The sequence below is a fragment of the Streptomyces dioscori genome (assembly GCF_003024195.1).
GTDB classification, from domain to species: domain Bacteria; phylum Actinomycetota; class Actinomycetes; order Streptomycetales; family Streptomycetaceae; genus Streptomyces; species Streptomyces dioscori.
Window position 1 is genome coordinate 1 of sequence record NZ_KZ679055.1, and the last position, 57,671, is coordinate 57,671.

Annotated in this window: 44 protein-coding genes and 1 tRNA gene (1 of these 45 running past the window's edge); 24 read left to right on the top strand and 21 right to left on the bottom strand. The window is 71.1% G+C overall.

Translation table 11 applies throughout. The annotated features are described in order from the left end of the window. Positions 1 to 64: 64 nt before the first annotated feature. From C6Y14_RS35615 to metH, 3 genes are all read right to left on the bottom strand, one after another. Positions 65 to 1,672: an ABC transporter substrate-binding protein gene (locus C6Y14_RS35615; RefSeq protein ID WP_107021030.1), complete on the bottom strand. Its 1,608-nt coding sequence runs from the start codon at positions 1,670 to 1,672 to the stop codon at positions 65 to 67. A gap of 434 nt (positions 1,673 to 2,106) precedes the next feature. Beyond that, entirely contained in the window at positions 2,107 to 2,808 is a 702-nt protein-coding gene (locus C6Y14_RS35625; protein ID WP_107021032.1) for an HAD-IA family hydrolase, read from the bottom strand. A 348-nt stretch (positions 2,809 to 3,156) separates the two neighbouring features. Next, on the bottom strand, positions 3,157 to 6,684 hold the full coding sequence (gene metH / locus C6Y14_RS35630; protein WP_107021033.1) for a methionine synthase: 3,528 nt from the start codon (positions 6,682 to 6,684) through the stop codon (positions 3,157 to 3,159). A gap of 271 nt (positions 6,685 to 6,955) precedes the next feature. On the opposite strand from metH, the gene C6Y14_RS35635 reads away from it, so the two are divergent. The 4 genes from C6Y14_RS35635 (at position 6,956) to C6Y14_RS35650 (ending at position 12,247) form a co-directional block, all read left to right on the top strand. Then, complete coding sequence (locus tag C6Y14_RS35635; RefSeq protein ID WP_107021212.1) at positions 6,956 to 7,723, top strand: IclR family transcriptional regulator; 768 nt, start codon at positions 6,956 to 6,958, stop codon at positions 7,721 to 7,723. Between the two features lie 394 nt (positions 7,724 to 8,117). After that, positions 8,118 to 8,924, top strand: coding sequence for an MIP/aquaporin family protein (locus C6Y14_RS35640; RefSeq protein WP_107021034.1), 807 nt, complete (start codon positions 8,118 to 8,120; stop codon positions 8,922 to 8,924). A 143-nt stretch (positions 8,925 to 9,067) separates the two neighbouring features. After that, entirely contained in the window at positions 9,068 to 10,615 is a 1,548-nt protein-coding gene (glpK, locus tag C6Y14_RS35645) for a glycerol kinase GlpK (RefSeq protein ID WP_107021035.1), read from the top strand. 6 nt (positions 10,616 to 10,621) lie between these two features. Beyond that, positions 10,622 to 12,247 (top strand): glycerol-3-phosphate dehydrogenase/oxidase, encoded by a 1,626-nt coding sequence (locus C6Y14_RS35650; protein ID WP_107021036.1) that lies wholly within the window; start codon positions 10,622 to 10,624, stop codon positions 12,245 to 12,247. A 266-nt stretch (positions 12,248 to 12,513) separates the two neighbouring features. On the opposite strand, the gene mtnK is transcribed toward C6Y14_RS35650, so the two are convergent. The 4 genes from mtnK to C6Y14_RS35670 all read right to left on the bottom strand — a co-directional run bounded on the left by mtnK (position 12,514) and on the right by C6Y14_RS35670 (position 17,629). After that, positions 12,514 to 13,725, bottom strand: coding sequence for an S-methyl-5-thioribose kinase (gene mtnK / locus C6Y14_RS35655; protein WP_107021037.1), 1,212 nt, complete (start codon positions 13,723 to 13,725; stop codon positions 12,514 to 12,516). 17 nt (positions 13,726 to 13,742) lie between these two features. Then, the gene (locus tag C6Y14_RS35660) at positions 13,743 to 14,789 is read right to left on the bottom strand and encodes an ABC transporter permease (protein ID WP_107021038.1); all 1,047 of its coding nucleotides are present in this window, start codon (positions 14,787 to 14,789) and stop codon (positions 13,743 to 13,745) included. Positions 14,790 to 14,919: 130 nt separating this feature from the next. Then, the gene (locus C6Y14_RS35665; protein ID WP_107021039.1) at positions 14,920 to 16,509 is read right to left on the bottom strand and encodes a sugar ABC transporter ATP-binding protein; all 1,590 of its coding nucleotides are present in this window, start codon (positions 16,507 to 16,509) and stop codon (positions 14,920 to 14,922) included. Then, positions 16,496 to 17,629 (bottom strand): substrate-binding domain-containing protein, encoded by a 1,134-nt coding sequence (locus tag C6Y14_RS35670; protein ID WP_107021040.1) that lies wholly within the window; start codon positions 17,627 to 17,629, stop codon positions 16,496 to 16,498. Before C6Y14_RS35670 ends, C6Y14_RS35665 begins: the two co-directional genes overlap by 14 nt. 603 nt (positions 17,630 to 18,232) lie before the next feature. Here C6Y14_RS35670 and C6Y14_RS35675 point away from each other — a divergent pair. Genes C6Y14_RS35675 through mtnB form a run of 3 tightly spaced genes read left to right on the top strand, consistent with a single transcriptional unit; the run spans position 18,233 to position 20,204 of the window. Further along, positions 18,233 to 18,832, top strand: coding sequence for a 1,2-dihydroxy-3-keto-5-methylthiopentene dioxygenase (locus C6Y14_RS35675; protein ID WP_107021041.1), 600 nt, complete (start codon positions 18,233 to 18,235; stop codon positions 18,830 to 18,832). Between the two features lie 2 nt (positions 18,833 to 18,834). Beyond that, positions 18,835 to 19,593 carry an acireductone synthase gene (mtnC, locus tag C6Y14_RS35680; protein ID WP_107021213.1) on the top strand — a complete coding sequence of 253 codons (759 nt, stop codon included), beginning with the start codon at positions 18,835 to 18,837 and terminating at the stop codon, positions 19,591 to 19,593. Continuing rightward, the gene (mtnB, locus tag C6Y14_RS35685; RefSeq protein WP_107021042.1) at positions 19,590 to 20,204 is read left to right on the top strand and encodes a methylthioribulose 1-phosphate dehydratase; all 615 of its coding nucleotides are present in this window, start codon (positions 19,590 to 19,592) and stop codon (positions 20,202 to 20,204) included. Before mtnC ends, mtnB begins: the two co-directional genes overlap by 4 nt. Positions 20,205 to 20,564: 360 nt before the next feature. On the opposite strand, the gene mtnA is transcribed toward mtnB, so the two are convergent. Then, positions 20,565 to 21,596 (bottom strand): S-methyl-5-thioribose-1-phosphate isomerase, encoded by a 1,032-nt coding sequence (gene mtnA / locus C6Y14_RS35690; RefSeq protein ID WP_107021043.1) that lies wholly within the window; start codon positions 21,594 to 21,596, stop codon positions 20,565 to 20,567. Between the two features lie 333 nt (positions 21,597 to 21,929). On the opposite strand from mtnA, the gene C6Y14_RS35695 reads away from it, so the two are divergent. The 8 genes from C6Y14_RS35695 to C6Y14_RS35730 all read left to right on the top strand — a co-directional run bounded on the left by C6Y14_RS35695 (position 21,930) and on the right by C6Y14_RS35730 (position 30,868). Continuing rightward, entirely contained in the window at positions 21,930 to 23,000 is a 1,071-nt protein-coding gene (locus C6Y14_RS35695) for a BMP family ABC transporter substrate-binding protein (RefSeq protein ID WP_107021044.1), read from the top strand. Continuing rightward, entirely contained in the window at positions 22,981 to 24,636 is a 1,656-nt protein-coding gene (locus C6Y14_RS35700; RefSeq protein WP_107021045.1) for an ABC transporter ATP-binding protein, read from the top strand. Before C6Y14_RS35695 ends, C6Y14_RS35700 begins: the two co-directional genes overlap by 20 nt. Before the next feature lies 1 nt (position 24,637). Next, positions 24,638 to 25,837: an ABC transporter permease gene (locus C6Y14_RS35705; RefSeq protein WP_107021046.1), complete on the top strand. Its 1,200-nt coding sequence runs from the start codon at positions 24,638 to 24,640 to the stop codon at positions 25,835 to 25,837. Continuing rightward, entirely contained in the window at positions 25,837 to 26,724 is an 888-nt protein-coding gene (locus C6Y14_RS35710) for an ABC transporter permease (RefSeq protein WP_107021047.1), read from the top strand. Before C6Y14_RS35705 ends, C6Y14_RS35710 begins: the two co-directional genes overlap by 1 nt. Next, entirely contained in the window at positions 26,721 to 27,494 is a 774-nt protein-coding gene (locus C6Y14_RS35715) for a nucleoside phosphorylase (RefSeq protein ID WP_107021048.1), read from the top strand. Before C6Y14_RS35710 ends, C6Y14_RS35715 begins: the two co-directional genes overlap by 4 nt. Next, positions 27,491 to 28,843, top strand: a complete 1,353-nt coding sequence (locus tag C6Y14_RS35720) for an amidohydrolase (protein ID WP_107021049.1) — start codon at positions 27,491 to 27,493, stop codon at positions 28,841 to 28,843. The genes C6Y14_RS35715 and C6Y14_RS35720 overlap by 4 nt, the downstream gene beginning before the upstream one ends. Positions 28,844 to 28,937: 94 nt before the next feature. Beyond that, positions 28,938 to 29,609, top strand: a complete 672-nt coding sequence (locus C6Y14_RS35725; RefSeq protein ID WP_107021050.1) for a FadR/GntR family transcriptional regulator — start codon at positions 28,938 to 28,940, stop codon at positions 29,607 to 29,609. Positions 29,610 to 29,773: 164 nt separating this feature from the next. Continuing rightward, a complete protein-coding gene (locus tag C6Y14_RS35730) occupies positions 29,774 to 30,868 on the top strand; it encodes a PAC2 family protein (RefSeq protein WP_225891448.1) in 1,095 nt (364 codons plus the stop codon). Positions 30,869 to 30,952: 84 nt separating this feature from the next. Here the strand turns inward: C6Y14_RS35730 and C6Y14_RS35735 are convergent, their stop codons facing one another. After that, positions 30,953 to 31,906 carry an SMP-30/gluconolactonase/LRE family protein gene (locus C6Y14_RS35735; protein ID WP_107021051.1) on the bottom strand — a complete coding sequence of 318 codons (954 nt, stop codon included), beginning with the start codon at positions 31,904 to 31,906 and terminating at the stop codon, positions 30,953 to 30,955. 390 nt (positions 31,907 to 32,296) lie between these two features. On the opposite strand from C6Y14_RS35735, the gene C6Y14_RS35740 reads away from it, so the two are divergent. Together C6Y14_RS35740 and C6Y14_RS35745 are read left to right on the top strand one after the other, a co-directional pair. Further along, positions 32,297 to 34,045 (top strand): S8 family peptidase, encoded by a 1,749-nt coding sequence (locus tag C6Y14_RS35740; protein WP_107021052.1) that lies wholly within the window; start codon positions 32,297 to 32,299, stop codon positions 34,043 to 34,045. Between the two features lie 129 nt (positions 34,046 to 34,174). Continuing rightward, positions 34,175 to 34,744: a hypothetical protein gene (locus C6Y14_RS35745; RefSeq protein ID WP_225891449.1), complete on the top strand. Its 570-nt coding sequence runs from the start codon at positions 34,175 to 34,177 to the stop codon at positions 34,742 to 34,744. 98 nt (positions 34,745 to 34,842) lie between these two features. Here C6Y14_RS35745 and mshC read toward each other — a convergent pair whose 3' ends face one another. The 4 genes from mshC to C6Y14_RS35765 all read right to left on the bottom strand — a co-directional run bounded on the left by mshC (position 34,843) and on the right by C6Y14_RS35765 (position 38,397). Beyond that, positions 34,843 to 36,072, bottom strand: a complete 1,230-nt coding sequence (mshC, locus tag C6Y14_RS35750) for a cysteine--1-D-myo-inosityl 2-amino-2-deoxy-alpha-D-glucopyranoside ligase (protein WP_107021054.1) — start codon at positions 36,070 to 36,072, stop codon at positions 34,843 to 34,845. Between the two features lie 99 nt (positions 36,073 to 36,171). Then, positions 36,172 to 37,053: an SCO1664 family protein gene (locus C6Y14_RS35755; protein WP_199854979.1), complete on the bottom strand. Its 882-nt coding sequence runs from the start codon at positions 37,051 to 37,053 to the stop codon at positions 36,172 to 36,174. Further along, the gene (locus C6Y14_RS35760; RefSeq protein WP_107021056.1) at positions 37,017 to 37,607 is read right to left on the bottom strand and encodes a DUF3090 domain-containing protein; all 591 of its coding nucleotides are present in this window, start codon (positions 37,605 to 37,607) and stop codon (positions 37,017 to 37,019) included. Before C6Y14_RS35760 ends, C6Y14_RS35755 begins: the two co-directional genes overlap by 37 nt. Positions 37,608 to 37,710: 103 nt before the next feature. Further along, the gene (locus C6Y14_RS35765; protein ID WP_107021057.1) at positions 37,711 to 38,397 is read right to left on the bottom strand and encodes a histidine phosphatase family protein; all 687 of its coding nucleotides are present in this window, start codon (positions 38,395 to 38,397) and stop codon (positions 37,711 to 37,713) included. A gap of 62 nt (positions 38,398 to 38,459) precedes the next feature. Here C6Y14_RS35765 and corA point away from each other — a divergent pair, with 62 nt between their 5' ends. After that, the gene (corA, locus tag C6Y14_RS35770) at positions 38,460 to 39,458 is read left to right on the top strand and encodes a magnesium/cobalt transporter CorA (protein WP_199854980.1); all 999 of its coding nucleotides are present in this window, start codon (positions 38,460 to 38,462) and stop codon (positions 39,456 to 39,458) included. 51 nt (positions 39,459 to 39,509) lie between these two features. Here the strand turns inward: corA and C6Y14_RS35775 are convergent, their stop codons facing one another. Together C6Y14_RS35775 and C6Y14_RS35780 are read right to left on the bottom strand one after the other, a co-directional pair. Further along, on the bottom strand, positions 39,510 to 40,298 hold the full coding sequence (locus tag C6Y14_RS35775) for a ferritin family protein (protein ID WP_107021215.1): 789 nt from the start codon (positions 40,296 to 40,298) through the stop codon (positions 39,510 to 39,512). A 298-nt stretch (positions 40,299 to 40,596) separates the two neighbouring features. Continuing rightward, a complete protein-coding gene (locus tag C6Y14_RS35780) occupies positions 40,597 to 41,652 on the bottom strand; it encodes an LLM class F420-dependent oxidoreductase (protein ID WP_107021058.1) in 1,056 nt (351 codons plus the stop codon). Positions 41,653 to 41,815: 163 nt separating this feature from the next. On the opposite strand from C6Y14_RS35780, the gene C6Y14_RS35785 reads away from it, so the two are divergent. Together C6Y14_RS35785 and C6Y14_RS35790 are read left to right on the top strand one after the other, a co-directional pair. Continuing rightward, positions 41,816 to 42,799 carry an aldo/keto reductase gene (locus C6Y14_RS35785; RefSeq protein ID WP_107021059.1) on the top strand — a complete coding sequence of 328 codons (984 nt, stop codon included), beginning with the start codon at positions 41,816 to 41,818 and terminating at the stop codon, positions 42,797 to 42,799. A 68-nt stretch (positions 42,800 to 42,867) separates the two neighbouring features. Next, positions 42,868 to 45,255, top strand: a complete 2,388-nt coding sequence (locus C6Y14_RS35790; RefSeq protein WP_107021216.1) for a helix-hairpin-helix domain-containing protein — start codon at positions 42,868 to 42,870, stop codon at positions 45,253 to 45,255. 106 nt (positions 45,256 to 45,361) lie between these two features. Here C6Y14_RS35790 and C6Y14_RS35795 read toward each other — a convergent pair whose 3' ends face one another. Beyond that, entirely contained in the window at positions 45,362 to 46,123 is a 762-nt protein-coding gene (locus tag C6Y14_RS35795) for a hypothetical protein (protein WP_107021060.1), read from the bottom strand. 47 nt (positions 46,124 to 46,170) lie between these two features. Here C6Y14_RS35795 and C6Y14_RS35800 point away from each other — a divergent pair, with 47 nt between their 5' ends. Then, on the top strand, positions 46,171 to 46,359 hold the full coding sequence (locus C6Y14_RS35800; RefSeq protein WP_107021061.1) for a DUF5703 family protein: 189 nt from the start codon (positions 46,171 to 46,173) through the stop codon (positions 46,357 to 46,359). 116 nt (positions 46,360 to 46,475) lie between these two features. Here the strand turns inward: C6Y14_RS35800 and C6Y14_RS35805 are convergent, their stop codons facing one another. The 3 genes from C6Y14_RS35805 to C6Y14_RS35815 form a co-directional block, all read right to left on the bottom strand. Beyond that, positions 46,476 to 47,306, bottom strand: coding sequence for a chaplin (locus C6Y14_RS35805; RefSeq protein WP_107021062.1), 831 nt, complete (start codon positions 47,304 to 47,306; stop codon positions 46,476 to 46,478). A 180-nt stretch (positions 47,307 to 47,486) separates the two neighbouring features. Continuing rightward, complete coding sequence (chpH, locus tag C6Y14_RS35810) at positions 47,487 to 47,720, bottom strand: chaplin ChpH (RefSeq protein ID WP_107021063.1); 234 nt, start codon at positions 47,718 to 47,720, stop codon at positions 47,487 to 47,489. Between the two features lie 205 nt (positions 47,721 to 47,925). Then, entirely contained in the window at positions 47,926 to 49,251 is a 1,326-nt protein-coding gene (locus tag C6Y14_RS35815) for a M20/M25/M40 family metallo-hydrolase (RefSeq protein ID WP_107021064.1), read from the bottom strand. A gap of 209 nt (positions 49,252 to 49,460) precedes the next feature. Between C6Y14_RS35815 and C6Y14_RS35820 the strand changes: the two genes are divergently transcribed. From C6Y14_RS35820 to C6Y14_RS35830, 3 genes are all read left to right on the top strand, one after another. After that, a tRNA-Leu gene (locus tag C6Y14_RS35820) sits at positions 49,461 to 49,548 on the top strand. 974 nt (positions 49,549 to 50,522) lie between these two features. Then, positions 50,523 to 54,452 carry a Pls/PosA family non-ribosomal peptide synthetase gene (locus C6Y14_RS35825; protein WP_107021065.1) on the top strand — a complete coding sequence of 1,310 codons (3,930 nt, stop codon included), beginning with the start codon at positions 50,523 to 50,525 and terminating at the stop codon, positions 54,450 to 54,452. Between the two features lie 43 nt (positions 54,453 to 54,495). Then, positions 54,496 to 55,908, top strand: a complete 1,413-nt coding sequence (locus C6Y14_RS35830) for a M1 family metallopeptidase (protein ID WP_199854981.1) — start codon at positions 54,496 to 54,498, stop codon at positions 55,906 to 55,908. Between the two features lie 120 nt (positions 55,909 to 56,028). Here C6Y14_RS35830 and C6Y14_RS35835 read toward each other — a convergent pair whose 3' ends face one another. Beyond that, entirely contained in the window at positions 56,029 to 56,907 is an 879-nt protein-coding gene (locus C6Y14_RS35835; RefSeq protein WP_107021066.1) for a peptidoglycan-binding protein, read from the bottom strand. A 3-nt stretch (positions 56,908 to 56,910) separates the two neighbouring features. Further along, positions 56,911 to 57,671: the 3' end of a DUF6519 domain-containing protein gene (locus C6Y14_RS35840; RefSeq protein WP_107021067.1), read on the bottom strand. Its footprint extends 817 nt past the window's final position; 761 of the gene's 1,578 nt are visible here — the last part of the coding sequence; its start codon lies beyond the right edge, outside the window; the stop codon is at positions 56,911 to 56,913.

Genomic DNA, 57,671 nt, shown 5'->3' on the forward strand with positions numbered 1-57,671 from the left:
CGACCAGCACATGAGAACGGCCGCCCCCTTCCGGAAGGGGGCGGCCGTTCTCATGTGCTGGTCGTCAGTCGCTGCCGACTCCGCGGCCCAGCTCCCACAGCTGCAGCGTGGCCGACGAGTTGAGCGCGTACTCGGCGCCGGTGATGTCGTCCCGTACGGCGACGTACTGCTTGCCCTGCCACAGGGGCAGGAGCGGGACGTCGTCGGCGACGATCTTCTGGATCTCCTCGATGCTCTTCGAGGCGCTGAGGCGGTCGGCCTCGCGGCGGGACTCCGGGATCAGGGTCTCGCGGATGCGCTTGTTCACGTACGGCGACGCGATGGTGTTGTCCTTGTCCAGGAACGGCGTGAGGAAGGTCTCCGCGTCCGGGAAGTCGGGGAACCAGCCCATGCCGTAGACGGCGAACTTGCCCTCACGCTGCTTGGGGCGGTAGGTCTCCCACTTCTCGCCCTTGATGTCCACGTCGAAGAGGCCGGTGTCGTTGAGCTGCTTCTGCAGTGTCTCGAACTCGGCCTTGGTGGCGGAACCGTAGTGGTCCGTCGTGTAGTTCATCGTGAACTTCACCGGCGTGGTGATGTTCGCGGCGGTGAGGAGGTCCTTGGCCTTGGCGACGTCCGGCTCGCCGTACTCGTTGAAGAACGAGTTGGCGTGGCCGGTGACGGTGGCCGGGACCATGGAGTACAGGGGGTCGGCGCCGGTGCCGTACACCTTGTTGGTCAGTTCGCCGCGGTTGACGATGTGGGCGATCGCCTGGCGGACCGCCTTGTCCTTCAGGGAGGGCTTCTCGACGTCGAAGCCGATGTAGCGGATCTCCAGGCCGGGCTGCTCGATCACATCGATCTTGCTGTCCTCGGCGTTCTGCAGCTTCTTGATCTGCTCGGGCGACATGGTGCGGGTCATCATGTCGATGTCGCCCTTGTCGATCGCGGCGCCCATGGACTCCGTGTCCTCGAAGGACCGCAGCTCGACCTTGTCGTTCTTGACGTCCGAGATCCCCTGGTAATACGGGTTCTTGGTGAAGACGATCTTGGTGACGTCGTCGCCGCTGGTCTCGGCCTTGAGGCTGTACGGGCCGGAGCCGCTGACGTCGAAGCCGTCCCGCAGCTTGTTCTTGGCGTAGTCCTTGGGGTTCAGGATGCCCGCGACCGGCGTGGACAGCTTGAACGGGAAGGTGGCGTCGGCGCTCTTGAGGTGGAAGATCACCTCGCGGTCGCCCTTGGTCTCGACGGCGTCGACGGTCGACAGCAGGGCGAAGACGCCCGTGTCGGCCTTGATCTGCAGCGCGCGGTCGATGGAGAACTTCACGTCCTCGGCGGTGACCGGGTCACCGTTGGAGAACTTGAGGTCCTTGCGCAGCGTGCAGGCGTAGCGCTCGTTGCCGGAGTCGGTGAATCCGCACTCCTCGGCAGCCTCGGGGGTGGGGTCTCCGCCGCCGTTGGGCATGGCCATCAGGGTCTGGACCGTCTGGCGCAGGACGTTCCACGCGCCGACGTCGTACGCGTAGGCCGGGTCGAACGGGGCCGGTGCCTCCTTCGAGGCGGTGAACCGGTCGGTGGTACCGACGGCGATCGCGTCGCCGCCGTCGCCTCCACTGTCGGAACCGCCGCACGCGGCGAGGACAGAGGCGAGCAGACCGATCGCGGCCGGCAGCACCAAAGGCTTACGGTTCATGCTCGAAGTTCTCCAGAGCTGTCGATCCCGCGGGCCCGGCATGCCGGGGTGTTGCGGTCGGGTACACGGGGGTTACGGCGATGTTCTCGCGATGAGATTAGTCGGGACCGGCAGGACGGTTCGCAGGTACCGGAGTTGAGTTCCCATCACGCTGCGAGACCGGCTGTGGACGCACCGAAAAACCGACAGTGGAAGGATTCGTACAGGTTTCCACGAATCAGGACACAAGGGCGCGCACATGACCCTCACAAAGGCCCGCCAGACACACCGGGAGCCTCTTGTCGACCCCCTCCGCAGTGGCGAACGTCACACCTTCAACTGTGTGCGAGAGCACCGGAATTCGGCCACCCGGGGCGCGCGACCGGTGATCGAATTAACTCGATGCAGTGACCATGCAGTTTTTCCGCATTCCCTCGTGCACCGTGGGTGAACGATTAGCGCTTTTCCGTCATCAGGCTCCGGAGAAAAGGCAGGTCGACCTGTTCGAGGGATCGTACGACGGTCCTTCCGGCAGCCGGGGCGATCGGCGCGACGGAGGGTACGGCGACGACCTGGCAGCCCGCCGCCTCCGCGGCGGCCACGCCCGTCGCGGTGTCCTCGATGACCGCGCACCTGGCCGGATCCGCGCCGAGCCCGGCGGCGGCGATCAGATACGGGTCGGGGAAGGGCTTGGTGCGCTCCACCTCGTCGCCCGCGACGGTCAGGGTGAAGTTCTGCGCGCCGAGCGAGAGCAGGACGCGGTCGATGATGCGGCGGTGCGAGGCGGAGACCAGCGCGGTGGGGATGCCGTGCGCGGCCAGCTCTGCCAGGAGTCTCGCGGCGCCCGGCATCAGCGGCAGGGAACGCGCGATGCGGTTCTCGAACCCGTCGTTCAGCAGCACGGTGAGTTCGGAGAGGGTGATCGTGGCACCGGTGGCCTCGATGAGGAAGCCCGCGCTGCGGGTCATGGGGCCGCCGACCACGACGTGGCGCCAGGCGTCGTCCAGCCGGTGGCCGAGCTGGGCGAAGACCTCCACCTCGGCGTCCCACCAGAAGCCCTCCGTGTCGACGAGGGTTCCGTCCATGTCCAGGAGGACTGCCTGGAGGGTGGAGCTTTCGGCTGTACGGGTGCCTGGTGGGGGGACCGTACTGGTCATAGGCGCACCTCCGTCTGAGGGACGAGAAGGCCGGTTCCCTCCCGGGGAACCGGCCTGCACTGGACCGACCAGTGTACGTCCACGTCGGCAGCGGCGCCTCTTGGTATGGCGGGGGCGCCGGGGGCTGGGGGTGCTTGGTCGGCTGACGGTGCGTCGTGGTTGCTCGCGCAGTTCCCCGCGCCCCTGAGTGGGACGGCGCGCAGCGCCTCCCCGAGGGGCGCGGGAGACTGCGCCGTTCCCCGCGCCCCTGGGTGGGACGGGGCGCAGCCCCTCCCCGAGGGGCGCGGGGAACTGCGCGGCCCGCCCCCACCGGACCCGCACCCGTTTGTCGCGCCCCTCAAGAAGTTCTCAACGGGCGTTGAAGTACTTCGCTTCCGGGTGGTGGATCACGATCGCGTCCGTGGACTGTTCCGGGTGGAGCTGGAACTCCTCCGAGAGGTGGACGCCGATGCGCTCGGGCTCCAGGAGGCGGGCGATCTTCGCGCGGTCCTCCAGGTCGGGGCAGGCGCCGTAGCCGAGGGAGAAGCGGGCGCCGCGGTACTTGAGCGCGAACATGTCCTCCATCTCGGACGGGTCGTCACCGGCGAAGCCGAGTTCGGAGCGCACGCGCGCGTGCCAGTACTCGGCCAGCGCCTCGGCCAGCTGCACGGACAGGCCGTGCAGTTCGAGGTAGTCGCGGTAGGAGTTCGCCTCGAAGAGCTTCGCCGTCTCCTCGCCGATCCGGGAGCCGACGGTGACGACCTGGAGGCCGACGACATCCGTCTCGCCGGACTCCTCGGGGCGGAAGAAGTCGGCCAGGCACAGCCGGCGGCCACGGCGCTGGCGCGGGAAGGTGAAGCGGGTGCGTTCGTTGCCCTGGTCGTCCAGGAGGATCAGGTCGTCGTCCTTGGACACGCAGGGGAAGTAGCCGTATACGACCGCCGCTTCGAGGAGGTTGCCGGTCTGCAGCTGGTCCAGGAGGCCGCGCAGGCGCGGACGGCCCTCCGTCTCCACCAGTTCCTCGTACGTCGGCCCGTCGCCCGTGCGGGCCTGCTTGAGGCCCCACTGGCCCTTGAACAGCGCGCCCTCGTCGAGCCAGGACGCGTACTCCTTGAGCTGGATGCCCTTGATGACGCGGGTGCCCCAGAAGGGCGGGGCCGGGACAGGGTTGTCGACGGCGACGTCGGAGCGGGCCGCGCCCTCCTCCGGGCGTTCCTCGACGACTGTCTGGGCGGTGGCCCGCACCCGGCGCTGCTTCAGCTCCGGCAGGGTGGCCCCGGGTACGCCGCGCTTGACCGCGATGAGCGCGTCCATCAGGCGCAGGCCCTCGAACGCGTCGCGGGCGTAGCGGACCTCGCCCTCGTAGATCTCGTGGAGGTCCTGTTCGACGTAGGCGCGGGTGAGGGCGGCGCCGCCGAGGATGACGGGGTAGTCGGCGGCCATCTTGCGCTGGTTGAGCTCCTCCAGGTTCTCCTTCATGATCACCGTGGACTTGACCAGGAGTCCCGACATGCCGATGACGTCGGCGCGGTGTTCCTGGGCGGCCTCCAGGATCGCGGAGACGGGCTGCTTGATACCGAGGTTGACGACGGTGTAGCCGTTGTTGGACAGGATGATGTCGACGAGGTTCTTGCCGATGTCGTGGACGTCGCCGCGCACGGTGGCGAGCACGATGGTGCCTTTGCCGTCGTCGTCGGTCTTCTCCATGTGCGGTTCCAGGTGGGCCACCGCGGTCTTCATGACCTCGGCGGACTGGAGCACGAACGGCAGTTGCATCTGGCCGGAGCCGAACAGTTCGCCGACGACCTTCATGCCGTCGAGGAGGGTCTCGTTGACGATGTCGAGCGCGGGACGCTCCAGGAGGGCGTCGTCGAGGTCCTGTTCGAGGCCGTTCTTCTCGCCGTCGATGATGCGCCGCTTGAGCCGCTCGTTCAGGGGCAGGGCCGCCAGTTCCTCGGCTCGGCCGGCCTTGAGGGACTTGGTGGTGGCGCCCTCGAAGAGGGCCATCAGCTTCTGCAGCGGGTCGTAGCCCTCGCGGCGGCGGTCGTGGATGAGGTCGAGTGCGGTGGTGACCTCCTCCTCGGTGAAGCGGGCGATCGGCAGGATCTTCGAGGCGTGCACGATCGCCGAGTCGAGGCCGGCCTTGACGCACTCGTCGAGGAAGACCGAGTTGAGCAGGACGCGCGCGGCCGGGTTGAGGCCGAAGGAGATGTTCGACAGGCCGAGGGTGGTCTGGACGTCGGGGTGGCGCTGCTTGAGCTGCCTGATGGCCTCGATGGTGGCGACGCCGTCGCCCCGGGACTCCTCCTGGCCGGTGCAGATGGTGAAGGTCAGGGTGTCGATGAGGATGTCCGACTCGTGGATGCCCCAGTTGCCGGTGAGGTCGGCGATGAGCCGTTCGGCGATCGCGACCTTGTGCTCGGGGGTGCGCGCCTGGCCCTCTTCGTCGATGGTGAGGGCGATGAGCGCGGCGCCGTGTTCCTGCGCGAGCCGGGTGACCTTCGCGAAGCGCGAGTCGGGGCCGTCGCCGTCCTCGTAGTTGACGGAGTTGATGACCGCGCGCCCGCCGAGCTTCTCCAGGCCGGCCCGGATGACGTCGACCTCGGTGGAGTCCAGGACGATCGGCAGGGTGGAGGCGGTGGCGAAGCGGCCGGCCAGTTCCTGCATGTCGGCGACGCCGTCGCGGCCCACGTAGTCGACGCACAGGTCGAGCATGTGGGCGCCCTCACGGATCTGGTCGCGGGCGATCTCGACGCAGTCGTCCCAGCGGGCCTCCAGCATGGCCTCGCGGAACTTCTTGGAGCCGTTGGCGTTGGTGCGCTCGCCGATCGCCATGTACGCGGTGTCCTGGCGGAACGGCACGGTCTGGTAGAGCGAGGCGGCGCCGGGTTCGGGGCGCGGGTTGCGCGGGGCCGGTGTCAGGTTCCGTACGCGCTCGACGACCTGGCGCAGGTGCTCGGGGGTGGTGCCGCAGCAGCCGCCGATCAGGGAGAGGCCGTACTCGGTGACGAAGGTTTCCTGGGCGTCGGCGAGTTCGGGGGCGGTCAGCGGGTAGTGGGCGCCGTTCTTGCCGAGGACGGGGAGGCCGGCGTTCGGCATGCAGGACAGCGGGACGCGGGAGTGGCGGGCCAGATAGCGCAGGTGCTCGCTCATCTCGGCGGGCCCGGTGGCGCAGTTCAGGCCGATCATGTCGATGCCGAGTGGTTCGAGCGCGGTGAGCGCGGCGCCGATCTCCGAGCCGAGGAGCATGGTGCCGGTGGTCTCCACGGTCACGGAGACGATCAGCGGCAGGTCCACGCCGAGGGTGTCCAGGGCCCGGCGGGCGCCCAGTACGGATGCCTTGGTCTGCAGCAGGTCCTGGGTGGTCTCCACGAGCAGCGCGTCGGCGCCGCCGGCGATCATGCCCTCGGCGTTCCGCTGATAGGCGTCGCGCAGCAGCGTGTACGGGGCGTGCCCGAGGGTCGGCAGTTTGGTGCCGGGGCCCATGGAGCCCAGCACCCAGCGCTGCTGACCGGTGGAGGCGGTGAACTCGTCGGCGACCTCGCGGGCGATGCGGGCGCCGGACTCGGAGAGCTCGTAAACGCGTTCGGCGATGTCGTACTCGGCGAGGGCGGCGTGGTTGGCGCCGAAGGTGTTGGTCTCGACGCAGTCGACGCCCACCGAGAAATACTCCTCGTGGACGGAGCGCACGATGTCGGGGCGGGTGAGGTTCAGGATCTCGTTGCAGCCCTCAAGGTTCTGGAAGTCCTCAAGGGTCGGGTCCTGTGCCTGGAGCATGGTGCCCATCGCGCCGTCGGCCACCACCACGCGGGTGGCGAGCGCCTCGCGGAGGGCGTCGGTTCGAGCCCGGCTGTAGGCCGACTCGGACGGAAGGGACGGGTTCGGCAACGAGGCCATGGAAGATGCTCCCTGGAGTGCGACGGCTGTCGGCTTTGCGCTTCTTGTGGAAGGCGCACGCCGTCAGGGTAGCCCGCGGCGGCACCGGAGGGGCGGGAGCGTCCACGGGACGGACGCGCGATCCGTACCCGGCATCGGGTTGGATGCGTTCGCAACTCGTCACGGCCGCCCATTAGCGGGAGGTCGGCGGCGAGCGGTAATGTTCGACATTGCCGAACGGTGGCGGCGAAGCGGCGACCGACGGTCCAAGGGGACGGAGGGCACGACGGCGATGGCACGGAACATCCAGTCGCTCGAACGGGCGGCCGCGATGCTGCGGCTGCTCGCGGGCGGGGAGCGACGGCTCGGCCTGTCGGACATCGCCTCGTCGCTGGGCCTGGCGAAGGGCACGGCCCACGGGATCCTGCGCACACTGCAGCAGGAGGGTTTCGTCGAGCAGGACGGGCCCTCCGGGCGCTACCAGCTGGGCGCGGAGCTGCTGCGCCTGGGGACGACCTATCTCGATGTGCACGAGCTGCGGGCGCGCGCCCTGGTGTGGACCGACGACCTGGCCCGTTCCAGCGGCGAGAGCGTCTATCTGGGGGTGCTGCACCAGCAGGGCGTGCTGATCGTGCACCACGTGTTCAGGCCCGACGACAGCCGGCAGGTGCTGGAGGTCGGGGCCATGCAGCCCCTGCACTCCACGGCGCTGGGCAAGGTCCTGTCGGCGTACGACCCGGTGGCGCACAGCGAGGCCCTGGAGGCCGAGCGCGAGGAGTTCACGGCGCGTACGGTCAGCGCGCCGGAGGCGTTCGAGCACGTCCTGGACCTGACCCGCGCGCGCGGGTACGCGGCCGATGTCGAGGAGACCTGGACGGGCGTGGCCTCGGTGGCGGCGCCGATCCACAACCAGCGGCGGATGCCCGTCGGCGCGGTGGGCGTCACGGGGGCGGTGGAGCGTGTCTGCGACAAGGACGGCGGGCTGCGTCCGGAGCTGATCGCCGCCGTGCGCGACTGCGCCCGCTCGGTGTCGAGGGACCTGGGCGCCGGGCGGTTCTGAGCCCTCGCGGAGGCCGCGCCGCGCCTTGGGTGGGGCGCGGCCGAGTCCGGGGCCCCGATCGTGGGAAGAAGGCCGGTACGTCGTCGACGTACCGGCCTTCTTCGTGCCCCGCCGGCCACGGAACGTTCCTGCTCGCACGCGGTGTGCGGCCGTTCCCATGATCGATGGGTCACAGCAGTCAGTAACGATCGTGTTTTCGATAACAGAGGCCTTGACGAGGTGGTATTGGCAGAGCAAGACTCCCGTCCATCGGTCGGCATTGTCGAACACCTACCGGCAATACGCGTTAGAGTGTGACAAGGCCAAGGGCCGGCAACGACCTCACCTGAGGTCGCGAACCACCGGAGGGACCCGGGGTTCGCCTTCCCCTGGACGAAGGACAAAGGAGTCGCGGGTGTCCAGCTCCGACATCTTCATCGGCGAGACCATAGGTACCGCCATACTCATCCTGCTCGGCGGTGGCGTGTGCGCCGCCGTCACGCTGAAGGCCTCCAAGGCACGCAACGCCGGGTGGCTCGCCATCACCTTCGGGTGGGGTTTCGCGGTCATGACCGCCGTGTACATCTCGGCGCCCCTCTCCGGTGCCCATCTGAACCCGGCCGTCACCCTCGGCATCGCGATCAAGGACGACGACTGGAGCAACGTCCTGACCTATTGGTCCGGCCAGCTCCTCGGCGCCATGATCGGTGCCCTGCTCGTGTGGGTCGCGTACTACGGACAGTTCCTCGCGCACCTCACCGACCGCGCCATCGTTGGAGACCAGCACAGTGTGGGCGGCCCCGGTGCGCAGGACGTCAAGTCCGTGGAGGCACGGGAGGCCAAGGCGGGCCCGGTGCTCGGCGTCTTCTCCACCGGCCCGGAGGTCCGGGTCGCCTGGCAGAACGTCGCGACGGAGGTCATCGGCACCATCGTGCTGGTGCTCGCCGTCCTCACCCAGGGACTCAACGACAGCGGCAAGGGCCTCGGCACGCTGGGCGCGCTGATCACCGCGTTCGTCGTCGTCAGCATCGGTCTCTCGCTCGGTGGTCCGACGGGGTACGCGATCAACCCGGTCCGTGACCTCGGCCCGCGCATCGTGCACGCCCTGCTGCCGCTGCCCAACAAGGGCGGGTCGGACTGGAGCTACGCCTGGGTTCCCGTCGTGGGACCGCTGATCGGCGGAGCGATCGCCGCCGGTATCTACAACGTGGCCTTCGCCTAGAGCTTTACAGCTTTGCTTGGAGCCGTACGTCCGCTCGGCGCCGACGTCCGTCCGGTACGGGACGGACGTCGGCCGGAGCCGGAAGCAATACGCCGTAAGCCAGCCCCACACCCACGGAACCCACGGACTTTCAGGAGCACACCGTGACCGACGCGCACACCGCCGGCCCCTTCATCGCCGCCATCGACCAGGGCACCACCTCCAGCCGCTGCATCGTCTTCGACCGGGACGGCCGGATCGTCTCCGTCGATCAGAAGGAGCACGAGCAGATCTTCCCGAAGCCGGGCTGGGTGGAGCACAACGCCGCCGAGATCTGGACCAACGTCCAGGAAGTCGTCGCCAGTGCCGTCGAGAAGGCCGGCATCACCCGCGACGACATCAAGGCCATCGGCATCACCAACCAGCGCGAGACGACGCTGCTGTGGGACAAGAACACCGGTGAGCCCGTCCACAACGCCCTCGTCTGGCAGGACACCCGCACCGACGCGCTCTGCAAGGAGCTCGGCCGCAACGTCGGCCAGGACCGCTTCCGCCGCGAGACCGGCCTGCCGCTCGCCTCGTACTTCGCCGGCCCCAAGGCCCGCTGGCTGCTCGACAACGTCGAGGGGCTGCGCGAGCGCGCCGAGGCCGGCGACATCCTCTTCGGCACCATGGACAGCTGGGTCATCTGGAACCTGACGGGCGGTGTGAACGGCGGCCGGCACGTCACCGACGTCACCAACGCCTCCCGCACGATGCTGATGAACCTGCACACCATGCAGTGGGACGAGAAGATCGCCGAGTCCATCGGCGTCCCGCTGAACATGCTGCCCGAGATCCGCTCCTCCGCCGAGGTGTACGGCGAGGTCACCGGCGGCCGGCTGGGCGACCTGCTCGGCGGCATCCCGGTCGCCTCCGCGCTCGGCGACCAGCAGGCGGCCCTGTTCGGCCAGACCTGTTTCGCCGAGGGCGAGGCCAAGTCCACGTACGGCACCGGCACGTTCATGCTGATGAACACCGGTGACAAGCTCATCAACTCGTACAGCGGCCTGCTGACCACCGTCGGCTACCAGATCGGCGACCAGAAGCCGGTCTACGCCCTTGAGGGTTCCATCGCCGTCACCGGCTCGCTCGTCCAGTGGATGCGCGACCAGATGGGCCTCATCAAGTCCGCCGCCGAGATCGAGACGCTCGCCCTGTCGGTCGAGGACAACGGCGGCGCGTACTTCGTGCCGGCCTTCTCCGGTCTGTTCGCCCCGTACTGGCGTCCCGACGCCCGCGGTGTGATCACCGGCCTGACCCGGTACGTCACCAAGGCGCACATCGCGCGCGCCGTCCTGGAGGCCACCGCCTGGCAGACCCGCGAGATCAGCGACGCCATGACGAAGGACTCCGGCGTCGAGCTCGCGGCCCTCAAGGTCGACGGCGGCATGACCTCCAACAACCTGCTGATGCAGACCCTGGCCGACGTCCTGGACGCCCCCGTGGTGCGCCCGATGGTCGCCGAGACCACCTGCCTCGGCGCCGCCTACGCCGCCGGTCTCGCCGTCGGCTTCTGGACGAACACCGAGGACCTGCGCGCCAACTGGCGGCGGGCCGCGGAATGGACCCCGAACATGGCCGCGGACACCCGTGACCGTGAGTACAAGAGCTGGCTCAAGGCCGTCGAGCGGACCATGGGCTGGCTCGAAGACGATGCTGACGAGGAGTAATTCGCAATGACCACCCTGCAGAGTGTCCCGGCTCTTGGGACGCACCCGGCCAACGGCTCCGCCGCCTTCCACGCGAAGGCAGTGAGCCGCGCCGAGACCCGGGAGCAGCTGTCCAGGTCGACATACGACCTCCTGGTGATCGGTGGCGGAATCCTGGGCATCTCCACCGCCTGGCATGCCGCGCAGTCGGGTCTGCGGGTGGCCCTGGTCGACGCCGGCGACTTCGCCGGCGCGACCTCCTCCGCCTCCTCCAAGCTGCTCCACGGCGGTCTGCGCTATCTGCAGACCGGCGCGGTGAAGCTGGTGGCGGAGAACCACTTCGAGCGCCGTGCGGTCTCCCGTCAGGTGGCCCCCCACCTGGCGAACCCGCTCACGTTCTACCTCCCCGTGTACAAGGGCGGGCCGCACGGCGCGGCGAAGCTGGGCGCGGGTGTCTTCGCGTACTCGGCGCTGTCGGCCTTCGGTGACGGCGTCGGGCACCTGCTCTCGCCGTCGAAGGCCGCGCAGGACGTTCCCGAGCTGCGTACGGACAACCTGAAGGCCGTGGCCGTGTACGGCGACGACCAGATGAACGACTCCCGGATGGCCCTGATGACGGTCCGCGCGGCCGTCGAGTCGGGTGCCACCGTGCTCAACCACGCCGCCGTCACCGGCCTGCGCTTCACCCGGGGACGGGTGACCGGCGCCGAACTGAAGGACACGCTCTCCGGTGACGAGTTCGGCGTGTCGGCGCGCCTGGTGCTGAACGCGACCGGGCCCTGGGTGGACCACCTGCGCAAGATGGAGGACGAGAACGCGGCGCCCTCCATCCGCCTCTCCAAGGGCGCGCACCTGGTCCTCAAGCGCACCTCCCCCTGGAAGGCCGCGCTGGCCACGCCGATCGACAAGTACCGCATCACCTTCGCCCTCCCCTGGGAGGACATGCTGCTGCTCGGCACGACCGACGAGGAGTACGAGGGCGACCCCGCGGACGTCTCGGTCACCGAGAAGGACATCTCACAGATCCTCGACGAGGCCGCGTTCTCGATCCGCGACAAGCAGCTGACCCGCGACCTGATCACGTACTCCTTCGCGGGACTGCGCGTCCTGCCCGGCGGCCCCGGCGACACGTCCAAGGCCAAGCGGGAGACCGTCGTCACCGAGGGCCGGGGCGGCATGCTGTCCGTCGCGGGCGGCAAGTGGACGACGTTCCGGCACATCGGCCGGACCGTCATGAAGCAGCTGGAGACGCTGCCGGGCCGGCCGCTCGGCGAGGACTTCGAGCCGGTCTCCGCGCTGCCGAAGAAGCTGCCGCTGCCGGGTGTCGCCAATCCGCGCGCGGTCGCGCACCGGCTCCTCGTCGACACCCCCGCGGCCGGTCCGCGGATGGGCGCCGACACGGCCAAGCACCTCGCGACGCACTACGGCTCGCTGGCCTTCGACATCGCGCGCCTCGCCGAGGACAACCCGGAGCTGGCGGGGCGTGTGCACGAGGACGCGCCCGAGATCTGGGCGCAGGTCGTGTACGCGCGCGACAACGAGTGGGCGGAGACGGCGGACGACGTCCTGCGGCGCCGCACGACCCTCACGATCCGCGGCCTGGCGGATGACGAGATACGGGGCAAGGTCCAGAACTTGCTCGACAACAAGTAGGCACTTGGGGCCCGCCCCCACGGGGCCGCACCCGCCGGTGAGCGGGTGCGGCCCCGTCGTGGCCGGTCGCGCAGTTCCCCGCGCCCCTGAAAGAGCGGGGCTGGGCGCCGCGTTCCCTGCGCGGCTCAAAGCCGAAAGATTGCGCCGTTCCCCGCGCCCCTGAGTGGGACGGGGCGCAGCCCTCCCGCCCCTGGGTGGGACGGGGCGCAGCCCCTCCCCGAGGGGCGCGGGGAACTGCGCGGCCCACCCCCACCGGGCCCGCACGTTCAGGGGACGAGGCACTCGGTCGTGCTGTCGCCGTTCTCGGTGTTCTCGGTGTTCTGGATGCCTTCGATGTCCTCGGGGCTGTGCAGTTCCGCCCTGCGGAGGATGAGTTCGCGTCCGAGCAGGAGTGTGGCGCGGGAGGCGGGGACCGGGTCGGGCAGGGTCGTCAGGTCGGTGAGGTGGGCGAAGCCGATGATCCGGCGGACGATCTCGGTGCCCGCGAAGCCGACCGCGTCGGTCCACACGCGGCGCAGGAAACGGTCGAGGTAGGCGTCGTCGAAGAAGGTGTCGACGCGGGTCGGCCACAGGCGGCGGAACTCGGACTCGAACCCCTCCCAGGAGAGGCGGAGTTGGGCCGCGTGGTCGGTGACGGTACCGAGGGCGCGCGCCCGGGCAGTGGCGACGAGGACGTTGGCCCAGTACAGGCCGATGTCGTAGCCGATCGGGCCGACGAAGGAGAATTCGGGGTCGAAGACGCGGATCACAGGGGTGCCGTCGCGTTCGCCGACCATGACGCTGCCGGTGTGCAGGTCGCCGTGGAGCAGGGCCTGCGCGGACGTCATGAAGGTGTGGCGCAGCTCGGCGACCTCGGTGCGCAGCCGGGTGTCGGCGCGGAACTCGGCGGCCAGGTCGTCGAGTTCGGGATGCCAGTGGTTGTGCTCGTGCTCGATGTAGGGCTCGGAGAGGACGACGTCCTCGGTGATCCTGCACAGCTCGGGGCTGACGGAGGCGGCGATCAGGGCCTTGCGCTCGGCGGACGGCATGCCGAAGTCACTGGTGGCGAAGGTGAGTTGCGCGACGAACTCGCCGATCCTGCGTGAGGTGTCCGGGCCGTAGGAGGCGCCCGCGTTGAGGACCGTGCGCAGCACCTCCAGGTCGGACATGTCCTCCATGACGAGGGCGTAGTGGCCGGGGTCGTAGCCGTGGATCGCCGGGATCTTGTCCGGGGCGACCCTGGCGACCTGTTCGTAGGCGCGGGCCTCCGCGTCGGCACGTTCGGGGCTCATCGGCCAGGAGGGGCCCGCGACCCGGACCCAGGGCAGGGCCTGCTTGACGGCGAGGCCGCGGGTGCCGGCGCCGTTCGCGGCGAGGAACACGCGGTTCATGTTGCCGTCGGAGACCTCGCGGACGTGGATGTCCTCCAGGTCGTCCCAGTGGCCGCGCTCACGCAGGTACGCGGGCACGTCCTCGGTCTCCAGGATGCGGTAGCCCATGAGAACTGTGAACTCCCTTATGCGGTACGGCGCTTGGACAGGGTGAAGCTGAAGATCAGGGCGAGGATGAGGACCGCGCCCTCGACGACGTCCTGCGTGTAGTACGGCAGGCCCTTGATGGTCAGGCCGGTCGTGATGATGCCGATCAGGACGGCGCCCAGGGCGGTGCCCCAGACGTTCGGGCGGCCCCGGCCGAGGACGGAGGTGCCGACCAGGGCGACCGCCACCGCCTCAAGGAGCTGGGAGGTGCCCGCCGAGACGTCTCCCTGGCCGATGCGGGAGGCCAGGATGAGGCCGCCGATCGAGGCGAGGACGCCGGACAGGACGTACGCCAGGGCCCGGTAGGCGCCGACGCGGATGCCGGCCAGCCGGGAGGCCTCCGGGTTCGCGCCGATCGCGTACAGGACGCGGCCCCAGCGGGTGCGGGCGAGGAACACCCAGGCCACGACCGTGAGCGCGCCGAAGATCAGCACCGAGACGGGGACGCCGAGGACCGTGCCGCGGTCGATGCGCAGGAAGCCCTCGGTGAACTTCCCCGGGGCGGTGGATCCGTCGGCCTGGGTCATGCCGGGAGTGATGGACTGGCCGTCGACCAGGACGAGTTTGGTGCCCTGGATCACGAACATGGTGCCGAGGGTGGCCAGCATGTCGGGGATCTTGAGGACCACGATCAGCAGGGCGTTGAGCAGTCCGGCCAGCGCGCCCGCCGCGATCACGGCGAGGATCGCCACGAGACCGACCTGGTTGTACGAGACCATCGTCTTGGCGGCGACCGTGACGCCGAGCCCCGCGACGGCGCCGACGGACATGTCGATGCCGCCCACCGCCATGGTGAGGGTGACGCCCAGGCCGAGGATCGCGGCGACGGACACGTACCGGAGGGTGTCCAGGAGCGTCGCGGAGTCGCGGAAGGACGGCTCGCTGAGCGCGAAGTACGCGAAGAGCGTGACGGTGACGAAGATGAAGCCGTACTTGATGACGGCGCTCTGGATCCGCAGGGCCGGGGAGGTCGCGGGCACCAGGGCCGCCTTGGTCGGCACCTCGGTGCTCTGGGTGGTGGTCATGGCGCGCTTCCCCGAACTTCCCGGTGTGACTTGGTGTATGGCTTCGTGCGTGGCCTTGTACGTGACTTCGTGTGCGGCTTCGTGTGCGGTTTCGTGTGCGGCTTCGTGTGCGGCTTCCCGGTGGCCGGCATCAGACCGACGCCGAGATGGTCCGGATGACGCGGTCGCGCTCCGCGTCCTCGCCGTACGCGTCGAGGTGGATCTCTCCCGCGGCGAGGACGACGACCCGGTCGGCGACCTCCAGGACCTCGTCCACGTCGGCGGACAGGACGAGGACGGCGGCTCCTTCGGCGGCCAGGGCGCGGGCGCGGCGGCCGATGTCTCGGCGGGCACCGATGTCCACGCCTCGGAACGGCTCGTCCAGGATGAGGACACGGGGTTTCTCGGCGAGCCAGCGGCCGACGACGACCTTCTGCTGGTTGCCGCCGGACAGTTCCTCCACCGTGCTGTGTTCGTCGCGGGCGACGACGCCGAGCTGTTCGATGGTGCCGCGGCCGAGGGCGTTCTCCCTGCGCCGGTTCACGAGCCCGGCCGTGGAGAGGGCTCGGAGGAACGGCAGGGAGACGTTCTGGGCCAGGGACCAGCCGGGGACCAGGGCGTCGGCGTGCCGGTCCTCGGGGACGAGGTGTACTCCTCGGCGGATCGCGTCGGCGGGGCGGCGGGGCGTGTAGGGCCTGCCGTCCAGTTCGACCGTTCCGGTCGCGAACGGCTCGGCGCCGAAGAGGCCGCGGGCCAGTTCGGTCTTGCCCGCGCCCAGCAGACCGACCACGCCCGTGACTTCGCCCGCCCTGAGGTCGAGGTCCTGAGGGGTGCGGCCGGGGAGCAGCGGTACGCCTTTGAGTGAGACGGCGGTCTCACCGGAACCGGAACCCGAACCCGAGAGCGGGCTCTGTTTGGCGTCCGTGGGGCGGGCCGTCTGCGCGCCCTGGGCCTGGGCGAGCATGGCGCGCAGGGCGCGGTCCCAGTCGAAGGGCTTGGACTGGTCCTCGGTGAGACGGCCGTCCCGCAGGACGACCAGCCGGTCGGCGAGTGCGTCGATCTCACCGAGGCGGTGGGAGACGTACAGGACGGCGATGCCGTCGCCTCGCATCCGCTCGACGAGTGCGAACAGGCGCTCGGCCTCGGCGGCGGAGAGCGCGGAGGTCGGCTCGTCGAGGACGAGGAGCCGGGGGCTGGTCGCGAGGGCGCGGGCCAGGATGAGCAACTGCCGGTCCGAGATGCCGAGTTCGGTGACGTCCCGCTTGAGGACCTGGTCGCTCCAGCCGAGGTCGAGCGCCGACTGGATCTCCCGGGCGCGGGCCAGCAGCCTGCGCCCGTCGAGGAACGGGTTGCCGCGGCGCTGGGCCAGTTCCTCGAAGACGAGGTTCTCGGCGACGGTGAGGCCGGGGACGATGCCCTCGCCGATCCGCTGGTGCACCGTCTGGATGCCCAGCTGGCGGGCGGCGAGCGGGGACCGGAGCGCGGCGGGCCCGCCGTTCACCTCGACCTGCCCGCTGTGGTCGGTGTGCACCCCGGAGAGGATCTTGATAAGGGTGGACTTGCCCGCGCCGTTGGCGCCGAGGAGCGCGACGACACTGCCGGGCGCGATGTCCAGCGAGACGGACTCCAGAACCGTCTTCCCGCCGAAGGCCATACCGACGCCGCGCAGACTCACCGCGGCGGGCGCGGTGGCCGGGACGGGCGCGGCGGGCCCACGGGTGCCGGTGTCAGTGGGCGACATTGGGGATCCAGTCGGCCGTGCTGACCTTGGCGAGGTCCAGCGCGGGCAGCGCCTCGCGCAGCTGGTCCATGTTCTTGATGTTCTTGCTCGTCAGGAAGTCCTGGGTGATCGCGACGGCCGGGAACTCGACCGAGGTCTTGTTGAGCTGTCCGGCCAGTTCCAGGGCCGCGGTCCGCACGACGGCGGCGCCGACCGCCGAGGGGTCCGTGCCCGCGGTGGCCACCCAGGGGCTGTCCTTGGCGGTCATGTTCTGGATGTCGGCGTTGGAGACGTCCGCGCCGAAGACCTTCACCTTGCCCTGGAGCTTCTTGTTCTGGACGGCGAGGACGGTGCCCTTGGCGAGTTCGTCGTAGGGGGCGAAGACGCCCGCCACGTCCGAGTGCTGAGTGAGCGCGGCGCTGACCAGGGGCACGTTGTCGGTGGCCGTGGAGTCGGTGACCTTGCCGACCTTGAAGGCCTGCTTCCAGCCGTTGGCGTCGGCCGTCTTCTTCCAGACGCTGTCGCGCTTGTCGAGGGCCGCGTACCCGGCGACGTTGACGTAGCCGACCTTGGCGTCCTTGCCGAGTTCACCGGCCATCACGTCGAGGACGGCCTGGGCCATGCTGGCGTCGTCCTGCTTGGTGCTGACGACCGACTTGTTCGTGGTCTCCACGTCGTAGACGACGACCTTGATGCCCTTCTTCACCGCCTTGTCGATCTCCGGCTGGATCGTGGCGGGGAAGCCGTGGTCGACGATGATCGTCTTCGCCCCGGAGTTGATGGCCGAGGAGAGGTCGGTGGCCTGCTTGGCGTTGTCCGCCTGGGCGTCGTACACCGTGAGGTCGATGCCGAGGGCTTTCGCCTGGGCCTTGGCGCCGTTGCCCCACTGCTCGAAGTAGTCACCGGCGCCGCTCTGCCGGACCAGCGCAACCTTGACCTTGCCCTCGCTGAACGGCGCGGGCTTCTTCCCGGTGGCGGTCGCGGCCGGGGCGGCGCTGTCGCCGGCCTTCTCCGAGGCGTCCGACGACTGCGAGCAGCCGGCGAGGAGGAGGGCGGAGGCGGAGGCCATCGACAGCGCGGCGAAGGGCAGACGCGTCCGGGCGAGAGGCGTACGGGGCAGGCGGGTACGGGTACGGGGCATGACGGCTCCAGGGGCGGTGCGCGGAAGAGGAGAAGAGGGCGTGCGGCGTGCGGGGGTGCCGGTCCGGAGCGCCGGGCGGGGGCCTGTTCAGGCCATGGCCGCGGGCGGGTCAGCGACAGCGGGCTGTGGTCGACCGGAGCAAGTCCACGTACAGCCGCCGCACGAGCAGCAGCGTCTTCATACGCAGATCATGAGAACGTTTCCAGCCAGCCGTCAAAGTTTTAAGAACGCATTCTCAGTGGTTGAGACAACAACTTCGTCACACTCGGCCGACCGCCGGTCGGGAGTTACGATCTCGGGACCGGCACCCGACCCGGGACAGTGAGGTCTCCGATGACGACACCCTGCGCGACAGCGACACACCGCTGTACCGGCGCGGTGTGTCGCGGCTGATCACGGGTCCGGATCCCGACGTCGAGATCCCCGTTCGAGCCGCCGCCCGCCGCGCGGCCCGAGCCGCCCGCGACCGGACTGGATTGGTTCGGTCCGGTTCGGTCCGGCCCGGTTCGGTTCGGCTGCCTGTCCGGTGTCCGGACGGCCGGACGGACACCCACCGCCCCTCACCGCCCCTCACCGCCCCTTCCCACTCCTGGAGTTGCTCTCATGACCCTGCTGACCACGTGGCCCGAGTCCGGACCCGAGACGACGGTGCGCCGCACCTCCGAGCCCGCCGAGATCGCCGCCGCGCTCGCTCCGCTCGGGGTGCGCTACGAGCAGTGGCCGGTCCGCGAGGACGTTCCCGCGGACGCCGACACCGAGACCGTCTTCGCCGCGTACGGCCGGGAGATCGACAAGCTGAACGCCGAGGAGGGCTTCACCACGGTCGACGTCCTCGGGCTGCACCCGAGCGACGACCCGGAGTTCCCGGCGAAGGCGAAGGCCGCGCGGGAGAAGTTCCTCCAGGAGCACACGCACGACGACGATGACGAGGTCCGGTTCTTCGTCGCGGGCTCCGGGATCTTCTATCTGCACGTGAACGGCGAGGTGCACGCCGTGTTCTGCGAGAAGGGCGACCTGCTGGGCGTGCCGCGTGGTACGACGCACTGGTTCGACATGGGGACCTCGCCCGCGTTCACCGCGATCCGCTTCTTCCACGAGGAGGACGGCTGGATCGGCAGCTTCACCGGGTCCACCATCGCCGGCCGCTTCCCCGACTACGACACCATCGCGGCGGGGTACGAGCAGGACCGGGCCGCGGCGTGAGCCTGCCGTTGACGTTCGACGTGGACGGCGTGGTGCTCGACATCGAGGGCACCACGAGCGCCACGGGCTTCGTCGTCGACGTGCTCTACCCGTACTCGCGCTCCCGGTTCGGGGCGCTCCTCGCGGAACGGGGCGACGATCCGGAGGTACGGCGGGCGGTCGCCCAGGTACGTGAACTGCTGGGCGAGCCGGACGCCGACCCCGTACGGGTCGAGAGGGCGCTCAACGAGTGGCTCGACGGGGATGTGAAGGCGACCCCGCTCAAGACCCTTCAAGGCCTCATCTGGTCCGAAGGGTTCGGCCGCGGCGACCTGGTCTCGCACTTCTACGACGATGTGGTGCCGGTACTGCGGCGGTGGCACTCCGGCGGCGTACGGCTGCACGTGTACTCGTCCGGGTCCGTGGCCGCGCAGCGCGCGTGGTTCGCGAGCAGCCCGGACGGTGATCTGCTGCCGCTCGTCGACGGGCTGTACGACACGGAGAACGCGGGGCCCAAGCAGGAGCCGGAGTCGTACCGGCGGATCGCCGCGGCGACCGGTACGGAGGCCGGGCGCCTCCTGTTCCTCTCCGACCGGCCGGGCGAGCTGGACGCGGCGCGGGCCGCGGGGTGGCACGCCGTGGGGATCCGGCGGGCCGGGGAACCGTACTTCGAGCAGGGCGTCGGTGACCACGCGCAGGCGGGGTCGTTCGACGAGATCGACATCATCGGCGGCGGCACCAGCAGCGGTAGCGGCGCCAGTACTTCAGGGAGCAGCACGTGAGCACGGACGTCAGCACGCTGGATCTGGAGGAGGCCGGGGCCGTCCTCGCGGCCGAGTCCGCCCGTTTCGCGTCCTTCGGCTGGATGCGTGGCACCTCCGGGAACCTGTCCGTGGTGCTCTCCCGCGATCCGCTGCGGCTCGCGGTGACGGCGAGCGGTCACGACAAGGGTGAGCTGACGCCGGCGGATGTCGTGCTGGTCGATGAACGGGGGGACGCGGTGAGCGGCGGCAGGCCGTCCGCCGAGGCGGCGCTGCACGCGCGCGTGGCGGCGCTGACCGGCGCGGGTGCCGTCGTGCACGTGCACACGGTGGCGTCCGTCGCGCTGGGGCGGCGGTCGCCCGGCGGGATCGTCCTGTCGGACCTGGAGATGCTGAAGGGGGTGGGGGTGCCGGCCCATGGTGTGGAGGTCACGCTTCCTGTCATCGCCAACAGCCAGGACATGACGGTGCTCGGGGACCGGCTTGAGGCTGCGCGGGATGTGCGGATGCCGGCGGTTGTCGTGGCGGGCCACGGTCTGTATGTCTGGGGAGACTCGCCTCGGCAGGCCCGCCACCACACGGAGGTCGTGGAGTGGCTGCTGGAACTGGAACTCACGGGTACGGGGCGCTGACGGGGGTTTGACCGCCTGCGGGCCGGTGGGGGCCGGCCGCGCCGTTCCCCGCGCCCCTTCACGACGGAGGCCGTTCGTCGACTGCGGGTGCGTGGGGGTTGGCCGCGCCGTTCCCCGCGCCCCTGAGGGGGTGCCGGTTGTAGCTTCGCTGCGGGCCGGTGGGGGTTGGCCGCGCCGTTCCCCGCGCCCCTCAAGGGGCAAAAGCCGGGGCGCAGCCCCGCTTTTGAGGGGCGCGGGGAACGGCGCGGCCGGCCCCCACCGGGTCGCGGTCAGAACACTGGCCCGAGCCCACGCCCCGTCAGGGGCGCGGGGAACTGCGCGGCTCACCCCCACCGGCCCGCAGCCGAGCGACAAGTCCTGCTAGCTCAGCCTGTCCCCCGGCAGTTCCCCCGCCGACACCTCCAGTACGCCCCGTTCCGTCACCAGGGCCGTCACCAGGCGGCCGGGGGTGACGTCGAAGGCGGGGTTGTGGCCTCGGGACCCGGCCGGCGCGGTCCGGATGCCCGACCATTCCAGGACCTCGGACTCGTCCCGCAGTTCGATGTGGATGTCGGCCCCCGTGGCCGTCGCCACATCGACGGTCGTCGTGGGCGCGGCCACCAGGAACGGCACCCCGGCGTCGGCGCACGCCAGTGCGACCCCCACCGTGCCGACCTTGTTCGCCGTGTCCCCGTTCGCCGCGATCCGGTCGGCCCCGACGATCGCCGCGTCCACCTCGCCGCGCAGGATCGTCCCGGCCGCCGCCCCGTCCGCCTGGACGAAGTGCGGGATGCCCTCCTGCACCAGTTCCCAGGCGGTGAGCCGTGAGCCCTGCAGCAGAGGGCGCGTCTCGTCGGCGTACACCACCTCAAGGGCTCCCCTGGCGTGCAGTTCGCGGATGACGCCGAGCGCCGTGCCCCAGCCGGCTGTGGCGAGCGCCCCGGTGTTGCAGTGGGTGAGCACCCGCAGCGGCCGGTCCACGCCGACGCGCTTGAGCAGCCAGTCCGCCCCGAACGCGCCCATCGCCCGGTTCGCCGCCACGTCCTCGCGCTGGACGGCCGCCGCCTCCGCGAGCACCGCTTCGAGGCCGTCGTCGAAGCGGGTCAGCACCCGGTCGACGCACACCATCAGGTTGACCGCGGTGGGCCGGGCTTCGCGGATGCGCGCGACGGCCGTGAGGACCTGGTCTCGGGACCAGCCTTCGCGCTCCCCTTGGAGCATCGCGAGCGCCACCCCGTACGCCCCGGCTGCGCCGATCGCGGGCGCCCCGCGGACGACGAGCCGCCGGATCGCGTCCACCAGGTCGTCCACGTCACGGATGTGGCGGGTCTCGGTGCGCTGCGGGAGGACGGTCTGGTCGATGAGCGCGAGGCTGTTTCCGGTCCAGTCGACAGCGCGCAGTTCCTGGGGCATAGCGGGGCACTCCTGAAGTTCCGAAGATGCGCGACACCGTACATGACCTCGAAGAACCACAGTTCGAGACAGTTGCGCGCATGTCCGGAAACCGGTGTTACAGTCCAGCACCCGCAGCCCTGAGGGCCGATGTGTTGGAGGACGTGTGCTGCTGACGATGCGCCGCTTCCTCGACCACGGCCGCTGTGCAAGCGACGGCTGTCGACGCTGACCGCCGAGACACCGGCTCCCGTTCCGGTGTCCCCCGTGCCACCCCTGGTTCCTCCTCACCTCTCAGCGTTTGTGCTTGAGCGCGCACCGTCGCCGCACGCACCTTCACGGAAGGCCGGTCCCATGCCTCGTACCCGTACCCGTAGACCCCGCTCGCTGCGCCTCGCCGCCGTCGCTTCCGGCAGTGTGCTGCTGGCCGTGGCCGCGACCGGCTGCAACGCCGCCGCGAAGGACGACAGTTCCTCGGCCGGCGCCAAGGGCGACGGCAAGTCCTTCACGCTGGTGACGCCGGACTCGGTCGGTCAGAACCAGTTCCTGAAGCTGGCGGTCGACGGGGTGAAGGCGGCGGCGAAGGCGCACGACGGGACGCAGAAGGTCTACCAGTCCTCCGACAGCGCCTCGCAGCAGCAGAACGTGCAGGCCGCGGTCGACGCCGCGCCCGACGTCGTCGTGCTGGTCGGTTTCGAGTTCGCCGACGTGGTCGCGCAGCAGGCCGAGGCGCACCCGAAGCAGCAGTTCCTGATGGTCGACGCCTGCACCGAGAAGACGTTCGCGAACGTGAGCTGCGCGGTCTTCCGTGAGCACGAGGGTGTCTATCTGGCGGGCGCCGAAGCCGGGCTGCTCAGCGAGAACGGCAAGGTCGGCGCGGTCGTCGTACTCGACACCGGGCAGTTCCGGCGCTACAGCGACCCGTTCGCGGCCGGTGCGAAGAAGGTCGCCGCGAAGGCGTCCGCGAGCACCCGCTTCGTCGGCGGGCAGTCGCCGTTCGACGACTCGGCGCGCGCCAAGGAGCAGGCGAACTCGCTGCTCGCCAAGGGCACCGACCAGATCATGGCGGCGGCCGCGGCCGGCAACTACGGCGTCTTCGAGGCGGCCAAGGCGAAGAAGGCGTACGCGTACGGCGTGGACGTCAACCAGTGCACGGCCGCTCCCGGCACCGTCGTCGACAACGTGATCAAGAAGACCGATGTCGCCGTGCAGGAGGGCATCGAGCAGGTCCTGGCAGGCAAGGCGGGCAAGACCGTCTCGTACGGCCTCAAGGAGGGCGGCATCAGCCTGACCGGCCTTGAGGACGGTGTGGACGCGTCGAAGTGCGTGATCGCCGACCACAAGGACGTGCTGAAGAAGGTCGAGGCGCTGCGCGACCAGATCGTGTCCGGAGAGCTGACGGTCGATGACCCGGCCGCCAAGTGACATACCGGCGGCGGGCGACGGCGCGGGCTCCCCAGCACTGACGCCTGCCGCCGGGCCGACACCCGCCGCCGAACCGATACCCGCCGCCGGACTGCCCCCGGCCGTCGAGCTGCGCGGCATCACCAAGCGTTTCCCCGGCACCCTCGCCAACGACGCGGTCGATCTGACGGTCCGGCGCGGTGAGATCCACGCGCTGATGGGCGAGAACGGCGCGGGCAAGTCGACGCTGATGTCCGTCCTGTACGGGATGGAGCGGCCGGACGCGGGGTCGATCCGTATCGACGGCGTCGAGGTGTCCTTCGGGAGTCCGAGCGCCGCGATGGCCGCCGGGCTCGGCATGGTCCACCAGAGTTTCAAGCTGTTCGACTCGCTGACGGTCGCCGAGAACGTCGTCTACCGGGCTGAGCCGCGCCGTTTCGGCCTGGTGGACCGGGCGGCGGCCCGGCGTCGGGTCCGTGAACTGGGCGCCGAGCACGGTCTCGTCGTCGATCCGGACGCCCGGGTCGGGGACCTGCCGGTGGGGCTGCGCCAGCGCGTGGAGATCCTGAAGCTGCTGCACCGCGGCGCCCGTACGCTCATCCTCGACGAGCCGACGGCGGTGCTGACACCCGCCGAGGCCGACGCGCTGTTCGTGGTGCTCAGGTCGCTGACGGCCCGCGGCCGGACGGTGATCCTTGTCACCCACAAGCTGCGTGAGGTGCTGGAGGGCAGCGACAACGTCACGGTGCTGCGGGACGGCCGGGTCGTCGCCCGGCTGCGTACCGCCGACACGAGCGGCGCGGGGATCGCGGCGGCGATGACCGGCCGCGACGTCGAGCTGGACCGCGTCCACCCGCCGGGCACGCCCGGTGACGTGGTGCTGGCCGTCGAGGGGCTGCGCACGGCGGGCGTGCACGACGTCGGGCTGGCGGTGCGGGCCGGGGAGATCGTCGGCATCGCGGGGGTCGCGGGCAACGGGCAGAGCGAGCTGGTCGAGGCGCTCGCCGGGCTGCGGCCCGCCACCGCCGGGCGGGTCGGACTGCGCGGCGAGGACATCACGCACGCCTCGGCCACCGAGCGGCGGGCGAAGGGCCTCGCCTACGTTCCGGAGGACCGGCACGCGGTCGGCACCGCGCCCGCGGCCTCCGTCGCGGACAACCTCGCGATGGGCCACCACCGCACCTCGCTGTCCTCGCGGCACGGTCTGCTGCCGCCCTCGGCGGTACGCTCCCACGCGCGCGAACTCGTCGACCGCTTCGGCATCAAGGCGTCCACACCCGACGTGCCGGCGACCGCCCTGTCCGGCGGCAATCTGCAGAAGCTGCTGATCGGCCGCGAACTGGCCCACGACGCCCCGCTGCTGCTGGTCGAGCAGCCCACGCGAGGCGTGGACATCGGCGCGATCCAGGCCATCCACGACGAGCTGATCGCCTACCGCGACGCGGGCCACGCCGTCCTCCTCGTCTCCGCCGAACTGAGCGAGATCCGCGGCCTGGCCGACCGGATCCTGGTGATGTACGAGGGCCGGGTGACGGCCTCGTACGACAGGTCGGACGCGGACGAGGCGACGCTGGGCCTGGCCATGGCGGGCGGCGCCGCCGCTCCCCGTGCCGACACCCCCGACCCGGACGACACCCCCGACACGGACGGAGACTGACATGGCCTCGGCCCCGGACCCGGCCCGTACCAAGGGAGCGGCCCGCATCAAGGAAGCGGCCCGTACCAAGGGAGCGGCCCGTAGGAATGGGACGGCCCGTATCAAGGGAGCACTGCGCTCCCCCGTCACCTTCTCCGTCGTCGCCGGGCTCGTCATCGGTGCCCTGTTCCTGGTGGGCACCGGCGCCGATCCGTTCGCCGCGTACGGGGCGGTCGTCACCGGCTCCCTCGGGGCCGACGGGATCGGGTCGACGCTCACCACGGGCACGAGTGTGCTGGGCATGGCCCTCGCACTGGCGATCCCGCTGCGCGCCGGGCTCATCAACCTGGGCGGGGACGGACAGATGGTGCTCGGCGGGATCGCCGCCACCGTCACCGGTCTGTACTCGCCGCTGCCCGCGCCGCTCACCGTCGTCGCGGCGCTGCTCGCCGGGGTCCTGGCGGGCGCCGCGTACGCCGCGCTGGCCGCGCTGTGCGAGAACCGGTTCGGGGTGCCGCTGCTGGTGAGCAGCCTGCTGCTGAGCTATCCGGCGACCTCGCTCGCCTCCTATCTGGTGCGCTATCCGCTGAAGGAGCCGGGCTCCAGCCTGCCCCAGACGCGGCGCCTCCCGGAGGGCGTGGCGCTGCCCGCCTTCGGCACGTCGACCGTGACGGCCGGACTGGTACTGGTCGTCCTCGCGGCGGGCGCGTACTGGTTCGCGGACCGGCGCACGGCCGTCGGGTACGAGATCCGGATGACCGGCCTCAACGCGCGCTTCGCCGCGTACGCGGGCGTGGAACGCAAGGGGCTCACGCTCCGGCTGGTGTCGGCCTCGGGCGCGCTGGCCGGACTGGTCGGCGCGATCGGGGTGCTGAGCTTCCCCTACCGCTTCCTCGACGGATCGCTGACCGCCCCCGGCTACACCTGGACGGGCCTGACCGCGGCGCTGCTCGCCGCGGCGGCCCCGCTGGGAACGGTCGTGGCGGCGTTCTTCTTCGCCGTCCTCCAGGTCGGCGGACTGTCCATGGAGCGCACGACCGAGGTACCGCGCGAGCTGACGCAGGTGCTGCAGGCCATCGTCATCGTGTTCCTCGCGGCGCGGCTGCGCTTCCCGCGGCTGCGGCGCCGAAAGCCCCAGGACCCGCAGGAACCCGCCGCGCACGAGCCGGACGACCCGGCGCCCACCGCCAAGGAACCCGCCTCCCAGGGGGAGTTCGCCTGATGTTCTTCGACTCCGATCTCCTCATGTCGGCGCTGCGCGCGCTGACGCCGATCCTGCTGGCCGCGCTCGGCGGCGCCCTGTGCGAGCGGGCGGGCGTCTTCAACATCGGCCTTGAGGGCATGATGCTGATGGGCTGCTTCACGGCCGTCACCACCAGCTGGTTCACCGGCAGCCCCTGGCTCGGTGTGCTGGCCGCCGCGCTGGCCGCCGCCGCGTACTCGCTGATCCTCGCCGTCGGCGCGGTGACCCTGCGCGGTGACGCGGTCGTGCTCGGCATCGCCATGAACCTCCTGGCGGTGGGCCTGACCGGTTTCCTGCTGCGTACGATCTTCGGCGTGCAGGGCACTTTCGACGATCCGTCACTGGCCGGGCTGCCGCTGGTCGGCGGCTTCTCGCCGCTCGCGTATCTGGCGTGGGCGGCGGTCGGGGTGACCGCGCTGCTGCTGTCCCGCCATGTGTGGGGGCTGCGGCTGCGCGGGGTCGGCGAGGCACCGGAGGCCGCCGCCACGCTCGGAGTGAGCCCGACGCGCTACAAGTACGCGGCCGTGCTGGTGTCCGGTGTGCTGTGCGGACTGGCCGGGGCCCAACTCGCCCTCGGCAACGTCACGTTGTTCTCCGAGAACATGACGGCCGGCCGTGGCTGGATCGCGGTCGTGGCCGTCATGCTCGGCCGCGCACTGCCGCTCGGTGTGCTGCTCGCCGCACTGCTCTTCGGTCTCGCCGAGGCCGCGGGCTTCCGGCTCCAGGGACTCGGCATGCCGCAGCAGGCCACCGACGCCGCCCCGTACGTCGTCACGCTCGTCGCCCTCTTCCTCAGCACGGCGCAGCACCGCCGCCGCACCGCCCGTACCCGCATGACCACGCGTACGACTGGAGTCACCCCATGACGCAGGAACCGGTCCCGCAGGACCTGGCCCCCATCACCCGCATACCCCGCACCGGGCTGCCCGCGCGGGCCGTCGTCGTCGGCGATCCCGCACGCGCCTCGATCGTCGCCGCGCTGCTCGACGGGGCCGAGGAGGTCTCGTACCACCGCGAATACCGTGCTTTCACGGGGACGTGGAAGGGAGTGCCGGTCGTCGTCGCCTCCCACGGCGTGGGGGCGCCGGGCGCGATCCTGCTCTTCCAGGAGCTGGCGGACGCGGGTGTGTCCACCTTCGTACGGTTCGGTACGGCGGGTGCGATGCGGCCCGGGATCCAGGACGGCGACCTGGTCATCGCGGAGGCGGCGGTACGCGACGACGGGGTGACCCAGCAGTTGCTGCCGCCCGAGTATCCGGCGGTGGCCACCCCGGAGGCGGTGCTCGCGCTCCAGCTGGCGGCACGTGAGCAGGGCGCTCCGCACCACCGCGGCCTGGTGTGGACGCGCGCCGCGTTCCAGCCGGGGCTGATACCCCTGTTCTCGTACGAGGGGGCGGGGCTCGCGGCTATCGAGATGGAGCTGTCCGCGCTGTACGTGACGGCCTCGCTGCGCGGGCTGACCGCGGGCGGGGTGCTCGTGATCGACGGCGCGAACGCGGACGAGCTGGTCGACGAGGCGAGTACCGGCGGCTACGACCCGCACCGCGAGATCGTTGCGACGGGTGTGGAGCGCGGCTCGGTGGTCGCGCTGGAAGCCCTGCGGCTGCTGGCGGAAGCGGAGGAGCGCGCGCTGTGACCGTCACCGTTCCTTCCCAACGCCCCGCGAGCGCCGACCTGTTGATCCACGGCGGTGACGTCCTGACCGTCGACGGGGCCGGCACGATCGTGCCCGACGGAGCCGTGGCCGTCCGCGACGGCGAGATCGTCGAGGTGGGCCCCGCCGGGGAACTGCGGGCGCGCCACTCGGCCGCCGAGACTCTCGACGCGAGCGGCTGTCTCGTGCTCCCCGGTCTGGTCAACGCGCACACCCACCTGGCGATGACTCTGCTGCGGGGCCGCGCCGACGACGTGACGCTCCAGGGGTTCCTTGAGCGGGTGATCCGCTGGGAGAGCGAGCTGCTGTCGCCGGAGAACGTAGCGACGGCGATCCGGGTCGCGATCGCGGAGAGCGTACGGGCCGGGGTGACCTCCGCGCTCGACATGTACTGGTTCCACGAGGCCGCCGAGCAGGTCGCGCGCGAGGCGGGCTGGCGGCTGCACACGGGCCCCACCTTCATGGACGTACCGGATCCGGCCGACGGCATCGCGTACGAGGACCGGCTGGCGTGGGCCCGGCGCGACCTGGCGGGCCGTACCGGGAAAGAGGCGCGGCGGCCCGGTACGCGTCCCGTCCTCTTCGCGCACTCCGCCTACACCCTCTCCCCCGAGCAACTGACCGGGATCGCCGCGCTGGCACGGGAGTTCGGCGCGCTGCTGCACATCCACGCGGCGGAGAACGCCACCGAGGTCGCCACCGTCGAGGTGCGGTACGGCAAGCGGCCGGTCGAACTGCTCGACTCGCTCGGACTGCTCGGCCCCGATCTGCTGCTGGCCCACACCGTGGACCTCACCGGAGCCGAGATCGCGGCGCTGGCCCGTACCGGAACGTCCGTCGCGCACTGTCCGGTGTCCAACCTCAAGCTGGGCTGCGGCATCGCCCCCGTGCCGCGGCTGCTGAGCGCGGGCGTGACGGTCGGCCTCGGCACGGACGGCGCGGTCAGCTCCAACACCCTGGACATGCTGCGCTCCCTGGGTCTCGCCGCCCTGGTGCACAAGGCCGACGGGGACCCGACCGCCGTGGGCGCCGAGCAGGCCGTGCGCATGGCCACCATCGAGGGCGCCCGCGCGCTGGGACTTGACGCCCAGCTGGGCTCGCTGGAGGCCGGCAAGCGCGCCGACCTGATCGTCCTGGACCTGGGCGGCCCGCATCTGGCGCCCCGCCACGACCCCTGGTCGACGCTCGCGTACGCGGCCCGCGCCGAGGACGTACGGGACACGGTCGTCGACGGCCGGATCCTGATGCGCGGCCGTACGCTCACCACGCTCGACGAGGGTGCGGCGCTCGCGGAGCTGGCCGCTCTCGTGTCACGGTCCGACCTCGTGTGAGCCGCATAATGAGACATCGGATGTAAGACGGACGCAAGACAGATGCAAGTCATCGGGTGTCCCAGCGACGGCCCGAGTGACGGGGAGGCCCGCCATGGCAGTCACCGATGAGGCGATCGAGAAGATCAAGGGAATGATCGTCTCCGGCGCGCTGCGCCCCGGCGACCGGCTGCCGAAGGAGAGCGAGCTCGCCGCCGACCTGGGTCTGTCCCGCAACTCCCTGCGCGAGGCGGTGCGCGCCCTCTCCCTGATCCGCATCCTGGACGTGCGGCAGGGCGACGGCACGTACGTCACGAGCCTCGACCCGCAGCTCCTCCTTGAGGCGCTGAGTTTCGTCGTGGACTTCCACCGCGACGACACGGTCCTGGAGTTCCTCGCGGTCCGCCGCATCCTGGAGCCGGCCGCGACGGCGATGGCGGCGCAGCGGATCAGCGAACAGCAACTGGACGCGCTGACCGCCCAGTTGGACGCCCTGGGCGCCGGGCTCTCGGTGGAGGAACTGGTCGCCTGCGACCTGGAGTTCCACCGGGGCATCGTGCAGAGCTCGGGCAACTCCGTGCTCTGCTCCCTCCTCGACGGCCTCTCGGGACCCACCACCCGGGCCCGGATCTGGCGGGGCCTGACCCAGGAGGACGCGGTCAGCCGCACCCTGCACGAACACCGCGCGATCCTCGGCGCCCTGCGCGACCGGGACGCGGAGGCGGCCCGCTCCTGGGCGACCGTGCACATCGCGAGCGTGGAGCAGTGGCTGCGCTCGACGCTGTGAGCGATCCCGGCAGGATCACGACAGCTCGGATGACTGCTGGGTGTTCGGAGGCACTGAACGGGGCAGTGATCCGGGCACTCCCCCATGCGAGGGGGCTGCGGACGCCCTGTGCACAAGCCGTAAGGTTGGGGCGTACGTGAGGGTACGTCGGAAGGAGGCGCTGAGTGATCGAGCTCGACGGGGTTCCCGAGCTGGTCGACCCGGTCATGGTGGCCGCGTTCGAGGGCTGGAACGACGCCGGCGACGCCGCCTCCACCGCGGTCGCGCATCTGGACAGCGAGTGGAAGGGCGAGGTGTTCGCGGCGCTCGACGCCGAGGACTACTACGACTTCCAGGTCAACCGGCCCACGGTGTGGCTGGACGGCGGTGTACGCAAGATCACATGGCCGACGACAAGGTTGTCAGTGGTCCGGGTCGGCGGCGACAAACCGCGGGACCTGGTGCTGGTACGGGGCATCGAGCCGTCGATGCGCTGGCGCTCCTTCTGCAACGAGCTGCTCGGCTTCGCCCATGAGCTGGGCGTGGAGCTCGTGGTGATCCTCGGCGCGCTGCTGGGCGACACCCCGCACACGCGTCCGGTGCCGGTCAGCGGAGTCACCTCCGACCCGGACCTGGCCCGCACGATGGACCTGGAGGAGACCAAGTACGAAGGCCCCACGGGGATCGTCGGCATCCTCCAGGAGGCGTGCACGCACGCGGGCGTACCGGCGGTGTCGCTGTGGGCGGCCGTACCGCACTACGTGTCGCAGCCTCCGAACCCGAAGGCGACGCTGGCCCTCCTGAACCGCCTGGAGGACCTCATCGACCTGCGGATCCCGCTGGGCGAACTGCCGGAGGACGCGCGCGCCTGGCAGGTGGGCGTGGACCAGCTGGCCGCGGAGGACAGCGAGGTCGCGGAGTACGTGCAGACGCTGGAGGAGGCCCGGGACACCGCCGAGCTGCCGGAGGCGTCGGGCGAGGCGATCGCCCGCGAGTTCGAGCGCTACCTGCGCAGACGGGACGGGAGCGGGCCGGCCGCGGCGCCGGGCAGCCATGCCACGGAGAGCGGCGATCCCGGCACGTACCTCCGGGACAGTCCGGGCGGCCGTCCGAAGCCGGTGCGCCCGCAGCGGCCGGAGACGACCGAGGGCGCCGCCGGGGACACCGGTGACACCACCGGCGCGACGGGCGACGCCGAGGAGACCACCGGGTCCGGGTCCGGCGAGGGTGCGCCGGGTGCCGCGGACTCGAAGGAGCCGCCGGAGTCGTCGGAGGACTGACCGTGCTCGGAGGACTGACCTGACGAAGGGGCGGTGTGCTGCGGCAGACCGCCCCTTCGCACGTCACCTGTCACGCGCCGGGCGTCACACCTGGCGTACCGCCACCGCGTCGTAGTCCGTGTCCGGCGTCGGTTCGACGTCGAAGCGTGCGTTCGGGAGGTACAGGCGGTCGCCCCACGCGGCGGCCGTGGTCGGGATCCGGAAACGCGGGTCGGTGATCCGGGTGAGCGCCCGCCCCCGCGTCCCGGCGGCGTTCAGCCGGAACACGTCGATGGCGTTCTGCTGCTGCTGAACGACGTAGAGGGTCCGGCCGAGGAGCAACAAGCCGTCCCCGTTGGGCAGTTGGGCGCCCCCGAGGTCCACGGCGCTCGCGGCTCCGGTGGCCGGTTCCACCCGCATCAGCGTGCCGCCGCCGACGAAGACGTTGACCACCAGGAGCGCGCTGCCGTCCGGGGTGCGCTCGATGCCGTTGGCGGTGAAGTCCGGGCCCTGCTGCCAGTCGCCGCCCAGGGGCACGGGGGTGACGGCTCCGGGCCGCCCGTGCCTGTCGAGCGCCAGCCGGTAGAGCCGGGGCGCGAACGAGTCGGTGAACCAGGCCGCGCGCGGAGTGAGGATCACGTCGTTCACGAACGAGCCACCGACGGCGTACGTCTTCTCGATCTTCCCCGTGCGCGCGTCGACGGTCCGCAGATCACCACCGGCCCCGCCGCTGACGAACAGCCGGCCGTGCCCGTCGATCTTCAGGCCCACGCTGGGGTGTCCGGCGCCGGGACCCTGGCTGATGACGGAGCCCCGCCCGGTGGCGAGGCTCGCGCGGTAGAGGGAGCCGTCGGCGAGCGATCCGAAGTACGCGTACGGGGTCGCGCCGATGGCGATGCCCTCCGGCTGGAAGCCGGCCGGCAGCGGAAAACGGTCGGGCCAGGCCTTCTCCCGCGTTTCGGCCGCGTGCGCCGTACCGCCCAGGAGGGTCGCGCCGCCGACGGCGGCGGCCGTGGTGAGGAGTCTTCGACGTGCGAAGGAACGGTCTGCGAGTGCCACGGTGCGTCCTTCCACGAGAGGGCCGACGCGCTGTCGGCCCTGCGGTCAACAGACGCTGTCACCCCATCACATGACATCCGCCTCCGCAGCCTTTGGCCGGATTGTGACGTGACATCGGTTTCCGGACGAATTGCACACGGTACCCAATTCAATTTGTTTCCAAACGCAGTTGGCGAACTCGGGGGTGGACGAGTCGGCCCGGGAGGAGCAGGGTGTGCCCGGAGGACACAAACGGAGGAAACAGCACCGAAACAGTTCGCCGACGAACGACCCGGTGAACGACAGGGTGAACGACGGGGCGAACGACAGTTCCTACAACGGGACTTACGACAACTGGACAGCGATACCGACCACTTGAGCACCTGCACGGACCGAAGGGAGCGGCACGCGATGACCGACCAGGTACAGCCGGAGCGGGGCCCGGGAGCGTCCGGACCGGGGCCCGACGGAGCGGGATTCAACTACCGGGGAGCCGAGCAGGAGCTGATCGTCGTCGCTCGGCCCGAGCCCCGACTGCGTGCCGGGGCCCAGGGGGTCCGTTCGGCGGCCGGCTCCGATGTGTCGGCACTCACCATGTTCCTCAGTGACGAACAGCTCGCGCTGGAGCCGCTGTTCGGCAGCGAGGAACGGCTCAGGTCGGCGGTCCAGCCGCCGGCCGACGGCGCCGAGACACTGCCCGACCTCGGCCTCTTCTACCGGGTACGGGGCGGCGAGGAACGGGCCCAGGAGCTGCGTTCACGGATCGCCGCGCTGCCGGAGATCGCCACGGCGTACGTGAAGCCGGCCGCCGTACCGGCTTCCGTGGGGTCCGTCGGCCAGAGCGCCGACGAGACCAGGCGGCACAAGGAGGGCGCCCCCGTCACCCCTGACTTCACCAGCCGCCAGGGTTATCTGCGCCCGGCGCCCGAGGGCGTGGACGCGTACTGGGCCTGGCAGCGGCCCGGCGGGTCCGGCCAGGGCGTCACCGTGATCGACGTGGAGGGGGCCTGGCAGCTGGGCCACGAGGACCTCGCCGCGAAGCTGGCGGGGGTTGTCGTAGGCACCCCGATCCAGGATCTGGCCTGGCGCAACCACGGCACCGCCGTGATCGGGGTGATCGGCGGCGACCGCAACGAGTACGGGATCACCGGCATCGCGCCGGACAGCGTGACCGCGGCCGCGTCCTTCCACGGCATCGGCACGGCGGCGGCGATCCACGCGGCGGCCGACCGGCTCGGCCCCGGCGACATCATCCTGATCGAACTGCACCGCCCGGGACCGCGGTTCGACTACCAGCAGCGCGACGACCAGCGCGGCTACACGCCCGTCGAGTGGTGGCCCGACGACTTCGCGGCCATCCGGTACGCGACCGCCCGGGGCATCATCGTGGTGGAGGCCGCGGGCAACGGCGGCGAGTCGCTGGACGACGCCGTGTACGAACGCCGCCCCGACGAATTCCCCGAGTGGTGGCGCAACCCCTTCAACCCCTCCCACCAGTCCTCCGGCGCGATCCTGGTCGGCGCGGGCGCCCCGCCGCCCGGCACCCACGGCCGCGACCACGGCCCGGACCGCTCACGGCTGGCGTTCTCCAACTACGGGGCACGGGTCGACGCGCAGGGCTGGGGCCGCGAGGTCACCACGACCGGCGGCTTCTGGGACCGGCCCGGCGATCTGCAGGGCGGCGCCGAGGAGATCGCCTGGTTCACGGACACCTTCTCCGGGACGTCCTCCGCCTCCCCGGTGGTGGTCGGCGCCCTGGCCGCGCTGCAGGGCATGCTCAGGGCGGCCGGCCAGGAGTCGATGACTCCGGAGAAGGCGCGCAAGGTGCTGCGGGCCACCGGTTCCCCGCAGCAGGACGCGCCGGGGCGGCCCGCGTCGCAGCGGATCGGCAGCCGGCCGGACATCAAGGCGGCGGTCGCCCATCTGCTGCCGGGGGCGGTCGGCTCGGGCCAGGCCGAACGGTACTGGGACGAGCTGGTGCCCTATCCGCGTGAACTCCCGCCCAGGCTCCGGCTCTACGTGGCCGGCGGCTGGCGGAGCCTGCACAACCCGTCTCCCGAGATCCGCCAGTCGGTGCAGGCCGCCTTCGCCGGTGGCCGGCCCGACGTACGGGTCTGGTTCTCGGACGACGAGATCGTCGGCCTGGTCGTCACGGGCTGACCCGACCGACGGGCCTTCGGGCCTTCGGGCCACATCCGATGAACGGTCGCCACGACCGGCCATCACCCATCACTCATCACCCATCAACGCCCAACCATCACCCAACCATTGAGGGAAGGTGGCACCCGCATGAGCACCACCCCGCAGATGAGCCAGCAGGGCCAACAGGGCTTCGGCCAGCAGGGGTTCGGCCAGCAGGGCCAGCAGGGCCCTAGCACGGCTCCCCCGCAGCAGGGTCAGCAGCAGGGCTACGGCCAGCAGCAGTTCGGACCCCAGCAGTTCGGCCAGCAGCAGCCGTTCGGGCAGCAGCAGGGCATGGGCCAGCAGGTTCCCCAGCATCTGCAGCAGCAGCTCCAGCAGCTGGGTCAGCAGCAGCCGTTCCAGCAGCTGCTCCAGCAACTCGGCGGGCAGCAGCAGCAACAACAGGGCCAGCAGGCCCAGCCACTGGTCATGCGCAGTGCCGTCGAGGCCGCCGCGCTGACGAGCGGTGTCGCCGAGCACTTCTGGGACGTCGTCACCCCGCTGCCGGGCCAGCCGTCGATCCTCTACCTGTACATCAACCAGGCCTGGCGTCCGCTGGTCAACCCGAACCAGGTGACGCACGACGAGGTCCAGGAGGCCTTCGCCTTCGGCCAGCAGGTCATCGGGATCTACGACTCCTCGACGAACACCATCCAGGCCGTGATCGTGAACAAGTAGCGGCCTGACGGACGGACCACCGCACGCGTGACGCGCGGTGGAGCGCACAGAGGGCGCCGGACGGGCGACGACCCGTCCGGCGCCCGGCGTCGTGCGTTCTAGAGGGCCACGCCCATCAGGGCGTCCACCGCACGGGAGACGACGCCGGGGGCGCCCTCGTCCGTGCCGCCCCGCTCCTCCTGGAGCGCGGCCCAGCGGTCGACGGCCGCGAGGGCGGCCGGCGCGTCCAGGTCGTTCGCGAGGGCCTCGCGGATCTCGTCGACGAGCGCCTCGGCCGACGGTCCGTCGGGCCGCGACACGGCGGCCCGCCAGCGCTCCAGGCGCGCGACGGCGTCCTGCAGCACCTGGTCGGTCCACTCCCAGTCGGCCCGGTAGTGGTGCGAGAGCAGGGCGAGCCGGATGGCCGCCGGGTCGACGCCTTCGTTTCGGAGCGTGGACACGAAGACGAGGTTGCCCTTGGACTTGGACATCTTCTGGCCGTCGAGCGCGACCATGCCGGCGTGCACGTACGCCTTGGCCATGGGGAACTCGCCGGTCAGCGCCTGTGCGTGGGAGGCGCCCATCTCGTGGTGCGGGAAGGCGAGGTCGGAGCCGCCGCCCTGGACGTCGAAGCCCATGCCGAGGTGGTCGAGCGCGATCGCGACGCACTCGATGTGCCAGCCGGGCCGGCCCTGTCCCAGCGAACCGCCGTCCCAGCTGGGCTCGCCCTCGCGGGCCGCCATCCACAGCATCGGGTCGAGCGGGTTCTTCTTGCCCGGACGGTCCGGGTCGCCGCCGCGCTCGGCGGACAGCAGCCGCATGGCCGCCGTGTCGAGGTTGGCCACCCCGCCGAAGTGCGGGTCCGCCTCCACGGAGAAGTAGACGTCACCTTCCAGTTCGTAGGCGGCACCGGAGTCCCGCAGCCGTTCGACCAGCGGGACGATCCCGGGTATGGCCTCGACCGCGCCGATGTAGTGCCTCGGGGGCAGCATCCGCAGGGCTGTCATGTCCTCGCGGAAGAGGGTCGTCTCCTGCTCGGCGAGGGAGACCCAGTCGACGTTGTCCCGTGCGGCGCGCTCCAGCAGAGGGTCGTCGACGTCCGTCACGTTCTGGACGTAGTGAACCTGCCGCTTGGTGTCGAGCCACACGCGCTGTACGAGGTCGAACGCGTTGTAGGTCGCCGCGTGACCGATGTGGGTCGCGTCGTACGGAGTGATGCCGCAGACATAGATACGGGCGACGGGACCGGGGTCGAGGGTCACAGGACCACCGGTCGCGGTGTCGTGGATCCTGAGGTCGCGGCCCTTGCCGGGCAGGGCGGGGACCTCGGAAGCGGGCCAGGCATGCATACCTTGAGCCTAACCGGACGGATGTTCCGTATACGAACCGGACCAGGGCAGATGGCCGGACAGGCGTTCTTGCGCGTGGCCCCGAAGTGTGCGTCCGGGCTACACGGGTGGCCAGGGGATCGCGGGCCACTCCCCCGAGGGCTCCGGATGCCGTCCGGAGGCGAGCAGACCGGCCACACGGGCGCGTGTGGCGTCCAGCTCCACCTCGGTGATCAGTTCCCCCAGCCGTACGCCCAGCGGCCCTCCCAGGGCGTCCCTGAGCCGTTCCAGGGCTTCGACGGCCTCGGGGGTGAGCTTCTCCCCCGCCCAGCCCCACAGCAGCGTGCGCAGCTTGTTCTCGGCGTTGAAGGTGACGCCGTGGTCGATTCCGTACAGCCGTCCCCCGGAGGTGGGCAGCAGGTGCCCGCCCTTGCGGTCGGCGTTGTTGATCACCGCGTCGAGGACGGCGAGCCTGCGCAGCCGTTCGTCGTCGGCGTGCACGAGCAGCGCGGTGCGCCCCTCGCCGACCTCGGCGAGGCCGATGGCCTTCCAGCCCTCGCCCGCCTCCTCGGCGTCGACGAGCGCGAGCAGCCCGGCGCCGCCGTCGATGATCTGGCCGTCGCCGTTGCCGCCGTCGCCGTGGCCGTCACCCGGTTCCTCCGGCTCCTCGTCCGGCGGCTCGATCCACAGCTGGCACATGCCCCGGCCGTACGGTCCTTCGCGCAGCACGGTGGTCGGGACGAGCCCCCAGCCGGTGGCCTCGGACACCTCGTAGGCCGCGACCTCCCGCTGGGCGAGGGTGCCGTCGGGGAAGTCCCACAGCGGGCGCTCGCCGGCGACCGGCTTGTAGACGCACAACGCCTCGCGCCCCTCGTACGACACGTCGCACAGCAGTACCGCGTTCGACGCCTCCCGGATGCGGCCGCGGACGGTCAGCTCGCCCTCGGTGAGCAGCTCGGCCGTGGTCACGCCTCGCGGCGGTATCCGTTCTGGCGCGGACATACGTGTCCTTCCGGGTCGAGCGGGAGACTGCACAGCGGGCAGGGCGGCCGGCCGGCGTTGACGACTTCGAGGGCGCGTTTGGCGAAGGCGCGGGCCTGTGCGCCGGTGAGGCGGACGCGCAGCATCGGCGGCCCGTTCTCCTCGTCCTGGAGCAGTTCCTCCTCGGCGGCGGCCAGGTCCTCCTCGGAGTCGGCGTCCAGTTCCACGAGGGCCTGGGCCTCGACGATCATGCGCTGCTCGTCGCCGTCCCAGGCGAGGGCCATGGTGCCGACCCGGAACTCCTCCTCGACGGGCGATTCGAGCGGGGCGGTGTCGGAGACCGCCGTCGGGGGCAGCACGGGGACGGGGGCGATGCCGCCGGTGCGCCGTACCACCTCGTCGAGAAGCTCGTCCATTCGTTCGGCGAGCGCCGCGACCTGCGTCTTCTCCAGGGCGACGCTGGTCACCCGGGGGCCCGAGGAGGCCTGGAGGAAGAAGGTACGGCGCCCTGGCAGCCCGACCGTACCGGCTACGAAACGGTCAGGCGGGTCGTAGAGGAACACCTGACGGGACACGTCCTGTCTCCATTGGATCGATCGACTGCTTCTGCCGTCACTTGCGTCTGCTGCTGACAACTGCTGCGCTGCTTCGACCGCATCACCCTACTGCGGCCGACGATCACGGTGCGCCCGCACCGCCCCCGACCGCGGCGTCGCCGCCGGACGGCTCCTCGCGCGGCGCGAGGGAGGCGAGATCCCCGGTGTCCCCGAGGCGTACGAGAAATGGCCGCAGTCGTGTGTAACGGATCGCGGTGATGGAACACGGTTCTACGGAGATCCGCTGGAAGAGGTCCAGATGAAGACCGAGTGCGTCGGCCACGAGCGACTTGATGATGTCGCCGTGCGAGCACATGAGATAGACGGCGTCGCTGCCGTGGTCGCGCTCCACGCGCGCGTTCCACTCCCGTACCGCCTCGGCGGCCCGGGTCTGCATCGCGCGCATGGACTCACCGCCCGGGAACGCGGCGGCGGAGGGGTGTGCCTGGACGACCTCCATCAGCGGCTCGCCCGACAGTTCGGCGAGCTTGCGGCCGGACCAGTCCCCGTAGTGGCACTCCCCGATGCGCTCGTCGGAGTGGGCCGTCAGGCCGGGACGGGCGTCGAGGAGCGGCCGGATCGTCTCCTGGCAGCGCTGGAGGGGGCTGCTGACTATCTCAGCGAGCGGGATGTCCGCGAGGCGTCCGGGCAGTGCCGCCGCCTGCGCGTTGCCGCGCTCGTCGAGGGCGACGCCGGGTGTCCATCCGGCGAGGAGTCCCGCGGTGTTGGCGGTGGAGCGTCCGTGCCGGACAAGGATCAAGGTGGGCATGCGGCCCAGCGTAGGCGCCCCTACGGGTGCGCCGGAGAATCAGTGACAGGAGAATTCGCTCTGTGATCGTGGACTGTGCCATCTACCGGGACGGACACCGGACCGAGGGCCCGGAGGACCTGTCCGACGCGCTGGCCGCGGCACGTGCCTACGGGAACGCCTTCGTATGGATAGGGCTGCACGAGCCGACGGAGCGGGAGTTCGAGCTCGTCACGGCCGAGTTCGCCCTGCACGAGCTGGCCGTCGAGGACGCCCTCAAGGCGCATCAGCGACCCAAGCTGGAGGTCTATGACGACTCGCTGTTCGCGGTCCTCAAGCCGGTGACGTACGAGCCGGACAGCGACACCGTGTCCTCCGGCGAGCTCATGATCTTCCTGGGCGACTCCTTCGTGGTGACCGTGCGGCACGGCGAGGGTGCGCCCCTTAAGTCGGTGCGCGGCCGGCTGGAGAAGGACCCGGAGATGATGCGCCTCGGTCCGACGGCGGTGCTGTACGCGATCGCCGACGCCACCGTCGACCACTACCTGGAGGTGGCGACCGAGCTGCAGACCGACCTGGAGGAGCTGGAGGCGGAGGTGTTCTCGCCGGACGACGGCGGCTCCCGGCACACCGCGTCCCGGATCTACACCTTCAAGCGGCAGATCCAGGAGTTCCGCAGGGCCACCGGGCCGTTGTCGGTGCCGTTGAACCGCCTGGCGGGCGCCGGTGTGGTCGGCCCCGCGGTGCCGTTCGTCGACGACAAGGCCCATCCGTTCTTCCGGGACGTCAACGACCACCTGACCCGCGTCAACGAGTCGGTGGAGTCGCTGGACCGGCTGGTCTCGGACGTCCTGTCGGCGCACCTGGCGCAGATGAGTGTGCGGCAGAACGACGACATGCGGAAGATCTCGTCGTGGGCGGCCATGGCAGCGGTCCCCACGATGATCGCGGGGATCTACGGCATGAACTTCGAGCACATGCCGGAGCTGCGCTGGCTCTGGGCCTATCCGGCGGTCATCGTGATCATGGTGGTCCTGGAGGTGCTGCTGTTCCGGCTCTTCAAGCGACGGGGGTGGCTGTAGCAGCGGCCGTCGCCCGCCACGCGCGCGTGGCGGGCGGGGTCGGCGGGGCGGTCAGGCGTATCCGGGTGCGGCCGTGGCCGGTCCGCCCAGGGCGTCACGCCGCTCCGGCATGGTCAGGGAGACCATCCGCCGCCAGCCGACCGTCCGCTCGTAGGCGTACATGGCGCGGATGCCCGTGGCGAGCAGCGCCGCCTTGGGCCCCGGCCAGCCGAGGATGCGTCCCATGTGGGCCATCACGGCGAGGCTGACGTCGCGGTAGACGCCGGCCTCGGCCAGCGCGCACTCGCGCAGGGTGCGCTGGATGGTCCGGCCGTGGCCCGCGCGGGCGAAGCGCAGCAGTTCCTCGTGGCAGTACGCGAGGTGGTTGTCCTCGTCGTCGGAGATCATCCGTACGGCCTTGCCGATCTCCGGATGGTCCCCGAAGTCCTTGCGGAGCATCACCATCTGGTCCGCGGCACGCTGCTCGGTGACCCTGCTGTGGGACAGGTAGGTGACGATGTCCTGCACGGTGAGGGGTTCGTCGCGCTTGAGCTTGTCGTGCGTGAGGCCGATGCCGTTCTTCTCCAGGAGCATCGTGTAGTCCGTCTCGGGCGGGATCTCGACCGGCGTGAGACCTCGCTTCTTCATGAGGGCGTTGAAGATCCGGCCGTGCTTGTCCTCGTCGGCGCCGTGCCGGGTGATCTTGGGTGCGAGCGCGCGCTCGGCCTCCGGTACGAGGGCCGCGATGCGCGCGTTCTCCCAGCCTCCCTGCGTCTCCCCGCTGGCGGCGATGGAGCAGAAGAGCCGGAAGGACTCGTCGTTGTCGATGATCTCCTGGAAGAGACTCTTGGCCGAAAGCATGACTGCCACCTCCACGCGTGACCCCCACCTCCTGCGGGAGTCCGCAAAGAACGAGTCAAATGGGCAGCCAGGGGTGCGGCAACATCTGTGTCGGACAAATCCGCCGAACGGTGGACGCGAAGGGAATGCCGGGCGCGTAACCGAGCGGGCCGTCGCGCGTTGTTCTCCGTGACGGCCGTGGCGGGGAAGACCCCCCGAGCCCCCACCACGGCCGCAGAACTCTCCCGTCCCGCGAAGCTGTCCCGCCAGGCGTGGCCTGTGACTTCGGCCCGTCGGCCATGCGACTCCGGCCCGTCGGCTACGCGACCCCGGCCCGCTCGGCGGCGTCGGTGCCGGCCCGCAGCGCGGCGATCCGCTCGTCCAGGGTGAAGCCCGCCGGGGCCAGCGTCAGCGTGGTGACACCCGCTGCCGCGTAGGCCTTCATCCGGTCCGCGATGCGGTCCACCGAACCGAGCAGCGTCGTCTGGTCGATGAGCTGGTGCGGGATGGCCGCCGCCGCCCCCTCCTTGTCGCCGGCCAGGTACTTGTCCTGAATCTCGGCGGCCTCCTGCTCGTACCCCATGCGCTGGGCGAGCTGGTTGTAGAAGTTCTGCTTGCGGCTGCCCATGCCACCCACATAGAGCGCGGTGTACGGGCGGAACATGTCGGCCAGTGCCGCCACGTCCTTGTCCTCGCCGAGCGCGAGGGGCACGGTCGGACAGACGTCGAAGCCGTCCATGGTGAGACCGGCCTTCGCGCGGCCCGCGCGCAGGTGCCTGATCGCGGTGTCCTCCAGATGGTCCGCGGACGGGAAGATCAGCAGGGCGCCGTCGGCGATCTCGCCCGTCTGCTCCAGGTTCTTCGGGCCGATCGCGGCGATGTAGAGCGGGATGTGCTCGCGCTCCGGGTGCACGGTCAGCTTGAGCGGCTTGCCCGGGCCGCCCGGCAGCGGCAGGGTCCAGTGCGCGCCCTCGTAGGACAGACGCTCGCGGGTCATCGCCCTGCGCACGATCTCGACGTACTCGCGGGTGCGGGCCAGCGGCTTGTCGAACTTGACGCCGTACCAGCCCTCGGAGACCTGCGGTCCCGAGACGCCGAGGCCGAGGCGGAAACGGCCGCCGGAGAGCGAGTCCAGGGTGGCCGCGGTCATCGCGGTCATCGTGGGCTGGCGGGCCGGGATCTGGAAGATGGCCGACCCGACGTCCATGCGCTCGGTCTGGGCGGCGACCCAGCTCAGCACGGTGGCCGCGTCCGATCCGTACGCCTCGGCGGCCCAGCAGACCGCGTACCCGAGGCGGTCGGCCTCCTTGGCCACGGCGAGGTTGTCCGCGTCCATTCCGGCACCCCAGTAGCCGAGGTTGATCCCGAGCTGCATGGCCGATTCCCCTTACTGATCAGTAACGTCCCTTGCCCGGCACCCTAGCGCGCCACCGGGCCGAGCGGCAGGGACAGCGGCAGGGACAGCGTTGCGGATCATGTGACGAAGGTTGTCCACAGGCTTCCCACACGTCGACTTGCGGCCAGTAATCTCAGCCACCATGGAGCAGAGGCATCTCGGCCGTACCGGCCTGCGCGTGTCCCGCATCGGTCTCGGCACCCTCACCTGGGGCAGGGACACCGGCGAACACGACGCCGCGGACCTGTTGAAGGCGTTCTGGGAGGCGGGCGGGACCCTCGTCGACACGGCCGACGTGTACGGGGACGGGGAGGCCGAGTATCTGCTCGGACAGCTCATGGACGGGCTCGTCCCCCGCCGGGATCTCGTCATATCCACCAAGGCGGGCAGTGTGCCCGACCCGGACCGGCGGTTCGACGGCTCGCGGGGACATCTGCTGTCCGCCCTCGACGCCTCACTGGCCCGGCTCGGCACGGACCATGTGGACCTGTGGCAGGTCCACGCCTTCGACCCGGACGCGCCCCTGGAGGAAACACTCCAGGCCCTCGACATCGCTGTCAGCAGCGGCCGGGCCCGCTATGCCGGGGTCTCCAACTTCTGCGGCTGGCAGCTCGCGAAGGCGGCGACCTGGCAGCTCGCCGCACCCGGCACCCGCACCCGGCTGGCCAGTACGCAGATGGAGTACTCGCTGCTGCAACGCGGTGTCGAGCGCGAGGTGCTGCCCGCCGCCCTGGACCTGGGCATCGGGCTCCTGCCGTCGTCACCGCTGGGCCGGGGCGTCCTGACGGGCAAGTACCGGCACGCGACGCCCGCGGACTCGCGGGGCGCCTCCGAGCAGCTCGCGCCGTTCGTCGCGCCGTATCTGGACGACGCGGCGAGCCGCATCGTGGACGCGGTGGCGACGGCGGCGGACGGCCTGGCGGTGACGCCGCTGCAGGTGGCTCTCGCCTGGGTCCGCGACCGGCCCGGGGTGGCCGCCCCGATCATCGGCGCGCGCAACGCGCTGCAGCTCACGGCCGCGTTGTCAGTGGAGACCCTTAGTCTTCCTGACGAGATCTGCCGGGCGCTCGACGACGTGTCGGCGCCCGTGCACCACTATCCCGATCACGACTGGAGCACGCTGTGACCACGGAGCCGTCCGCCGCCGCGGAGAAAGCCGAGCCGGGGACGCCGGACGCCGGTCCCGAGTCCGGGATGCCCGGCGCAGGGGATCAGCCGGGCACCGAGCCCCACGAGGACGCCTCGCCGGACACCGGGGGGAGAGACACCGCGGACGCGGCGGGCGGGGCCGAGGACTCCTCGGCGGACATCGCGGAGGGCTCTTCGGCGGACACCGCGGAAGACTCTTCGGGCGCCGACAGTCCCCTCGTCGGGGGCGCCGGTGGGGACGGTGGGGCCGCCGACAGTGCCGACAGCGCCGACAAGGGCACCGGAAGTCCCGCCGAGGGCGCCACCGAGGGTGCGGTCCAGTTGTCCGAGGCCGAGGCCGAGCTGGCCGCGCAGCGGGAACTGCGGGAGCGGATCGAGCGGCGGAAGGCGGAGAAGGACGGGCCGGTCCTGGCCGGGACGGCACTCAGCGGGACGGCCGCCGATCTGCTCGCGGCCGTCCGGGCGGTGGAGAGCGGCGAGAAGCCCTCGGCGAGCGTCTTCAGCGGGCCGGAACCCACCCCGCGCAGGGTCGCGCAGGAGCCGGTGCGCCGCCCGCAGCCCGTGCCCTCCGGTGCCCCGGCGTCGATGGCGTCGGAGTCCGTCGACGCGGTCCGCGCCGTACTCGTCCGGGGCGGCGCCCCGGAGGCGCTGGCACCGCAGACCGCCGCCACCCTCGGCGAGGGGGCGGACGGACAACTGCGCGAGGACCCCTGGCAGTTGCTCCGGGTGGCGGGGGTGCGGCCCGAGCAGGCCGACGGGTTCGCCCGGGCGCTGCTCGGTGCGGAGTGCGGTCCGGACGACGAACGGCGGGGCCGCGCGGTCACGGTGTGGCTCCTCGAACAGGCCGCGCTGGTGGGGCACACCGCCCTGGAGGCGGCGGCGCTGCACGCCGCGCTCGCGCAGCGCTCGGTGCCCGACCCCGACGCGGCCGTGCAGAGCGCGCTGGCCGAGGGTGACGCGCTGGTCTTCCAGGACGCGCTGGACGAGCCCGGCGGCACGCCCCCGGCTCCCCGGCGGTCCGTGGAGGACGCCACCCCGGACGACGACGGCGGCGAGGACGGCGAGGACGGTGCGGAGGCCGAGGAGGCGCGTCCGGTGCGCGTCCTCATCGGTCTGGAGCGGTACGCGCTCGCCGAGGAGAGCCTCGCCGACGGACTGGCCCGGGTGGTCAACTCGCTGCCCAAGGACGAAGGTGCCGCCGCGGCCTGGGAACCGGCCGCGACCGGCTCGGCCGCCGAGCTGATCCGGGCGGTCGCGGGCCGCGGCCTGGTCCTGCACACCGGCGGCGAGGCGTCCCGCGCGGAGCCCGCCTCCCTGGTGGCGGCTGCCCTGTCCCTCGGCCTCCGGGTGTGCGCCGCAGCCCACCACCCGGACGGCCGCCGCCGCTTCGCGCAACTGCTCGCCGGTGCGGACGCGCAGGAGCAGGACGCGCGGGAGCAGGACGCGCGGGAGCAGGCCGAGGGCACTCGCACCGGCGCGGTCGTGGCCACCGTCGCCGGTCTGCTCTCCGGTGAGGAGGGCCCGGGGCGGGACCGGGACGGCATGCTCCGGACCGACCTCCTGGTGGTGCTGGACGCGCCCCAGCTGGACGTCGAGAGCGCGGCGATGCTCGCCGAGTCGCTGCCCGACGGTGCCCGGCTCGTCCTGAGCGGGGACCCGGGTGTGCTGTGGTCGGCGGGCCCCGGACGGGTGTTCGCGGATCTCCTCGCCGCGCGGGTGTGCCCGCAGATCGCCTCACGGACCCCGGACCCGGGCCCCGTCGGGGAACTGGTCTCGGGCATCGGCATCGGCGAGCTGAACCAGGTCGAGGCGCCGGGCAAGGAAGTGGTGATCATCCCGGTGCGGGACGCCGGGGAGGCGATCCACCGCACCGTGCAGCTGGTCGCCGACTCGGTGCCGCGCGCGATCGGCATCCCGGCCGAGCAGACCCAGGTGATCACTCCGGGCCACGGCGGTGCGGCGGGCACACGCGTGCTCAACGCGGCCCTGAAGGAGCGGCTCAACCCGGGCCCCGGCCGCTTCGGCGGTTTCGACCCGGGCGACCGGGTCGCGTACTCGGCGACGCCGGGCCGTGCGGTCCTGGGCCAGGTGGTGAAGGCCGACGCCGACGGGCTGCACCTGGAGTGCGCGGGCGTGCCCGTCGTCGTACCGAAGGAGCGGGTGGAGCAGACCGTGCGGCACGGGTGGGCGCTCACCGCCCACCAGGCCGTCGGGGTCCGCTGGCCCGCCGCGGTCGTGGTGCTGCCCGGCGACGCGGCACAGGCGCTCTCCAGGCCGTGGGTCTACACCGCGTTCGGCCGCGCCGACCGACACCTGTCCGTGGTCCACGGCGTGGAACAGGCGCTGCCGCACGCGGTGGCGGAGATCGCCGCGAAGCCCCGTACGACAAGGCTGCCGGCCCTGATCACGGCTCAGATCCCGCCGTCGGTCTGAGCCCGGCGCCGTACCACGGACGCGGCGGTGGCGGTCACCGGGCCCTTGCGGGGCCGGTGACCGCCACCGTCGGAGTGGGGCGGGCTGCCGGGGTGCGGCCGGGCCGTCAGCGGTCCGCGTTGCGCGACCGCAGGTCCTGCGCCGCCGCCTCCGCTTCCACCGCCGTCTCGTCGAGGGTGTCCTCCAGCTCCGGCTCGACGGTGTCCGGCACCTCGTCCTCGATGTCGTCGAGGTCGTCGATGCCGTCATCGGCGTCGTCGTCGAAGACCGCGCTGACGTCGAAGCGGCACACCACCTGATGCGTGTCGGCCTGCTCGAACGGGGCCTCCAGCCACTCACCCGGGTCCGCCGGTTCGTCCGAGGCGGTCACCCACAGCGTCGAGTCGCCCTCCTCCAGGCCGAACTCCTTGTGCCGGGAGGCGATCTCGTCGGGCTCGAACTCGCCGAAGAGGACGCCGAGCGCACCGTGCACGGTCCCGGACGCGGCGTCGAAGCCCGCCGTCACCGCCCCGGACTCCTCGACCGCCTCGACCCGCTGGGCCTGCGCCAGCAGCCGCTGCGGTTCCACCACCGCGTAGTCCCGGCGGATCAGCACGCTCAGCGCGTTGGGCTCCTCCGGCCCGGTGTACGGCGGCAGGGCGTCGTCGGAGCCGGGGATCTCGAAAGGGGTGACCTCGTCGTAGCGGTCGTAGAGGAGCTCGTCGTACTCCTCGGCGGCCGCCGCCAACTCGTTGAACGCCTCGTAGACGGCCGGGTCGTCCTCACCCGACCTGCGCTCGACCGCCGCCAGGTGGCGGTCGAGCGCGGTCTTGACCGCCTCGGCGGCGGCGCGTACCTCGGCAGCGGTGGGCTGCGCAGCATCAGACATAGTGCAGACGCTATCCGTACCGGGCCTCCGCACGCACAATAGATGCGATGCCGGAATACGAATTTGTCAACGTGTATGTGCCGCGCGGGGTCTCCCGCAAGGAAGCGGCACGCCTGCTGACGGACCACGCGGAGTACGGACACTGGGAACTGGACCGCCTCAGCCTGCATACCGACGGCAGCCGCAGGGTGCGGCTGCGCCGACGGATCATCCGCCAGGTGCGCGCCACATGGTGACGCGGGAAGGCTGAAACGGAGCGGGCCCCGCACGTGCGGGGCCCGCTCCGTCGACCTGCTTCAGGCCGGCTGTCGGCCCGCTCCCGGCCTGCTTTCGACTGGCTGGGATCAGTCGCTCACGCCGAGGCGCGTGCCTTGCGGTAGAGCACGGCGCCCGCCAGCAGCGCGCCCGCGCCCACGGGCAGCGCGAGACCGAGCGGCAGACCGGCGCCGGTCTGCGCGAGGTGCGCGGAACCGTCGGGGCGGCCGGCGGCCCGGGAGCCGAGGCCGTTCGCGTCCGAGGCGTGCGCGTTCGAGGCGTCGGCGTTCGAGACACCCCCGCTTCCGTGCCCCGACGAACCGGGCCGCCCCGAGCCGTCCGAGCCGTCCGAGTCTCCCGGCTTGCCCGGCCCGCCCGGTGTACCCGGGTGCTCCGCGTCATCACCGGGCTGTCCCGGCTTGCCCGGGGAGCCGGGTCCCCCGTGTCCGGGAGACGTGGTCCCGTGCCCGCCGCTGCCGGTGTTCCCGCAGGCGTTGCCCGTGGCCGTGTTGCCGACACCGGCGACGGAGACGCTGTTGCCGCAGACGTTGACCGGTACGTCCACCGGGATGTTCACGTGATTGCCGGAGCCGACGCCGGGTGAGTCGCCGGTGTGCCCCCCGGCGTGCGATCCGGTTCCACCGCCCGAGCCGCCGTGCCCGTGGTGGCCGGAGCCCTTGCCCGCCCCCTTGTTGCTGCATTTGTTGCCGACCGCCGGGTTGAGCACGCCGACCACGTTCACGGTGTTGCCGCAGACGTTGACGGGCGCGTGCACCGGCGCCTGTACCGAGTTGCCGGAGAGTACGCCCGGGGAGCCCGAAGCGGTGCCGTGCGCCCCCGAGTCGGCGTGCGCGTAACCGCCGGTGGCCGCGAGGACCCCGGTTGCCGCCGCCACCGTCATCAGGCCTTTGCGGGTGACCTGTCGCATAGCTTTTCCCTGCCCCTTGTGAACCGTGTGGTGCGCGATATCGCGGTATACGGAAAGTCGGCGGCCCCGGAGCGCATGGCACGCACTCCGGGGCCGCGGACTCAGACCCTCATGGACTCAGACCTTCATGGAATGCAGGCCCTCATGAGGTGAGCACATCGTCAGACGTCGAGCACAGGGTCAGACGTTGGTGCAGGTGTTGCCGAAGGCGGGGTTCAGCAGCCCGATCACGGAGACCGTGTTGCCGCAGACGTTCACCGGGATGTGGATGGGCGCCTGGACGACGTTGCCCGAGAGCACGCCCGGGGAGCCGACAGCGGCACCCTGAGCACCGGCGTCGGCAACCGCAAGACCCGCACCGGCGAGAACGAGGCCACCCGTGGCAGCCGCAGCGGCGACGATCTTCTTGATCATTGTTCCTCCTAGTAGGCAAATGTGATCCCAGCCGCGGATCACATCAGCAGTAACGAGGAGGGAGTAATAGGGCTACGAGCTTATGAGCGCATTCACTCTTCTCAGTCGACTCCGTACGCGCTGGCGATTATTGGAGTGTCGTTTCAGCGGGTTAATGCCGGACACACCCGTCCGGCCCACCCCGGCCCACCCCGGTCCGCACCGTTCAGGATGCCTCGATGAAGCGGTCGAGCACCCGCACGCCGAACTTGAGGGCGTCGACCGGGACCCGCTCGTCGACACCGTGGAACATCCCGGCGAAGTCCAGCTCCGGCGGCAGCTTCAGCGGGGCGAACCCGAAGCAGCGGATGCCGAGGTCGTCGAAGGACTTGGCGTCGGTGCCGGCGGAGAGCATGTACGGCACGGCCCGCGCGATCGGGTCCTCGGCGATCAGCGCGGTCTGCATGGCGTCCACGAGCGCCCCGTCGAAGGTGGTCTCCAGGGCCTTGTCCGCGTGCACGTCCTCGCGCTTCACGTTCGGGCCGAGGATGCGGTCCAGGTCGGCGAGGAACTCCTCCTCGTAACCGGGCAGGTAGCGGGCGTCGATGTGCGCGGTCGCCTGGCCCGGGATGACGTTCACCTTGTAGCCCGCGCCGAGCTGGGTCGGGTTGGCGGTGTTCTGGAGCGAGGCGCCGATGAGCTTGGCGATACCGCCGAGCTTGGCCAGCGTCGCGTCCATGTTCTCCGGGTCCAGCTCGGTGCCGAGGGCGTCGCCCAGCTCGTCCAGGAAGTGCCGCAGGGTCTTCGTCACACGCACGGGGAACTTGTGCCGCCCGAGCCGTCCCACGGCCTCCGACAGCTCGGTGATCGCGTTGTCCTTGTGGATCATCGAACCGTGCCCGGCTGTGCCGTCCACGGTGAGCTTCATCCAGTGCATGCCCTTCTGGGCGGTCTCCACCAGATACAGCCGCAGGTTCTCGTTGACGGTGAAGGAGAAACCGCCGACCTCGCCGATCGCCTCCGTCACGCCCTCGAAGAGGTCGGGATGCTTGGTCACGAGGTGCTTGGCGCCGAACGTGCCGCCCGCCTCCTCGTCGGCCAGGAAGGCCAGCACGAGGTCGCGGGGAGGCTTGCGACCGCTGCGCACCCGCTCGCGTACGACCGCGAGGGTCATCGCGTCCATGTCCTTCATGTCGACCGCGCCCCGGCCCCACACACAGCCGTCGGCGATCTCGCCGGAGAACGGGTGGTGCGTCCAGTCCTGGGCGTTCGCCGGTACGACGTCGGTGTGGCCGTGGATGAGCAGTCCGGGCCGCGAGCGGTCCTCGCCCTCGATCCTGACCACCGTGGAGGCGCGGCCCGTGTGCGACTCGAAGATCTGAGGTTCGAGTCCCACCTCGGCGAGCTTCTCGGCGACGTACTCGGCGGCCTTGCGCTCACCCGGACCCGAGTGGTCGCCGTAGTTGCTCGTGTCGATCCGGATCAGCTCGCGGCAGAGGTCGACGACCTCGTCCTCACCCTTGATGCCCTTGGTCGTGTCCTGCTCGCTCACGTGCTTCCTCCCACTGTCACTGCTGGTGGTCACCCACGTCCTTCCCCCTCATCCTCTCTCCCCGTTCCTCCCCGCCCAAGGCCGGACCACGCCCGTCACACGCCGTTCACGCCCCACGGCCCGGCCACCGCCCCGTGATCGGGGGCTCTCCAAAGCCTGGTAATGTTTCCTTCGTCGCCGCGAGGGGAACCCCGCGCGACAGACACCTTGTCCGGGTGGCGGAATGGCAGACGCGCTAGCTTGAGGTGCTAGTGCCCTTTATCGGGCGTGGGGGTTCAAGTCCCCCCTCGGACACCAGCTGAGACCCCACTTCACGTGGGGTCTTCTGCGTTTCAGGATCCACGACGCGAGCAGCCTCGCGATCACCGCATCAGCCCCTCTGGGCGCTGGGCAGTCTCATAAGCCAAGGCCCCTGTTCCGACGGCCCTGGTGCTCGCGCATGTACTCGGCTATCTCTTCTGCGGTGGGCCCGCTCACCTCATCGCTGCGCCCGGCGGACTCCGCGGAGAGATCGACGCCTGCGTCGCGGGCTGTGCCGGCAGCTACGGGTGTATCCACGGTTTTTCTGTCGCGGGCTTCGGGTGCGCGGCAAGGAGACGCGGATCGGTCGACTCCGGCGCCGGGCGGGAACAGCTGGTGCTTCAGCGCACCGGCCTCGACCCCGGTGATCTGACGCGGCCTCGCACAACGCGTCCACGACGGTCGGCCCGGACGTTTGCTGAGTGAGCCGGCAGGCCTCCGGGATCAGCGCGCCGAGCAGCCTCAGCACGACCAGGAGGTGTCGCTCCTCCGGGCTCAGCGGGAGGCGGGGACCGGACGGGCGCGGGTGCGTCGCCGTCAGAGCCAGCAAGGCCCTCAGCCTCATTGGTGTGGTCGAAAGGGGCAATGGCCTTTGCGATCGCTTGCCGCACGAGGCCGGGCAGGAGAGGTGGCAGGCACACGGTCAGTACTTCTCCGGCCATGCGGATTCCCCTTCGTCACGACGCTCGGCAGTCGCTGAGCGTGCCCCCCGACGCCTGGACGGCGTTCATCAGCGGGTTTCCGGCAGGTGTGGGGCAGATCTCGTCAAGGTGACATAAGGCCATGTCAGCGGGGTGCGGAGCCCACACCGAGGGCCCCGTACAGACCCGTTCGCGTCGCTGGGACGCGAGGTCGGGGCTAGCGTCGTACTAAAATTCCACGCTTGTTCGGAGCTGAGTGGAATATCCCCAGGCATACCTGCGGGCCCGCCTGCTCCCCCGGTGCATCCGGGTACGACATGTGAGGACCCGATGGCAGCCCTCCAGCATGGCCCCGCGTTCCAGTTGTCCGACGACGAGGTACGGGCCGAGTTCGGCGACCGGGCGCGTTTCTCCGCAGCCTCCGCACCTTCACCGCGCACGCTCGTCGACATCCTCGACGCCGCTGTGCGCGCGTATCCCGACGAGCCCGCCCTCGACGACGGGCGCCGCGCCCTCAGCTACCGCGCCCTCGCCACAGAGGTCGAGGCGCTGCGGCGGCGGCTGGGTGACGCGGGTGTCGGCCTCGGAGACCGCGTCGGTGTGCGGGTGCCGTCCGGGACCAATGAGCTGTACGTCGCCGTTCTCGCTGTTCTCGCCGCCGGGGCCGCCTATGTACCGGTGGACGCCGAGGACCCGGACGAGCGGGCCGAGCTGGTCTTCGGGGAGGCGGGCGTTCGCGCCGTCGTCGGGGCGGGACACGAGCTGACCGTCGAGGGGCGGAGCGAGGTGCCGGCCTCGCGGCCCGGGGTCGGGGACGACGCCTGGATCATCTTCACCTCCGGTTCGACCGGCAAGCCCAAGGGTGTCGCCGTCACGCACCGCAGTGCCGCCGCCTTCGTGGACGCCGAGGCCAGGCTCTTCCTCACCGAGGAGCCCATCGGACCCGGTGACCGGGTCATGGCCGGGCTCTCGGTGGCCTTCGACGCCTCCTGCGAGGAGATGTGGCTCGCGTGGCGTTACGGGGCCTGTCTGGTGCCCGTACCCCGTTCCCAGGTGCGCAGTGGGGCCGACCTGGGGCCCTGGCTTGTCGAGCAGGAGATCACCGTCGTCTCCACCGTGCCGACACTGGCCGCCCTGTGGGAGCCGGAGGCCCTCAACGAGGTACGGCTGCTGATCTTCGGCGGTGAGGCCTGCCCGCCCGAGCTGGTGCAGCGCCTGGTCACCGAGGGGCGTGAGGTGTGGAACACCTACGGGCCCACCGAGGCGACCGTCGTCGCCTGTGCGTCCCTCATGACCGGTGAGGAGCCGATCAGGATCGGGCTGCCGCTCGAGGGCTGGGAGCTGGCCGTCGTCGACGAGGCCGGGGAGCCCGTGGCGATGGGCGGTAGTGGGCAGCTCGTCATCGGCGGAGTGGGGCTGGCCCGTTATCTCGATCCCGAGAAGGACGCCGAGAAATACGCCCCGCTCGAATCGCTCGGCTGGGATCGCGCCTACCGCAGCGGTGACCTGGTCAAGGCGGAGCCGGAGGGACTGATCTTCCTCGGGCGGGCCGACGAGCAGATCAAGCTCGGCGGGCGCCGGATCGAGCTGGGGGAAGTGGACACCGCTCTTCAGTCGCTGCCCGGGGTGGCCGGAGCCGCTGCCGCCGTGCGGACCGCGCGCGGCGGGAACCAGCTGCTCGTCGGCTATGTCGTCCTCCAGGACGAGGTTCGAGCAGAGATTCAAGAAGGGATTCAAGATGGTGGCGCCGAAGGGGGCGGCTGGGATCATGCCGCCGCCGTCGAGCGGCTGCGGGCCGAGCTGCCCGCCGCCCTCGTCCCGCTGATCGCGCTCGTGCCCGAGCTGCCCACCCGTACGTCCGGGAAGGTCGACCGGGACGCGCTGCCCTGGCCGCTGGAGAACCTGGAGACCGGCGGACCCACCGAGCAGCTGTACGGGACCGAGGCCTGGCTCGCCGAGCAGTGGAGCGAGGTGCTGGGCATCCCGGTGGGTTCCGCCCGGGACGACTTCTTCGCGATCGGCGGCGGGAGTCTCGCCGCCGCCCTGCTGACCACGCGCCTGCGTACCCGCTATCCGAGCGCCGCCGTGCTCGACATCTACCAGCAGCCCGTGCTGCGCAAGCTCGCCCGGCATCTGGAGAAGTCCGCTCAGGGCGACGGCGCGGAGCGGGTGATCGCGCCGGTGCCGTTGCGGGCCAAGGTCGTGCAGCTGCTGGTACTCATCCCTCTCTTCGCGCTGCTCGGGCTGCGCTGGACCGTGGCGCTGGCCGCGCTCGGCAACGCGCTCCACTGGTTCGGGGCGTATCCGTGGGCGCCGACCGCCTCCTGGTGGCTGATCGGACCGTTGGCCGCGCTGCTCTTCAGCCCGCCCGGACGGCTCGCGATCGGGGCCGGCGGGGCGCGGCTGCTGCTGAGGAACGTGACGCCGGGACGGTATCCGCGCGGCGGGAGCGTACATCTGCGGCTGTGGACGGCCGAGCGGCTCGCCGAGTTCAGCGGGGCGACGTCGCTGACCGGGTCCTGGCTGGAGCGGTACGCGCGGGCACTGGGCGCCAAGGTCGGCCCCGACGTCGATCTGCATTCGCTGCCGCCCGTGACCGGCATGCTCAAGCTGGGCCGCGGTGCCGCCGTGGAGTCCGAGGTGGACCTGTCGGGGCACTGGCTGGACGGCGACCGGCTGGAGATCGGCCCGGTCAAGGTCGGCGCGCACGCCGTGGTCGGCACCCGCAGCATCCTCTTCCCCGGCGCGCGCGTCGGAAAGCGGTCCGAGGTGGCCCCCGGCTCGGCGGTCTCCGGGCAGGTGCCGACCGGTCAGCGGTGGGCCGGCGCGCCCGCGGCCAAGCTCGGCAAGGCCAAGCGGGACTGGCCCAAGGAGCGCCCCCAGAAGGGCACGTACTGGCGGGTGATGTACGGGGCGACCGGGTTCGCGCTGACGATGCTGCCCGTGGTCTCGGGGCTTGCCGCGCTGCTCGTCGTTGGCGTCTTCGTATCGCCGGACGCCGGGCTCGTCGAGGCGCTGCGGGGTGCCGCCGTGGCGCTGGTGCCGGCGACCCTCGCCTTCGGTCTCGCGTTCGCGCTGCTCCTGCTGGTCGCCGTGCGGCTGCTCAGCCTCGGGCTGCGGCCCGGTACGCATCCGACGCACAGCAGGATCGGCTGGCAGGCCTGGACCGTCACCCAGCTGATGGACCGCTCCCGCGAAACCCTGTTCCCGCTGTACGCGGGACTCGTCACGCCGGTGTGGCTGCGGCTGCTCGGGATGCGGATCGGGCGGGGCGCCGAGGTGTCGACGGTCCTCGCGCTGCCGAGTCTGACGACGGTCGGCGAGGGCGCGTTCCTGGCCGACGACACGCTGACCGCGCCGTACGAGCTGGGCGGTGGCTGGATGCGGATCGGGCGGGCCGAGATCGGGCGCCGGGCGTTCCTCGGGAACTCCGGGATGACCGGCCCCGGCCGCTCGGTGCCGGACGGCGGTCTCGTCGGCGTGCTGTCCGCGACGCCGAAGAAGGCCAAGAAGGGCAGCTCCTACCTGGGACTGCCGCCGGTCAAGCTGCCCCGCTCCACGCAGGGCGGCGACCAGAGCCTGACGTACGACCCGCCGGCGCGGCTGCTGTGGGCGCGCGGGCTCGTCGAGCTGTGCCGGATGGTGCCCGTCTTCTGCTCGGCGGCGCTCGCCGTGCTGACGGTGGCCGCGCTGAGCGCGCTCGGGGCGTGGGCCTGGGCGCTCGCCGGGCTGGTGCTGCTGGGCGCCGGTGCCGCGGCCGGACTGCTGTCCGTGGTCGCGAAGTGGCTGCTCGTGGGTCGCCACCGCGCCGGTGAGCACCCGCTGTGGAGCGGTTTCGTGTGGCGCAACGAGCTGGCCGACACCTTCGTCGAGGTCGTCGCCGTGCCGTGGTTGGCCGGGTCCGTGCCGGGTACCCCCGTCATGAACCTGTGGCTCCGCGGCCTCGGCGCCCACATCGGCAAGGGCGTCTGGGTCGAGAGCTACTGGCTGCCCGAGACGGACCTGGTGACACTGGAGGACGCGGCGACGGTCAACCGTGGCTGTGTGCTGCAGACCCACCTCTTCCACGACCGGATCTTGAGGACGGATACTGTGGTCCTCCGTGAGGGCGCCACGCTGGGTCCGGGCGGAATCGTTCTGCCCGGCAGCACCGTCGGGGCGCGCAGCACACTGGGACCCGCGTCCCTCGTCATGGCGGCGGAATCCGTTCCCGACGACACCCGTTGGCTGGGCAACCCGATCGAGGCGTGGCGTTCCTAGGCGTCGCGTTCCCAGACGCGGCTCGTACGGCGCCCGGGAGGCGATGCCGGTACGCCGTACGAGCACAGCGCAGGGAGCAGATACTTCAGTGGTTCAGCAGACAGTGGGAGCGGATCCGTACTTCCCGGCGAACGGGGACCCCCGTTACCGGGTCCATCGGTACGAACTCGCCCTGGACTACCGTCCGGGACCCAACCGGCTGTCCGGCACCGCGCGCCTGAACGCCATAGCGGGCCGGTCGCCGCTCGCCGAGTTCCAGCTGAACCTCGCCGACTTCCGGATCGGGCGGGTCCGGGTCGACGGGCGGGCCCAGCACTACACCCACCGGGGCGGCCGGCTGCGGATCCGCCCGGGGAAGGCGATCCGCGCCGGGGCCGCGTTCACCGTGGAGATCCACTGGTCGGGCAATCCCAAGCCGGTACGCAGTCCGTGGGGCGGGATCGGCTGGGAGGAGCTGGAGGACGGGGCGCTGGTGGCGAGCCAGCCGGTGGGCGCGCCCTCCTGGTACCCGTGCAACGACCGGCCCGCCGACAAGGCCTCCTACCAGATCGCCGTGACCACGCCGTCGGCTTACTCGGTGGTGGCGGGCGGGCGGCTGCTGACGCGTACGCCCAAGGCGTCCACGACCACGTGGGTGTACGAGCAGGCCGCGCCGACGTCCAGCTATCTGGTCGGGCTCTCCATCGGCAAGTACCAGACCGTGCTGCTCGGCGACCCGGGCCTGGGCGGGGTGCCGCAGTCGGGGCACATTCCGGCGCGGCTGCTCACCGAGTTCTCGCGGGACTTCGCGCGGCAGCCCGCGATGATGACGCTCTTCGAGGAGCTGTTCGGGCCCTATCCGTTCGGTGAGTACGCGGTCGTCGTCACCGAGGAGGAACTCGACGTGCCCGTGGAGGCGCAGGGGCTGTCGCTGTTCGGCGCGAACCATGTGGACGGCGGGCGGGGGTCCGAGCGGCTGGTCGCGCACGAGTTGGCTCACCAGTGGTTCGGGAACAGTGTGAGCATCGCCGACTGGCGGCACATCTGGCTGAACGAGGGGTTCGCGAAGTACGCGGAGTGGTTGTGGTCCGAGCGGTCGGGTGGGCGCAGTGCGCAGGCCCTGGCGGGGATCGCGCATCGGGGGCTGGCCGGGAAGCCGCAGGATCTTCGGCTGGCCGATCCTGGTCGGAAGCTGATGTTCGACGACCGGCTGTACGAGCGGGGCGGGTTGGTGTTGCACGCCGTGCGGTGTGCTTTGGGGGACGAGGCGTTCTTTCGGATGTTGCGGGGGTGGGTGACCGTGCATCGGGGTGGGGCGGTGACCACTGCGGCGTTTGTCGCGCATGTGGCTCGGTATTCGGCCGAGCCGTTGGATGAGCTGTTTGCAGCGTGGGTTTTTGAGGGGGCGTTGCCTGCGTTGCCCTCGCCGGGGGTGGCCATTCCTGAACGGCCGTCTTATCCGCCGAGCGGGGGGTGACGGCGGGGGCCTGGGAGTGGCGGTGGTTTTGACCTGCGGGAGCGTCGTGGCTGAGCGCGCCGTTCCCCACGCCCCTTGGGGGGCGCCCCGGGAGGGGCGCCCCCGGGGGCCCTCTTGGGGTTAGCGGGGGACCTTCAAGGCGTCCCAGGTTTTCTTGCCTGGGATGCCGTCCGCGTCCTTGCCCTTGAAGCCTTGTTTTTGTTGCCAGGCCGCGTAGGACTTGCGGTCCGCTTCCGTCCAGTCGGGGCCCGGGCCGGATTCGTAGCGGCCGCAGCCTTCCGCGACCAGGCGGCGGCCCATCGCCGTGATGACCGCGGACTTCTGGCCCACGTGGAAGAACGCGCTGCCCGGGAAGGGGACGTACGACGGTTTGGGGGGTGTCGTGGGGGGTTTGGGAGAGGTGGGCTTGCCCTTCAGGCGGGCCGCTATGCGGGTGCGCATGCTGTCCATCGTGAAGCCGCGCGGGTCGACCTTGCCGGGCTGCCACTCCTTGTGGCCGATCACGGACCGCTCGCTCCAGCCGTGGGCGCGGCAGATCGCGGCCGAGACCTTCTCGATGGCCTCCTTCTGGACCTCGGGCCACGGGTCCTTGCCGTCGCCGAGGTTGACGCACTCGAAGCCGTAGAAGTGGCGGTTGCCGTCCGTGTCCGCCTCGTTGTCCGACGGGAGTCTTGTCTCGTTGATGACGGCTGTCAGCACGTCTCCGTCGCCCAGGCCCGCGTGGTTGGCGCGGCCGTTGCCGACGAGGTGGACATGGCCCTTCTTGTCGATGACTCCGTGACACAGCGGGCCGGGCAGGCTGGCATAGCCGTCGTAGCAGATGTCGACGGAGGCGGCGGTGCCCGAGGTGACGGTGTGATGGATCATCACGCCGTTCATGGGGCCCCAGGCGCCCTTGCTGTTGCGGTTGTGGCTGCGCCAGTTGCGGACCTCGTGGACCGTCAGGCCCTCCGCGCGCAGGATCGTGATCAGTTTGGACGCGGTCAGTGGTGTTGCCATGGACTACTTGTCTCCTTCCGGGGCCGCGGCATGCTCCGCTTCGGCTGTCTCCGCCCGCTGTTCCTCCTCGCGGGCCCGCGCCTCCGCCGCGAGCGTCGCCTCGTCCGCCGCCGGGACCTCGGTGGCGAGCGGGGCGAAGGCCAGGCGCAGGTCCACCGCGCCCGCCTCGCCCTTGACCAGGGCCAGCGGCGCGAAGTGCCGGGTGATTCCGGCCGGTTGCTGGAGCAAGGGCCTGCGGGAGCCGTCTACCGGCCATTCGACGCCGCCGGTCGCGGTGCGGGCGGGCACGGTCCAGTGGTCGCCGGTGCGGTAGGCGCCGCCCTTGGCGAAGTACACCTCGATGCCGTCCTCCAACGGCAGCCACTCCCCCTCGGTGACGGGAACCGCCCCGCCCCGCAGGGTCGTCGTGCGGCCCTTGCGGCGCGGCCCCTCGTGGTGGTCCCAGCGGCGCAGGAACGGGTTCATGTGCGGCAGCCGGCCGACGCCTGGTTCCGGCTCCGCCGACAGGCGTACGCGGCGGCCGGGGAGGTCCAGTTCCTCGACCCTCAGCAGGGGCAGGGGTTCCAGGCGGGAGGCGTACGCGGTGTCGGTGAACTCCACGCGGTCGCCCACGTCCAGGTCCAGCTTGTCGTCGTGGCCGAGGGACGCCAACCGCACCCAGGCGCCGTCCAGTCCGTCGACCGGGAAGACCACGGAACCGTTCTCGCGCGACCACTTGAACGAGGCGTCCTTCGCCGCGCCGCCCGCGTGGATCTCGACCCGGT

Excerpts from the sequence above, each read along its gene's own strand:
- C6Y14_RS35615 (WP_107021030.1), bottom strand. The coding sequence starts at position 1,672 with ATGAACCGTAAGCCTTTGGTGCTGCCGGCCGCGATCGGTCTGCTCGCC.
- C6Y14_RS35625 (WP_107021032.1), bottom strand. The coding sequence starts at position 2,808 with ATGACCAGTACGGTCCCCCCACCAGGCACCCGTACAGCCGAAAGCTCC.
- metH (WP_107021033.1), bottom strand. The coding sequence starts at position 6,684 with ATGGCCTCGTTGCCGAACCCGTCCCTTCCGTCCGAGTCGGCCTACAGC.
- C6Y14_RS35635 (WP_107021212.1), top strand. The coding sequence starts at position 6,956 with ATGGCACGGAACATCCAGTCGCTCGAACGGGCGGCCGCGATGCTGCGG.
- C6Y14_RS35650 (WP_107021036.1), top strand. The coding sequence starts at position 10,622 with ATGACCACCCTGCAGAGTGTCCCGGCTCTTGGGACGCACCCGGCCAAC.
- mtnK (WP_107021037.1), bottom strand. The coding sequence starts at position 13,725 with ATGGGCTACCGCATCCTGGAGACCGAGGACGTGCCCGCGTACCTGCGT.
- C6Y14_RS35660 (WP_107021038.1), bottom strand. The coding sequence starts at position 14,789 with ATGACCACCACCCAGAGCACCGAGGTGCCGACCAAGGCGGCCCTGGTG.
- C6Y14_RS35665 (WP_107021039.1), bottom strand. The coding sequence starts at position 16,509 with ATGTCGCCCACTGACACCGGCACCCGTGGGCCCGCCGCGCCCGTCCCG.
- C6Y14_RS35670 (WP_107021040.1), bottom strand. The coding sequence starts at position 17,629 with ATGCCCCGTACCCGTACCCGCCTGCCCCGTACGCCTCTCGCCCGGACG.
- C6Y14_RS35675 (WP_107021041.1), top strand. The coding sequence starts at position 18,233 with ATGACCCTGCTGACCACGTGGCCCGAGTCCGGACCCGAGACGACGGTG.
- mtnA (WP_107021043.1), bottom strand. The coding sequence starts at position 21,596 with ATGCCCCAGGAACTGCGCGCTGTCGACTGGACCGGAAACAGCCTCGCG.
- C6Y14_RS35695 (WP_107021044.1), top strand. The coding sequence starts at position 21,930 with ATGCCTCGTACCCGTACCCGTAGACCCCGCTCGCTGCGCCTCGCCGCC.
- C6Y14_RS35700 (WP_107021045.1), top strand. The coding sequence starts at position 22,981 with ATGACCCGGCCGCCAAGTGACATACCGGCGGCGGGCGACGGCGCGGGC.
- C6Y14_RS35705 (WP_107021046.1), top strand. The coding sequence starts at position 24,638 with ATGGCCTCGGCCCCGGACCCGGCCCGTACCAAGGGAGCGGCCCGCATC.
- C6Y14_RS35710 (WP_107021047.1), top strand. The coding sequence starts at position 25,837 with ATGTTCTTCGACTCCGATCTCCTCATGTCGGCGCTGCGCGCGCTGACG.
- C6Y14_RS35715 (WP_107021048.1), top strand. The coding sequence starts at position 26,721 with ATGACGCAGGAACCGGTCCCGCAGGACCTGGCCCCCATCACCCGCATA.
- C6Y14_RS35725 (WP_107021050.1), top strand. The coding sequence starts at position 28,938 with ATGGCAGTCACCGATGAGGCGATCGAGAAGATCAAGGGAATGATCGTC.
- C6Y14_RS35740 (WP_107021052.1), top strand. The coding sequence starts at position 32,297 with ATGACCGACCAGGTACAGCCGGAGCGGGGCCCGGGAGCGTCCGGACCG.
- C6Y14_RS35745 (WP_225891449.1), top strand. The coding sequence starts at position 34,175 with ATGAGCACCACCCCGCAGATGAGCCAGCAGGGCCAACAGGGCTTCGGC.
- mshC (WP_107021054.1), bottom strand. The coding sequence starts at position 36,072 with ATGCATGCCTGGCCCGCTTCCGAGGTCCCCGCCCTGCCCGGCAAGGGC.
- C6Y14_RS35755 (WP_199854979.1), bottom strand. The coding sequence starts at position 37,053 with ATGTCCGCGCCAGAACGGATACCGCCGCGAGGCGTGACCACGGCCGAG.
- C6Y14_RS35765 (WP_107021057.1), bottom strand. The coding sequence starts at position 38,397 with ATGCCCACCTTGATCCTTGTCCGGCACGGACGCTCCACCGCCAACACC.
- C6Y14_RS35775 (WP_107021215.1), bottom strand. The coding sequence starts at position 40,298 with ATGCTTTCGGCCAAGAGTCTCTTCCAGGAGATCATCGACAACGACGAG.
- C6Y14_RS35780 (WP_107021058.1), bottom strand. The coding sequence starts at position 41,652 with ATGCAGCTCGGGATCAACCTCGGCTACTGGGGTGCCGGAATGGACGCG.
- C6Y14_RS35785 (WP_107021059.1), top strand. The coding sequence starts at position 41,816 with ATGGAGCAGAGGCATCTCGGCCGTACCGGCCTGCGCGTGTCCCGCATC.
- C6Y14_RS35790 (WP_107021216.1), top strand. The coding sequence starts at position 42,868 with ATGCCCGGCGCAGGGGATCAGCCGGGCACCGAGCCCCACGAGGACGCC.
- C6Y14_RS35795 (WP_107021060.1), bottom strand. The coding sequence starts at position 46,123 with ATGTCTGATGCTGCGCAGCCCACCGCTGCCGAGGTACGCGCCGCCGCC.
- C6Y14_RS35800 (WP_107021061.1), top strand. The coding sequence starts at position 46,171 with ATGCCGGAATACGAATTTGTCAACGTGTATGTGCCGCGCGGGGTCTCC.
- C6Y14_RS35805 (WP_107021062.1), bottom strand. The coding sequence starts at position 47,306 with ATGCGACAGGTCACCCGCAAAGGCCTGATGACGGTGGCGGCGGCAACC.
- chpH (WP_107021063.1), bottom strand. The coding sequence starts at position 47,720 with ATGATCAAGAAGATCGTCGCCGCTGCGGCTGCCACGGGTGGCCTCGTT.
- C6Y14_RS35825 (WP_107021065.1), top strand. The coding sequence starts at position 50,523 with ATGGCAGCCCTCCAGCATGGCCCCGCGTTCCAGTTGTCCGACGACGAG.
- C6Y14_RS35830 (WP_199854981.1), top strand. The coding sequence starts at position 54,496 with ATGCCGGTACGCCGTACGAGCACAGCGCAGGGAGCAGATACTTCAGTG.
- C6Y14_RS35835 (WP_107021066.1), bottom strand. The coding sequence starts at position 56,907 with ATGGCAACACCACTGACCGCGTCCAAACTGATCACGATCCTGCGCGCG.